Genomic DNA, 47,945 nt, shown 5'->3' on the forward strand with positions numbered 1-47,945 from the left:
GCGAATCTGGGACGTGACGCAAGGTGTGGAGCTGCCGAAGAAGCCAACCGTTCGTCGGCCCACACTCACGGCAGAGCAGGAGCGCGTGACGCTCAAAGCTATCGTGGGGCAACCATTCGAGGCCGCTGTGCTCCTGGGTGCCGCGCTCGGTCTGCGCCGATGTGAGGCGTGCGCCGTGCGCATCGAGGATGTGGACTGGCGTAGCGGCTGGGTTCACGTCCGACGTGGCCTGCACGTGGTAGGCGGCGAGGTCGTGGAGACGGGATGCAAGACCAAGCTGTCTGATCGCAAGCTGAAACTGCCGCGATTCGCGCTCGAGCGCCTGCGCGCTATCCGTGGGACACGTAGGTCTGGGCGGCTTTGCCTGCTCGACCCCAACGCCGTGGCTAGGCGGTTCCGCGCGTTCTGTAAGCGATTCGGCCTGCCGCATGTGCCGATGACATGCCTGCGCCATAGCTGGGCTACGATCTCGCTGGAGCACGGTGCGGCTATCGAGGACATTGCCGTGGCGCTGGGACACAGCACGGTCAACACTGCCATGAGCCACTACCTGCAGTCATTTCGAACGGTCGTAGCAAGGGCGAGCGATTCATACACGGCGGCAATGGAATGGTGATTCCGTATCCCTGCTTTCCCATGACATGTCAAGAGATAGCGGTACGGTCAGCATCGCATTCAGCTCTGCCACCCGAGCGGTCGCGTTAGTCATGATGGACTGCAACGGCAAGGGCAAGGCGTGCCTGTATTTCGTCTCGGGAATATCGAAATCCGCGATATTGCTCGCAGGGAACGGCAACGAGCCGTCATGGAGCGACGATGGGGTAACCCTTACCCTCAATTCGACCGATTGGAACAACGTTACCGTTATTTCTGCTGGAGAGCCGACCATCTCATTTGCTTAGTTTTCCGTATCCCGGCTTTGCATGAGCGATGCCCTGCGCAAGCTGGAAGGCAACGACTTCAACACCATAGGCAACTGCTTTCAGGCGATCTACCAAACAACATCGTGGACAGCAGAGCAGCACGGACCTGTCGGCCTGAATACCTATGGCTTCCTGCTCTCGGCGAGGGGCGGCGATTCCAACTTGCAGATATTCATCGACAACACGGGGAAGGTGGCGTTTCGCGTGCGCTTCAGCGGGAACGTCAACTGGCCCTCATGGAATGTGCTCAAGGCAGGCTAGGAGTCCCAACTGCCGATATTGACCGCAACAGGTTCTTTTCCCGGACTAGACACAACCGCCTGAAAATAATTTGTGTTTCCCGATGTGTAAACCTGAAATTTGATACTCAAAACAGACCATCCGTCGACAGTGATTAGGGATACGGAATGCTCTTACACGTTTGCCTTGATTTTTACGGCCAGTACGTAGTTGACGCGGACGCAAAGGTAGTTCTCCCCATCGAAGTTTTCCCAACTGAGCTGAATTACCTCTGCGCCACCTTTTGTGACCATCGAGGATACGGAATGCTACTTAGTCCACAGTGTTTTGACATTGCCTGTATCCCCGTACTGCAATTTGATGCCTTCTGCTTTCGAGATGGTGACGTAAAGCGATTTGCCGTCCTTTAAACAGAATTGCACTTGGATAGAAGTGTCCTCGCCCGACCCCCACGAGCCGTAGGTAACGGAGACAACGTCTCCCCAGAAGCTCGGCACTCGGGATACGGAATCCCCGAGGGCATTGGTCTGCTTCGCGCAGTCGCTGATCCCCTTCTCGATTCGGTTCAGCTCCGCGGCGGTGACGGGAGTGTTACCGGAGACCTTGTCCTTCCAAGTCTTCATTGCGAATACGATTTTTTCGAATGCCATGATGTTGTCCTTTCGTTAGACAGTGAACGGTGTCCAAGCGCCTTTTTCGTCGGGGAACGTTGTATCTGATGGGAATGTCGTCGAGTCGGGCCACAGCGCCGTGCCGGGCAGGCCAGCGTCCCAACGCTTGAACGACGTAATCTTGTGCGTGCTCTCGTTGGTCTGCATCCAGAGCATCCCGTCCACGCGCTTGTCGCGGGCGGGCTCCGCGGCCTGCATGTAGTAGGGCTTGGTCGCGGATGCCGCGGCGTTCGCCTGCTTGGCTGCGGCGGTTGCCGCGCTCGCGGCCCTGTTGGCAGCGTCGGCATTGCCCTCGGCGGACGATGCCGCCGACTCGGCCCTCTTCGTCGCGGAGGTCACGGCGGCGTTTAGCGAGGCCCACTCGCGCTGGAGCGCGTCGAGCTCGTTGTCGTAGTCCTCGGACTGGCCGCCGCTGCCGTCGACGCTGCCGAGGATGACCAGCGCGAAGTCCTCGGTCGTCTCGGAGCCGGTGCCGCAGAACTCGAAGTACGCGAGGCGGCACCTCCCCGCCCCGTTGACCGCCTGCGGCGGGAGCGTGACGCTCACCGTGCCGTTGCCCACGGTCGCCGAGCAGCGCGCCCACGTGCCGTCGGCGTGGAGCACGCACAGGCGCGCGAGCTGGCACGTCGGGGTGTACGTCGCGCCGTCCACGGTGAGCGACGCCGTTATCTTCTGGGTCTGCGTCTCGCCCCTGCGCACGGTGACGCGCTGCGGGACGGTTCCCGGGCGCTTGCGCATGTCGAGCGCTATCGCGTGGTTGATCATTCCTTGGCCTCCAGCGCCTTGAGCGCGTCGAGCGCGGCCCTGAAGGCCTCGACCGGGTCGACGGACTCGGTTCCCTCCCCCGTCTCGTCGGCCGTGGCCGGCTGCGGGTCGACGATGGCCGACAGCGCGTCGAAGCACGCCACGGTTGCCGCCGTGCGCCTGTCGACGTAGGACGTGGTGACGATCTCGTACGCCTGCCTCTCTTGCTGCGGTTCCTCGACCTCGCTGGCGTCGACGACCTCGCGCTTTCCGTCGTCGTATACGGCGATGAAGATGATGCCGGCGGCGGCCGCCCGGGCGATGAGCTCGCTGTCGAATTCGGTGAGGTAGCTCTCGACGTTCCCGATGGGGTCGTGCGCCATGTAATGCGTGATCTTTGCCATGTTTCCTCCTAGAGACTGCAAGACGTGCAGAAGCCGTTGATGAAGTGGATGTTGCCGGTCGTGTAGTAGAACCTCAGCCTTCCGTCGTCGAGTTCTTTGAAGTCGCTCATGTACCTGATGCTCTTCTCCCCGGTCAGGCCTGTCGTCGTCGTCTCGCTGGTGTCGCTGGACGCCTTGACCGAGAGCGACGGGGAGCTGATGCGGACCGCCCCGTCCGCCTGGAATTGCAGGCCGTAGAGCGTCGTGTTGGTCGGGATGTCGCGCACCGACGTCGAGAAGTCGATATAGCCGACTCTCGACGGGGACGAGGCGCTTCCTTTCTTTCGGTAGCCCTCCATCTGGCCGTAGCCGTTCAGCATCGTGTAGCACGAGCTGTTTCCGCATGTGAAGGTTCCGCTGGCCGTGATGTTCTTCGCCGTCATGTAGTTGGTCGTCAGCACGCCTTCCTTGAGGTTCCACGTGTTCCGGCCCTTGGCGTCGGCGATGGTCCCCGTGGCGACGTAGCTCGCGTTGAGGTAGACCCTGTTGTTGCTCATGTAGAGGCCCTGCTCAGCGCCGCCGTTGGTCAGGCGGTCGAAGATGGCCTTCTGGTCCATCTGCTCGTCGTAGGCGCTCAGGATGCCGTCGGCATAGTCTTTAGCGTTCTCCTGCTCGATGGCGTGACGCGCCCCGGTCGCGGCATCGGCGTAGTCCTTGACCGCGCTCGAGTAGGCTCCGTAGGCCGCGTCGTACTCGTACATGACGGCCTTGAGCTCCTCGGCGGTCTTGCACTTGAGCACCTTATCGACCTTGTCGGCGTAGGCGCCGTACGTGCCGCCCTCGTCGGTCGTGCCGAAGGCCTTGGTGTAGCGGGGGCCGAGGACGGACGAGAGGAACTGGGCGCTGAGCGCCTTGTTCGACTTGAGCGCGTTGAACTGCGAGGTCATCTCCTCGCGCTCCTTGTCGACGTCCTGCTTGGCCTTCTTCACGGCTGCGGCCTCCGCCTCGGTCACCACACCGTCTTTGGCTAGGTCGTTGACCGTGGTGTCGAGGTCCCTAAGGGACTGGTTGAGGTCGTAGGCGCTCTGATTCGCTTTGTTCAGTGCAGCCACGAGGACAGGCGAGGAATGATTGACCGAGCCGTCCCCGTAGGTGATGCGGTCCATCTCCCAGATGAAATAACCGTTCTCCCACTCGGGGATGTCTTCCGACCATCCCAGCTCGGGATTTTGCATGTTCAGCGGCGGCACTGTGTCGGACTGATTCTTCGCGTAGAGTTTCACGGTCGACTTGACCACGGCGTTCGTCGTGGCGATGTCCTTGCCGTCGAGCTTGGCGCCGGGGCCTAGATGGACCTCGCTCTCGTCGAGGTTCCAGTAGTTCTTGCCGCTCCTGTCCTGGATGGTGCCGGCCTTGATCAGGTCGCCGAGCATCGTGCCGAAGCAGATGAACTCGGCGAAGAAGCCCTTTCCCGTGCCGAACGTGCGCCAGTCCCACGAGCCGTCGGCCTTGCAGCCGCCGGCGATGCGGAAGCCCTGGGAGCACAGCTGCATGGCCATGCCGTCGCCGGTCGTCGAGCGGCCGTCCGCGTCGAGGGGCACGGAGCCGAATATCAGGCCGCGCTCGAAGCTCGTGTGGACGTAGCTGTTGCCCGCGAGGTTGAACTGCACATTCATGCTGTCCATGACCTGCTGGAGGTACGACGGCGGCGTGGATGCCGCCACATCCCAGCTGGACGAGCGCTTGGACAGGCTCGACAGCTTCTGCTGCTGCGCCAGCCACATGTCCGCGATTGTCTCGGTCACGTTGCCGAGCGTCACGCGGACGGTGCCGCCGAGCTGGTCGGTGACTAGCTTGGTCACACGACCCTCGCAGCGCAGCGCCGGGCTGAATGCCGTGTCGACGATCTGCACGTCGTCGCCGACCGCCACGCCCTCCCAGTCGCGCCCGAACTGCATGAGGTCGACGGCGTCGGCCTCGTAGGTCATTCCCGGCTCCTTGCGGGAGTCGAGGTATGCGCGGGTCTCGGCGAGCAGCGTCGCCGCGTCCTCGCAATTTGAATTTTCATATTGTCCGAACACGTGCGCGCGCCCGCCCCTGCCGTCGGGTCGCCCGTACAGCCCGAGCGCGGTCGCATCCTCCACGTAGTTCTTGCCGTTGTTGATGTCGCCGAACGTCAGCTTGCGCCCGTAGCCGCCCGTGTCGGTCTCGATTCCCTTGCCGTAGCCGTAGCAGGCGGTGATCGCCCCGTAGTGCTCGGTGCGGGAGACGGATGCCAGGTCCTTGGTGTAGGTGAACCGGCGGTGGCCGCCCTTCGCGCCTCGATGCGAGCGGATGCCCACCCTGCGAGAGGTCACCTTTCCGCCGGATACGGTGATTTCAGTCTCAAGCTCGCCGCCGCATTCCAAGATTGACTGGAGCGCCTCGCGCGCCGAGGTGTGGTAGAAGGTCAGGCCCTTGTCGACGGTGCCGGTCCGGTCGACCGTTCCGGCGGTCCAGCGGGTCGGCCCAAGGCAGACATTCAGCGCCTGCAAGAAGCCGTAGCCGTAGGGGCGCTTGTCCTCGATATAGTCGCCGTACGTCTCGCAGATTGAGTTGATAGCCGTGTCCGTGTAGACCGTATCGCCTCCGGCGTGGAGGCCCTTGGGGTCTTGGCAGACGTGCTCGTGGACCTTGCCGAGGCGGTCGGCCCAGACGAGGCGGTAGCCCTGCTTGAGCGCGAAGGTCGTGACGATGTCCACGCTGTCCTCGCCGTTGAGCTCGTCGGTATGGGTGAGGGAGAGCAGCTCCTCGGGGCCGATTGTCGATACGTAGGCGTCCTGCCACGTGTATACGTCAATTCGCACCTAGAGCCACCTCTCCTCCCATTCGAGCGTCGCGGTGCCGCCGCTCGTCTTGATCTGCTGCACGCCGTCGAGCGAGAAGAAGTCGCTCGCGACGGTCACGGGCCAGTCCGCGCCGTTGACCGTGCAGCGCTCCGCGCGCATGTCCAGCACGACGGTCTGCGCGCCGGTGAACGACGCCTCGACACGGACGAAGCGCCCGGTCGAGACATTAGTGAATGTCCAGCTCGAGCCTGCCGGGGGCCTGCACGTGACCGTAGGGTAGGCCCTGTAGTTGCCCCCGGCGGCGACGGCGCGCTGGGATGCCGACACCTGCTCGGAGCGTCGCTGCCCGTAGGCGGCGGGGTCTGCACAGTAGAACCCGAGCGTGAGATTCGGCATGTGCGCGTTGCGCCCCTGCTCCGCCCCTCCCCTGTAGCGCGCGAGCATGTAGCGCTCGGGAGCGTCGTCGAGCACGAGGGCCTTCTCGCCGCCGGACAGCGCCGAGGCGAGCACGGCCCTTGCCTCGGCGACCTCGTCGAGGGAGCCGCCGACGATGTTGCAGTCGACCGCTATCTCGACGGGCTCGAGGCCCGTGGCGCGGATATGCGAGCCGTCCATGCCGGGGACCTCGGTCTCATCGAGCCGCACCTTGGGGACAATCGGTCTCGTGACCTTGGTCACCAGCAGGTACGGCGTGAGGTCGATTCCGCCGAATATCATGCGAACCCCCTTGCGGCGAGCGTGTGCCTGCCGCGCATCGCGATGGCGGAGGAGACGCGCTCCGAGTCGATGTACAGGTTTCCGTCCTTGTCCCGGATCTGCTCGAGGATGGACAGGATGCCGGCGAGGGCGTCGTCGGAATCCTCCTCGGGACGCGCAGGCGTGTAGACCGCGGACGGCGCGACGGTCAGGCCCGTCGAGAGCATCCCCTGCGCGGTGTCCATGGCGCCGCTGATTGCGGAGACCACGGTGCCGGTGCCGGAGCCGATGCCCTGCGCCCAGCCCTGCATGAGGGCCTTGCCCGAGAAGGTCGTGTAGCCGTGCCCGGAGAAGGGGCCGACCTTTGCCGGCGAGAACGGGAAGAAGGAGCGGATTCTGGAGACTGCGCCGGAGACCGCCGAGGTCACCGAGCCGATAGCGGACATGATGCCGTCCTTCAGGCCGTTGAGTATCGACTTGCCGGAGTTGAAGAGCCAGTTGCGCGCACCCGAGAAGAACCCGGTGATCTTGCCCTTGATGCTCGTGACGGTCCTGTAGACGGAGTTGATTCCGTTGGACGCCGCGCTCTTGATGCCCTCCCAGATGGACGAGCAGGCGCTCTTGATGCTCCCCCACATGCTCGACCACGTGGAGCTGATGCTGTTGAGCACGGAGCTGATCACGCCGCTGACCTGATTTATCGCCGAGTTGACGGCAAACTTGATGCGTCCCCAGACCACCTCGGCGAAATCGCGGACGGTGTCCCACACGCTTGACCAAATCGAGCTGATTCCATCGAGCGTGGACGTTATCACGGACTCGACGACCCCGATGGCCGCTCGCACGGCGAACTCAATCTGCGACCAGACGAGCTCGGCTACCGACTTGATGGTGTTCCAGACCGTATCCCAGTCGCCACTTATCGCGGCGGTGACCGTGGAGATGACTGTCTGCACCACGGCCATCGCGACCTGGACGGCAGTGGAGATTGCATCCATCACGCCAGTCAGGACAGCGGAGATCACCGGCCAGACCGCGTGCCAGACGGCGGAGATGATGCCCATCGCCACCTGAATCGCGCCCTGGATGAGCGGCATCGCCGCCAGCACGGCGGACAGCACGGACTGCACGGCGGGCATGGCGATGGCGACGAGCTGCGAGACGGTCGTCATCACGTCCGCGATGACACCGACCAGGAAGCCGATGACCGGCGACAGCGCCTGCACGATGCCGAGCACCACCTGTATGCCGGTGGAGAGCACCGGCAGCACGGCCTGCGCGATGTTGAGCAGCGCCGTGCCGATTGGCGCGATGAGCGGCGCGATGAACCCGATTGCCGCCTTGATGCCGTTGCCGACGGACGTGGCCACGCCCAGGATGGCCTGAAGCGCCGAGCAGATCTGCGAGGAGTCCACCTTCGGCAGCTTGATACCGATGCCGGCGAGCGCGCCGACGGCGATGTTCCACGCCGTGGCGAGCGCCTCGGACACGATGGGCGTGAGCACCGACGCGATGCCGGAGAGCGCCGCGGGGAGCGCCTTGATGATGCCCTGCCCGATCTGTGCGACGCGCGGCGCGATGTTCTTGGCGACCGCGCCGACGGACGTGAGCAGCTGCTCGGTGAGCTGCGAGAAGTCCACGTCGTCTCGGCCCAGACCGGTGAGGAAGTTCTCCCATGATGCCTTGGCCATGCCGATGGAGCCGGAGATGGTCGTCGCGGCCTCCTTGGAGGTCGTGCCGGTGATGCCCATCTCGGACTGCACGGTGTGGATGGCCTCGACCACGTCGGCGTAGCTGTCGATGGTGAGGTCGGCGGTCTTGCCCTGCGCCGCGCGCAGCTTGTTGGCGTCCGCGATGAGTCGCTCCATCTCGGACTTCGTGCCGCCGTAGCCCAGCTTCAGGTTGTCCAGCATCGTATAGTTCTGCTTGGCAAAACCTTGGTAGGCGTTCTGGACGTCGGCCATGTCCGAGCCCATCTTGTTGACGTTGTCCGCCATGTCGCCCATCGCCGTGTTGGCGGACTCGGCGGCCTTCGCCACGTCGCCGCCGCACGAGCTCACGAGCGATGCGGCGAAGCTGGTCGCCTGGGTCATGTATTGGTTTGCGCTCATGCCGCACGTCTTGTACGCTTCCGCGGCGTATCCCTGCAGTTTGCCGGACGCGGAGCCGAAGAGCGTATCGACGCCGCCGACCAGCTGCTCGTAGTCGGCGTATGCGGATACCGCAGCGCCGCCGATTGCGGTCACCGCCGTGGTGAGCGCGCCCATGCCAGCCGCGGCGACGGTGCCCACGCCCCTGGCGACGGTGCCGAGCCCGCTCAGCAGCCCGCCCGAGCGCTTGACGCCGCCGTCCACGCCGGAGGTCATCGAGTCGCCGAATGTCTTTCCGGCCTTGGAGCCCGTGTCGCCGAACTCGGAGCAGACCGCGCCGGCGAAGCCCTTCATGGACGGCATGAGCGTGATGCATGCCGAGCCTACGCTAGTCGCCATCCCGTCCTCCTAATCCTAGAATCTCGTCGATTTCCGCCCTGTTCGCGAGGGCGTTGCGCTGGTGCCTCTTGAGCTCCGCGAGCTGCCCGGGCGTCTTGAGCGGCTGCGGCTCCTGCGGCGGCCGATGCTTCTTGTCGCTCAGCCCCCACGCGAGGCTCCTGAGCTGGTGCTCGATGCGCCAGAGCATGTACGTCTCCTCGCTCCACTTGAGCTCCGGGTACATGCGGCGCGCGCACCTCGACTCCTTGGGAAGCTGCTCCCACAGGAGGGCGGCGCGCCGGAGGTCGTCCGGTCCGCCCTCGAGCGGGAGGTCGATGCCGTAGTACTGGCGGAAGTCCGCTACGACTTCTGCGCGGTGCCCTTCGAGCTCGAGGACGAACCCTGGGAGTTTTTTGCCTTCGCCGCCTCGAATGCGGCCTGCATGAGCACGCCCGTGGACTCGACGGAGCCGCCGAGGCGCTCCATGTACTCCTCGTCACGGCCCGCGAAGACGCGCTCGAAGGCCTCGAACATCCCGCCCGGCTCGGTCTCGCTCTTGGCGAACTGCTTGTTGGTCTTGTAGCTGAGCAGCTCGTCGAGGTCTGCGGTGAACTCCCCGTCGATGCCGGTGATGGTGAACGTGAGCTCGGTCATTACTTGCCCTCCGCGGTCTCGGTGGACTGGATGTAGTCGTAGCAGGTGTTGCCGTCCTCGTCGGTGAGGTACTTGACCGTGAGGGCGCGCGCGGCGAGCTCGCCCACGGCAAGGGTGAGGTCGTCAAGCTCGGAGGACTGGGCGAGCGGCACCACCTTGCGCCAGCGGCGGCCGTCCTTGAGCACGAGCTCGAGCACGGCGGGCCACGTCTCAGTGGAGTCGCCGTTGTGCTTGACCGTGATCATGCCGGCCTCGTCCTTGACGTTGTCGGAGCCGTACATGACCTTGAGGGTCGCGGCCTTGATCTCGGCGAGCGTGAGCTGCGCGCTCTCGACGCGGGAGGTCTGCGGCGACGCCATGAGGTCGCCGTTCATGTCCTTGATGTCCTCGGAGTCGCTGTCGAGCGTCTCGACGTAGCCGTCCTCGCTGATGTAGCCGAGGCATTTCCACGCCTCGGGCAGCGCGGTCCTGTAGTCGGTCGGCAGCGCCGTTTCGGCGGGCGCGGTGAAGATGTAGCCGCCCTTTACTCCCTTGGCGCTGGAGACGTTGGCGACGTTGTTTTTGTTGCTTTCTGCCATGATTGCTCCTTATTCGCAGATGGTCAGGTTGATGTTCGTCTGGTATCTGGGAGTCCCCGTGTCGGGGTCGTCCCATCGGTAGGTGCCGTCGGGCACGGCGGAGAACACGTTCGGCTCGTCCTCGATGGCGGCGCACGCCCGCTCGACGGCCTCGGCGATCTCGCGTGCGCGCCTGCGGGTCTTCGCCCACGACGTGGCGAGCACTCGCGGGGACTGGATGAATCGTGTCGCGCTCGTGGCGGCGAGGGTGACCTGGACGAACTCATCGGGTCTCTCGCGCGGAACGTCCGGCACGCATTTGATGCCGGTCGCGTCCATGAGCCGCTTGGCGACCACCCTCTCGATGTCCATCAGTCACCTCCGAATGCCGATTGCAGTCGGTTATGCCTGCGCTCGCTCACGTTGGCGTGTTTGCTGTCCGTGTAGACGACGCGGCCCCTCGCAAGCGAGCCGCCTATGGTCGCGGTGCTGTAGCCGCTCTCGCCGTACTTCGGCGTGAACGTGGAGTTGCATGCGGCCGCGGCGGCGTTGGCCTTATCGGTGAGCATGGCCTGCACGCCCCCGCCGTTCATGACCTCGGCGTATCCGCCGCGGTTCCAGCCCTTCCACTTGATCTTGACCTCGCACTTCGCCTTAGCCATCGGTTCGGGTCACCTCGCAGGTGAGGTCCCAGGGGCCGGGCGTGTTGGCCGCGGTGTATCGCTTGGGGTCGCCGACCACCTTGTAGTCGGTGCCTCGCACCGTGACGGTCGCGTCCTTGAGGTCCACGTCCGCGCCCTTCGGGAAGCAGAGCGTGTAGGCGACCGCCACGCCGTTCGGGCGCGTCGAATCGAGGTCGGCGGTCGCGCCGGGGCAGACCACGACGTTGTCGACCGTCGTCTCGGTCACCGTCTCACCGGTAGGCTCGCCCAGCTCGTCGAACGACTGGACCGCATTGCGCACGGTCACGGTCTCGCCGGAGATGAGGCACATCATTCGGTCACCCCTCCCCTCTCCAGCGGCGTGAGCGACCCGAGCGCCTGACCGGTGAGGCCGAGGCGCCTGAGGTCGCTCTTGCCTAGGTACATCTCGCCGAGCGCCGAGCCGTAGGTCACCGATGCGGTGTAGATTCCGGCCCCCTGGCTGTACTGCGTGGCACCGGCCATCGCGGACGGTGCCGAGAGCACGCGGTTGACGAGCAGGCAGCACACGGCGGGGGCGGCGCGGTCGAACGCCGGGCACGCACCCTCGGTGTACTCGCCGATTCGGTCCTCGAATGCCGCGAGCATCAGGTCGGATGCGTCCTGCAGCAGCACCTCGGTGCGCGCCGAGTCCGCGGGCTCGCCGTAGCGGGCCTTGTAGTCGTCCACGCTGGCGAGCGCGGCCATGGCTACTCGGCCTCCATGATCCCGGCGTCGACGAGGGCCTGAACGACCTTCGCGACGGTCGGGCTGGCGCCGGGGTTGGCGACCTTCTTGGGCACGACGAGCGGCTTGCCGTCGGGCGAGACGAGCGCCACGTGCTGCGGGAGGATGCTGGACGCCTTGCCCGCGTCCTCCACGATGAATTTCTGGACTAGCTGAGCCATCTCGGTACCCCCTAGGCGCTCTTGAGGACGGCGAAGGCCTTCGGGTCGAGTACCGCGTATGCCAGGACGGCCTCGGTGCGGTAGGCGATCTGGTTGTAGCCCTTCAGGTCCTGACCGGTGTTGTCGGGGTCGCCGTACTCGATGACCTCGGCGGTGATGTCGCGGACCATGCCCCACTTGATGGCGGAGAAGTCGCCCATGATCGCGGAGACCTTGGTCGGGGTCTTGGCGAGACGGCCGTTCACGGTGCCGGACACGGAGGCGGGGATGCCGTCGAGGTTTCCCACGTTGAGGGACAGCGGCACCTCGGGGTACAGGCGCTGCCCGGTGGCGGGCACGCGCAGCTTGCGCAGCTCGGAGGCGAACTGGCGACTCATGGCGATGCCGTTGATGCCGTAGTCGAGCAGGGCGTCGGAGAGGGAGTCGATGTCGTCGACCGGGGAGTCGGTCTTGGCGACGCTGTGGACGTCCTTGTCAGCGGTCAGGGCGGTGTAGCCCGTGAGGCCGAGGCCGGTCTTGGGGTTGATGGCGTGGTAGATGATGTAGTCGAGCGCGCGGCCCGCGGCGGCGGTCTGGTCGGCGATGATGTTGGAGATGATCTCCAGCTGGTTGTCCTCGTCGGCCCACTTCAGCTCGTCGGAGACGCGCGTGGTCGTGACGATCTTGGCGCGCTTTGCGACCACGGTGTCGGTGGAGATCTCGGAGCCGGACTTCTTGCCGCCCTCGGCGACGACCTCGGCCTCTGCGGTCGGGTTGAACACGAGATAGGTCGTGTCGGCGAACTTCTGCGGCGTGCTGGGGCTCAGCGTGGCGATGGTGGAGGTGTCCTTCACCTTGCCGATGATGGTGGAGACCACGCTGGACGGCAGCTTGATTTTCTGGGTGTCGTTTGCAGCCATTTCTGTGCCTTTCTTCGGGTTTGGCTTACTTCAGGAGGCGCTTGGCGAAGTCTCGCAGCGCCTCGTCCCCGCCCTTGCCGCCCTTGTCGAAGCTGCCGGGCTTCTCCACTCGCGGCGCGGGCTTTGTCTTGAAGGCGGCGAGCATCTTGTCGCACCATGCGGCCATGCTCTCCTCGTCCTCGCCGACGATGAGCTCGGCGGGGACTCCCTTCTCCTGCGCGACCTTGGCGGCGATCTTGGCTCGCGCCTCGGCCTTCTCCTTGGCGTCGAGTCGCTTCTCGAGCTCCGCGACCTTCTCGTCGGCGGTCTTCTTCGCCTGGTTGGCCTCGTCGAGTGCGCTTGCCGCGCCCTTGTTGGCCTTGGCCTGCTTCTCCCACTTGCGGGAGTGCGCCTTCTCGGCCTCGTAGAGCGCCTTGTAGTCGGGCTCCTCGCCCCCGGTCGGCTCCGTACCGCCCGAGGGCTCCGTGTTGGTCTCTTCTGCCATGTCGCGTCCTTTCCCGGACCGTGCGGCCCGTCGGGCCAGCCGTGCGGCCGAACCCCTTAGATGTGCGTTTCGGGGCCGTGCGGCCCCTGTCCCGGGAAGTGTCCGACAGGCGTGAGATTTGGCCTGTTTGGCGTTTTTCGGCATGAAAAAAGCCGCCCGTGGGCGGCCATGCGGTAAGATGGGATTGGGCGGAAGCTGTTTGACTCACCTATTGAGACATGCAGCTCCCGCCTATTTTTTTATCGTTTGGAGCGACCCGTCGTGCCCCAGCATCCTCACTTCGGCGATTCCGTACCTCTTCATGTACTTGCGTATCCATGCTTCGGCTTGGCTGTCGGTGACAGACTTGTTCTCGCTGACGTCGAAGACGGCGAACCGCACTCCGCTCTTGTTGGCCACGGACTTCATGTGCGACTTGAACGTGTTCTCCGATTTCGACGTGTACACGGTCTTGATTTCGATGCCCGTGGACAGGTCGGCGCGGCTTACGGTCGTTTTTCCCTGTGCGTTCTCACTCTTCAGGTGCACCTCGTCTTCCCAGAACTCAGTCTTGTAGCCCAGTGCCGCCAGCTTCTCTGCGGTTCTCCTCTCTCCGGGGTCTACCCTCCACCTCTTTACCTTGTCGCGCCTCACCGCATCGTCCGTGAACGTTATGCCCTTATGCTCGCCGCCCGCGTACCAAGACGGGTCGCGTAACTCTATCTCGGATGCGACGCGGTTGTTGAGGTAGGCGGTGTACGCCTTCCCCTCCTTGTTGCCGTGGCGCCTCACGAGCGCTTCGCGCTCGTCCTCCGGCATTGCGTACCAGTCGGAGGCGATGCCGTCGCGGCCTCCGAGCGCGGCCAGGCAGTCGTTATACCTCTCGTACATCCCGTCAGGGTCGTATCCCTTGACTGTAGTCACCCCGTCGAAGCCGGGAACGATTCGGCAGTCGCAGTGCGCGTGCGAGTGTTCGGCCGCCTCCTCGGTCTTGGCGTAGAAGCCGAACGACGCGAGCATGAGGCAGAACCCGCACGTCTCGCCACGGGGAACGCGGGCGTACCACGGCTTTGCCGGGTCTTTGCGCGCGTTGTGGGCGACGCACCTGTTGGCGGCGCGCCTGATCTCCTCGTCGACCCTCGTGACGCACCGCGAGACGAACACCTCGGGGGCGCCCTCGACGACCTTGCCGATGAAATATCTAACCGCGCCGAGCGTGGCGTCCGGGTCTCGCATGGACTCGGCGACCGCCCGATACTTCCCGGGGAAGCCCTGCGACGCCCTGACCGCGTCGTAGTATTCGGCCGCCCTGGCGGCGGCGCACGTGTCGGCGTAGTACCCGAGCACCGCCTCGATCGTCTCGTAGGCCCTCTCGCGGAGAGCGGCGACATCGCCGCCACCGCCGCGCTCCCAGCTCGACAGCAGGGACTCGAGCGCCGGCCTCACCTTCGCTTGGGCGTCTGCCGACAGCGCGTTCACCTCATCGGTCAGCTCGTCCAGCAGGCTAGTCGGCACCGCCGCCATTCTCGCCCTCCTTCGGCTCGAACAGCGACGCGATAGCCGCGCTCGCCTGCGCCTTCTTGGCATCCGACTCGATGCGCTGGATCTGCTCGTCCGTGTAGTCGAGCATCTCGTAGGCCACCGTGGAGTTGGCGAGCTTCGGGAGCGCCTGCACCTGCTTGAGCAGCGCGTCGGACAGGCTCACCGTGGACGGGTACGCCGGGGACAGGAATCGCGGGTTTATCTCGTGGCCCGCGTCGCGCTCGGTGGCGAAATCGGTGCCGTTCGCCACGGCGAGCGCCATGTAGGCCACGTTGCGCAGCGCCGTGCCGTTGTCGCGGTTGAGGTTCTTGGCGTCGATGACCAAGGGCTCCAGGGACGCGGCGATAGCGTCCGAGGAGGACGGGTTGTCGTTGGACACGCCGAAGAAGCTCACCGGCACGTTGGTCACGGCCGACATCTGGCAGGCGAGCTGGCGCAGGTACTCCGTGAGCGGGGCCATCTGCAGCTGAGCGGACTGCCAGACCGTGGGCTTGTCGCCGTCGGGGTCTTTGGTGATCTCGTTGACAGCGCCCATGCTCGCGTCGTACTTGTTGCCATCGTTGAGCATCTTCTTGTAGGTTCCCAGAAGCCACGTCTGCGGCAGGGTCGCGGCCTCGGCGGCGACCTCCATGCGGGCGCGCTGTCGGATGGCGTCGTCGGTGATGCTCATCACGGAGCGGCTGATGCGCGAGGTGCCGAAGGGGCGCTCGAGAGTCGCGCCGTGTGCCATCGGCTCCATGAGGCAGCGCCCCATCGAGTGCTCGCGGTACTCGGCTACCCACGAGCCGCCGTCGCGCGTGAGCACCACGAGGCTGTCGTCGGTGAGCAGGTGCACCACGGTCGGCACGCGCTCGGTGTCGCCGGGCATCTTCTTGGACTCAGCCACGACGAGGCCCGCCCTGATGGCCTTGCGAGCGTCGTCCCAGAGCGCCGCCGCCGCGGTGGCGGGGTAAGCCGAGATGACCGGGTAGCCGCCGCCGTCCGTCACGGTCCAGAAACCGCAGCAGTGCTTCAGCTCGCCGATGAGGTTCTTGCGGTAGAGGCGCTCCAGCTGGTTCGACTCGCAGATGGCGCGGAGGGCCTTGCTCGTCTGCTCGTCCGCGCACGTGTAACCGTTGAAGATGGAGCGGTCGGCGAGTGCGTGCACGGCCTTGCGGGGCCAGTCCACGCGCGGGTTGATCTTCTTGGCGAGGCTCGCCGGCATGGCGATGCCGAGGTCCTTCACCGACACGTGCCCGAGGTAGTAGTCCTCGCGCTCGAGGTTGCTGGCTCGATGCTCGCGCCAGACGGTCATGAGCTCGCGGACGAGCGCCGCGTCGCCCGGCTCCAAGCCTGCGGCGGATGCTACCTGCCCCGCCAGTTCCATGTTCACTGCTGCCATCAGAAGCTGGCCTCCTGTTCCCTTCGCGGGTCTCGTTTCGTGGTTCTCGCCGCCCAGAGGGCGAGCGATGCGGACTCGATGGGGGCGGCGATGGAGTCGGGGCCGTCCGCGAAGCCCCATCCGTCCCTGCCTATGTCGCGCTTGAGCGACTTGCGCGCCGAGTCGTCGAGCGCCGGCGACTCGATGTGAGACAGCGTGCCCGAGTCGACCTCGTCCTTGAGCATCGACGCCGCAGCCTGCACGATTGCGGGCGTGCCCATCACGAGCGCGCACTTGCTGAAGCCGCCGTCGAGCATCCGCCGCTTGAGCGCGTCCGCTCCGGACTTGCCGTCGATGCAGGCGCACGCGATCTCATCTCGGTTGCGCAGGAGCATGTCCGAGATCGCGACCGTTCCGCCCGAAGCGCCCATCACGTCGTACAGCTCGACGTAGGACGGTCCGTCCCTGTCGGCGAGCGCCCAGGACACCGCGGCGTTGGAGCCGTCCGCGGAGAACTTCACGCCGAACGCGAGCTTTCCGCCAGTGGGCGCTGAGTCGCGTCGGCACCCGTCCCACTTCTTGGAGGACAGGGCGTAGAGGAGCGAGCCTCCCGTCTTCGCCCACCACCCGAGGCGCTCGCGCGCGAACACGTCGGGCTGCATCTGCTCGGACTCGCCCTTGACGGCCTCGTAGTTGAGCACGGTGCCCATGGACGGGTTGTACTCGTACCAGCGGGACTCGTCGTGGACGTCGCCTATCTCGTCCGCGCCCCACTCGATCCACGCCATCTCGGACTCTCCGTCGTGCACGTCGTCGTGGAGGTCGCGGAACACCGTGCCGACGTTGTCGGGGCCTGGCGGCGTTCCGAGGTAGATGGTCTGCGGGTTGTGCATCGCGCTCGCCGAGATGGCAGGCAGGGACGCCGCCTGCTGCGTGTCCGTGAGCTCCTGCGCCTCGTCGTAGATGAGCACGTCGTAGGTCTTGCCTCGCGCCAGCGAGTTGGTGCGGGTGGTGAAGCGGATGAGTCCGCCGTTCTTGAGGCTGATGGCCTGCTGCCCGTTCGTCTTGCGCACGGCGAGCAGGAGGTCGTGCAGCTCGGTCTCGTCCTCGTCCTCGAATGGCTGGGACAGCTCCTTGAACATCTGGTCGGATGTGTCGCCGTGCTGGCAGGTGTACAGGATCTTCTCGCCGTTGAGCGCGCCGTAGAAGCACCTTGCTCGCACGACCCAGCTCTTTCCGTTCTGGCGCGGGATGGAGATGCCAAGCGTGCGCAGCAGGTACTTGTCGCGCGCGTCGCGGGCCAGCATCGCGTCGAGCAGGTGCGGCTGCCACGGGAGCGGGTCGCCGAAGTAGGCGGTCGCGAGCTCGCAGGCCATCCCGCCGTCGCCGCTGAGGTCCTCCGGGACGTTCGCCTCGTATGTCGGCGTCTGCCTGGGCTCCATCAGGCGCCCGCCGCCTTGGCCTTGCGCTCGCGGTCGGCGAACATCAGGCTCAGCACCCTAGCGCCGTCGCTCTGCGGACGCGCCTGCTGCACCTGGATGGGCACCGCCTTGCGCGACAGCCCGAGCAGCTCGTTGAGCGCGCGTATCTCGGCGGTCGCCTGCTTGAGCACGGACACGGCGGGGTGCGGGCGCTCCATGATGGCGTGCCTGCCGTTCTTCGCCTTGACGGGCTTGTAGCCGACGGGGTCGAGCACCTTCACGGACTTGCCCTTGCTCATGGCATCCTCCGCGGCCTTCGCCACGGCGTGCCAGTAGCACAGCAGCGCGAGGTTCGGCGCGTCCTCGTCGGAGAAGCGCCCCGATGCGGTGACGCTCGCCCAGATCTGCGATTGATAGTCGTCGGATGCGACCGATTCCGGCATCTCCGGCATCCCGGCCTCCTTTCTCGTGCCCGCATTGTGCGATGCGGGTGAGATTCGCGGCCTACCCCCGCCCTGGGGTCATGGGGCGGGGGGAAATCGGCACTGGCAGCGATGGGTGTCCGTGCACCCCCGGGGAGGGGGCAATGCCCCCGCCATCGGCGGCTCAGCGCCCCAAAAAGCAGTGAGGCGCAGCCGAGCAAACGACCGCGCCTCCAGTTAGGCTTTTCAGCCCCGCCTATTCAGTTGTCTCAAGCACTCAGAACAGCCTCGTGCGCCTTATCTCGACGGGCCTCGCGTCGCCCGGCATGTGCTTGCCCTTCCTCTGGTTGCAGATGCGGTGCGCCGCGTCGAGGTTCGCGTAGTCCAGCACCGCGCCGCCCCTCGCCCTCGGCACCACGTGGTCGGCCTCGAAGCTCCACGGCGTGCCGGGCGGCAGGCTGTAGTCTATGGGCTGTCCGCATATGTGGCACGGCCTGCCCTCGGCGCGGAGCCTCGCCTTGAGCTTGCGCTCGGCGTTGCCGTTGGAGCTCCACGTCATGCCAGGCGCTTCCTCGCGAGGTAGTCCTTCTTCACCGACAGGGTCGGGGTCTCGTCGGTGCTTCCTATCTTGATGGTGAGCGTTATGGGCGGCAGCACGAACCTCTCGTCGATGTCCCCCGCCACGTCTTCCGCCATGGACTCCAGCAGGGCCGCGGCGTCGCGGAGCTGCCGCGCCACCCTCTCGCCGGCGCTCATGCGACCAGCCCCGCGAGCACCCGCCAGCACCACACGACGGCGGCGGCGCACAGCAGCACGAGCGCGGCCATGATGAGGCACCCGATGAGCTTGCCGATTAGCCTTCCGATCTCGTCCATTCAAACCTCCAATCTCACCCGCACGCCATGCGCACGAGAACGGTCAGAACCACGGCGAGCGCCCATGCGGACCTCGCCGCCCACGCCAGCAGCGCGGTGAGCGCCGCCAGCGGCATCAGCCACAGAACATGGCGCACGCTTCCTTCTGCATGTCCCTCATGTGGTCCGCTATCCACGGGAGCGCCCAGTAGGCGACGTCGCCCGGCTCCGCGTCCGCCCCGTCGAACTTCCCCCGGAAGGCGTCGTCGAACTCTATCTCGCAGATGCCGTAGTCGCAGCAGCACTCGTACATCTTGGTGCACTCGGCGCAAGTGGGCTTGCCCTCGCCGAAGTGCCTGTCGATTGCCGCGTCGGTGCATCCGTCCGGGAGGTTGTAGCCCGGATCACAGCTTGCCCCCAAGGCGGATCACCTCCTCGCGGTACAACTCGTACCGTTCGATGAACCTGTGCGGGTTCTCCGCGATGACGTCGAGAACCTCGGCGAGCGTCATCTTGCCGAGGGGGCGCTCATCGTCCGTGAGCTCGCTGTCCGGCACGTCGATGATGTGGCGCTCAATGATCTCGAATTTCATTTTGTCTCCTGACTTGCAAGTGCTTTGGGCCTCACGATGTCGCGCGGGTCTTCGCCCATCGCATTCGCCAGATTGAGCAGCAGGTTCATCTTCACTTCCCTGCCGCCGCGGATGACGTGGCTCAGGCTGCTGAGGTTCACCCCGGCGGCGCGCGCCAGCTGCTTCAGCGGGACGTGGTTGTCGATGCGCCAATGGGCGATCTTGTCGGCGTCCAGAACGTACTCGGTCGCCATCACCTGCACCTCCCCTCGCGCTTGAGCGTCTCCACGTTGCGGCGGGACCTCTTGAGCGCGCGAATCCGGGCGCGCCTCCATTTCGGGTCGAACTTCTTGCAGAGCGCCCTCGCCTCGCGCCTCATGCCGCGCAGCACGGGCACGAGGGCCTCGTTGAAGCTCGCCACCGCGTTGGCCATGATGGCGGCCGCGGCCCTCGCGGCGGGGCCATCCGGTCTCCACAGGTCGACGGACGGCGACGGCGCCGGCCTCATCTCGTCAGCCATGCCGCACCTTCCTCCCGCACCCCGGGCAATAGTTCCAGACGCCGCTCACGCGGTAGTGCTCCTCGTCCTCGACCTTGCAGCCGCAGACCGAGCACAGGAAGCCGTTGTCGCACGAGTCCTGGACGCTCCCGTCGTAGACGTTCTCGCACTCGCCGCGGTCGATGAGGTCGGCGAGATAGTCGAATACGTTGCCCTCCGTATAGCCGACGCACTCGAGCACGCGCTCGAAGGTGTCGAATATGAACGGCTCGAGGACGGTCCTCGGCAGGCTGCCGAAGAAGCCCCTCGACCCGCGCAGGCTCGCCGCCGCCTCGCGGCGCTGCTCGTCGCTAATCATCAGTCAAATCCTCCCCACACCACGGGCAATACCGTGGGACAGTCTCGAACTCGGTCCAGCTCGTGATGTACGTGTCGTCGTGTTCGTAATGCACGACGCCGAAGACGAGGTCGCACCTAGGGCAATGGACGGCGTCGACGGGGTCGACGTCACCTAACGCGACCACCTCGTTGGTGTACACCAACTTGCGCGGCTTCCACTTCTGGTGCGACGGGGTCGCGCCGCACGTTGGACAATCGACCGGCCTTGCGAACTTAATACGCTTCATCTTCCACCACCACCGCCCCGCAGACCGGGCATGAGTACCAGTCGACTGGGAACGCCTCGGAGGTCACGACGAGCACACCGTCCGGCCTGTCGCCGGGCACCAGCACGCGGCACCCGCACTCTGAGCACTTGAATGATTCCTTGGTGTAGTCGGCGACGTTGTGACATGTCGGACGGTCGATTAGGTCTGCAAGGGCCGCGTACGTCTCGTTCTCAACCTCGTGAATGAACTTGCCGCCAACCTCGACGCCGATTGAGTTTGCAATCACGTCGAGTGAATCAACGTGGCGGTATGCCCCGGTCGATGCTTCGCGCAACTCAGCCACCGCTCGCTTGCGCTCCTCGTCGTTAATCATCGTCTCCCCCTTCCGGGTCAATGAGATCAGCGAGCTTATCGAGGACAACGTCGAAGTCATGGTAGTCCTCGAAGCCGACCACCACCTCGGCAAGCTCGTCGAAGAACTGCTCCTTGTACTGGATGGAGTGGCCGATGGTCAGGTGTCGCAGGTTCTCAGCCATCTCGCGTCGCTCTTCGCTAGTGAATGTCATCGAAACCAGCTCCAAACATACAGTCGTAGCCGCACTCCCAGGTCTCTCCGTCGCGGCTCATGGTCGCCCCGTACCTCGGAGTGTCGCCGTTATCGTCGCCCCAGAAGTTGAAGTGCCATCCCAAGAAGTCGAACTCCTTGTCGTACTTGTCGGCGGCGTACCTCGTGTCACCGTACTCCTCGCAATCGTCCCACCCGAACTTGCGGGAAAGGTCATCGAACGTGTATATGGCCGGCTTGTCCTCGCCGTCCTCCCACTCGTAGACCTCCGGCCATCCCTGCTTGTAGCACCCGACGCGGACGCTGCCGTCGCCCATGACTCCATGGTGCGAGAACTCGAACCACTCGAATCCGTCATGGTGCTTCATGATGTTCGCGTACACGCGGAGTCCAGTAGGCAGGGAGGCCTCGTCGGTGTCGTATACGCCTACGTCCTCCTTGTCGGTTCTGCGCTCGCCGTTGAGGTACACGAACGCGCCGTAGTCGCTGTATGCCATAGCTAGACCTCCTTCGCCCCCATCTCGCGACGCTCTTTATCGGTAATCATTCGCCCTCCTTGGATATGGCCAGCGCCACGTATTTCTGGGCGAGGCCCTCGAAACCGTCGAGGATGTAGTCGATTCGGTAGACTTCACCGTTGAGCGGATGCCTGGCTGCTTCCCCGACGGCGTAGCCTTCGTTCGTGACAACGTCGAATACGATCTCATCGCCGACCTTGTAACCCCGGTCGTTCTTGCGAATCTCGAACGTCTTGGTGCCGTTCAGGACGGCGTCTGCGTATTGCTCTTGAATCTTGAGCCTGTGCGTCGCCATCAGTCTTCACCCCTCAGCTTGCGGATGCGGGATACGATGTCCTCAATCACTTTCGGAGAGCAACCAGTTGTTATATTGCCGAGAGAACAACTTTGACAGGTTCCATCCTTGCTGAAGTACGTGCAAGCGGTGCCTTCTGCGACGCATTTGTCCAAGTCCTCTTCCAGCTTCTCCCAGCTGTCGGGTTCGGTGAGGTACATGAGCTCGGCGTCGAGTTTCCTGCCCGCGTCCGTGACCGCGCGCCAGCAGTTCCCCCACTCTTTCTCGAGGTCGGAATCGACCGTGTACACCCAGTACACGATGTTTCGGGCCGTGCCGCCGCTGCCGTACAGCACCTTGGTATCCAGCGGAATCTCTCGACCGTCGGCATCCTTTGGCAGTTGAATCATCATTCCTCCTTATCTGGCGTTATACGCCCTCCATCCCGATCTGCTCGCACCACTGGTTGGCCATCGCCTTTGCGATGCCCGGGAACGTGCGGCTGCGAACCTTGGCGCGTTCGTGTGGCGGCAGATGCCAGGCGTCCGCGTACCATGCCGGCATGGAGTTGCCTGACTTGAAGACCTTGCGCGGCTCAGGCTCGACCTCATCAGTCGGCTTGAGCGGCTCGAGCCCCTTCAGCCACAGGCACGTCTTCTTTTCGAACGGGTCGCCGAACATGTACGGCTGCACGATTTGGTCCGGTTTGCGCCATCTTGTGCTCATACAGCCGACGGGGTTCTCGATTGCGACGTGCGGCGCATCGCACTTGGCGAACGCCATGAAGAACTCGACGGCGGCCTCACGGTTAGTCTTGCGCTCGCGCGCTCTGTCGCCGTACTTCCCCTCGTCGAACCAGCGGTTGCCGGTGACGGTGAGATACGTGCATGGCGGGTGCGCGATCACTAGGTCCCACCTGAGCTTGAGCATCTGGAGAGCGTCGACGTTGAGGTGCATGAGGTCGTGACCCCCCCCCGCTTCCTCAAGGTCGCAGCTGTAAGCCTCGTGCCCCATCTTCCGGAACTCAAGCGCCACGCGCTGCGACTCCTCGCAGGCGATAAGAACTCGCATCTACGCCACCATCTTCCTGACGACGGCCACGTCGTACATGCCCTCGAGGTAGCCGACGGCCCTCGCCGCGGCCATGTCTTGCTCGCGGCCGAGCTCATCCCATCCGCTCATCGCGCCTCCCAGTAGTTGCACCTGGCGAGCCCCTGCGTGCGGTGCACGAACTCCGGGCGCCGCACGCACTCGTACTCCGTGCGCTCCATGCCGTGGACGGTGCGCAGCACCGTCGCGCAGCAGTGCAGGCAGTTCTCGCAGCGCTCCTCCCGGAGCCCGTCCGCGTAGATGTCCGGCCTCTCGTCTCCCGTCATCTGCATCCCCTCTTCCCGTACCTTCCGTCGTTCACCATGTTCCTTACGTGGCGCCGCATGTCCTGCGCCGCCTGGTCTCCCTCGGGCGGCAGCTTCCGCCCGCTCGCGCACTCGACGCAGTGGACGCGCCAGCCGCCGCGGTAGCGCTCGAAGTGCCCGAACCCGGGAGGCGTCCATTTGCCGCACTCGCGGCAGTAGCCGCCGTACACGTTCCTAGCCATACCCCTGCTCCTTCCTGTACTTGCCGCCCATCACCGGCACCTCCCGATGCTCTTCAGGTACAGGTTGTTGCGGCGCGAGCGGGCGAGTGCGCGACGGCGGCGGCGCTGCCACTTCGGGTCGAGCGCCTTCGCGAACTTCCTCATGAGACGGCGGGCGTCTCGGAACACGCGGGAGATGCTCTCCCACAGCATCTCGGCGACGGCCTTCGCGGCATCGCCGATTGCCTCCAGCAACCGCGTCGCCGCCCAGCTAAGCGTCCCGGGGTATGGCGTCTCGGACGTCTCGCCGGTCTTCTTCTCGTCGGTCATCGGTATTCCTTCCATTCGGTTCCTTTTCGCATTCATAGACATCGCGGGCCATTGATTCCGCGAGCGCGCGCATGTCGGTCACCTCGGCGCACTCCGCGCCGAAGAACATGCCCAGCTCGCCCCTCTTGTGCCTGTCGCACCGGTAGGCGCGGCAGATCTCGGGCCTCGCGGCGTAGACCGCGCACTCGCGCCCGCCCGTGAGGTACGGGCACAGCAGGTCGTACTCAGCCCTGGGCTCGGCGGGCACGATTCCGTTCCGGCGCACGTACGCCTCGAGGCGCACCCGGTCGAACGGGCTCACGGGCAGGAAGCGCGAGCAGCACTCGCCGCAGCCCCTGCAGTCGCCCGTGTAGAGGTCGGTCACGTCGTCGCTCTGGAGCCCGGCATGGATGGCCGCGGCGACGGCCTTCTCGTCATTCATCGGCCTGCCCTGCCGCTCATGTCGGGCACGGCGGCCTCTACTCGGCACATCTGGCCACCTTCTTGTCGTAGATCTTCTTGAGGTCCCGGCGCATGAACCGGATGAACTCCTCCTCGCCGACGTCGTCCGCCAGCGCCACATATCGCATCGCATCGTGGCACCATTCGTCGAAGTCGAGCAGCCTTCCGCTGAACGCGCTCTTGACGTCCGTGACCTCGGCATAGGTGAAGCGGGTCAGCATCTCCTCGCGCATGACCTTGTCGGCCAGCGCCTCGATGGGTGCCTTGTCGCGGTTGATGATGCGTCTGTAGCCGTTGGCCCTCTTTGTCATGGCGTCGAGCTGCTTGGCCAGCTTGTTGTTCTCGGCCGCGAGGCGCTCGTTGCGGCGCTGCTCGTAGTCCAGCTCGGCGAGCACGTACTGCTCGCAGTTGGTGATCTCCATCGTCATTTCACCTCTCGGATGATCTCGTTTCCGTAACGGTCGGTGATGGCCCAGTAGCCGAACATGTAGAGGTCGGGGCTGTGCGGCGGGTACTCCCTGAGCAGCGTGCCGGACCACCATGCCTCCTCGGCCGCCCCGGTGCGCCAGACCCACTCGGCCCTGAGGCCGCCGTCGTGGAACTTCCCGTGGCACCCGGTCGTGCCGGAGCCGCACAGGGCGAACAGCGGGCTGCGCAGCTCCCACACCCCGTTTGGCGTGACGAGCCTGAACGTCTTTCCCCACGACCTGCGGGCGACGTGGTGGCAGTTGGAGGCGCGCCTGCCGCACACCGCGCACCGGGCCTGCGTCGGCTCGTATGCCGTGCCGTGCGTGTACCTCGTCCCGAGGTGGGGCTTGCCGTACAGCTCGGCGCGCTCCTTCGGCCATCCCCTCAGCAGGCCCGCGTCGAGGATCATGAGAGCCTCCTCTCGCACGCGGCGCGGGCGGCCAGCAGCCTCTGCGCGTCCTGGTACAGCCCGAACCGGTCCCTGCTCGCGGTCGTGCCCCGCGGGGCCTCGACCTTGGCCGGGTCGATGCCCGGGTGCTCGGACGCCCACCTTCGCTCCTGCTCGGCCAGCGCCTCCTCGGGCGTCCTGGTCGGCCTGAACGTCGCGGCCTCGACCTCCGAGGCGGTGGGCTTGCCGCGGCTGCGGGCCTCGGCGTCGAGCTCGCGCTGGCGGCGGTGCCACTGCCGGGCCTGCGGCTGCCAGTCCGAGATCGGCATGCCGTTCGACTTGCGCCAGCCCTGCGACGCGTAGAAGTCGAAGAACGCCTGCGGGTCGCCGTTCAGGCAGTTGGCACCGAAGTACGCGGCGACCTCCTCGGCGGTAGGCGGCTCGAAGCCCTCGGGCGCGGCGCACGCGTCCGCACTGCCCTGCACTGGGATGGCCTGGCTTGGTATGGACTGGTATGGATTGGTATATAAGGAGGGGTTTTCAGGTTCCGAAACCCCCGTTTCGGTAGTTTCCGAAACCCCGAAACCCCCGTTTCCGTTTTCCGAAACCCCCGTTTCCGAGGTTTCCGTATCCTCCGAAACCCCCGTTTCGCCCTTGGAGTCCTTGCGCGGCCTGCCGCCCTTGTTCTTGTTGCGGGCGGCGAGGCTGTTGTCGATGTCCTCGCGGAGGCTCTCGAACACTGCGCTGAGCGCCCAGTCGGCGAACTCCGGCTCTACGCCGTTGGTGCCGTACTGGATGATGGCCCAGCACAGCTCCCCGCGCGGCCCCTCCGGCACGCGCTCGAGGGCGGCGGTGAGCTTCGGGAACCACGTGAACTTGCTTGCCATCAGAACCACCCCCAGAGAAGCGAAGAGAAGAACAGGAAACCCGCGGAGAAGGAGGCGGCGAACAGGGCCGCCTCCCAGTGGTCGCGGATGATGTCGGGTACGCGCCCCATCAGAACGGGATGTCCTCGTCGTACACGTCCAGCTGCTGCTGGGCGGGTGCCGGCTGCGGCGCTGCCTGCTGCGGTGCCGGTTGCGGCGCTGCCTGCGGGGCCTGCTGGTAGGCCTGCTGGGCGCTCCACTGCGGCGCGGGCTGCTGGGGCGCCGGCTGCGGGACATACGCCTGCGGGGCGGTCTGCGGCGCCTGCTGCGGCGCGTACTGCTGCTGGTATCCCTGCGGCGCGTACTGTTGCGGGGCCTGCTGGCCGTTGGGGTTCAGACTCATGAGGACGACCTCGTCGGGGATGATCTCGACCTTCGAGCGCCTGCCGCCCCCGTTCTTGTCCTCCCAGGAGCTGTAGCGCAGCTTCCCCTCGATGGCGACCTTCATGCCCTTGTGCAGGATGCGCGAGAGCGCCTCGGCGCGGTTGCCGAACATGGTGCAGTCGATGAAGTTGGGGTAGTCCTCCCACTCCCCCGTCTGCTGGTTGCGGCGGCGGTCGTTGACGGCCACGCCGAAGCCCAGCACCTGCGTGCCGCCCGGCGTGACGCGTAGCTCGGGGTCTCGGGTCAGATTGCCCGACACCACCACTCTGTTGATGCTCATCTGTATGTCTCCTCTCCGCCGCTCGTCCATGTCCTCTGGATGTCGGCGTCTACGGTCTTGATTCGCAGCTTCAGCGCCATGATTGCCTCGCTCGATGCCTTGTAGAGGGCTTCGGCGCAGTCGCGCAGCTGCTTCTTCTCGGCTATCTCCTCGCGCCCCCGGCACAGGTCGCCGATGATGGTCACCGGCGTGCCCTTGGAGCGCTCCTCGAGGATGGCGATGCGCAGGGCCTTGCGGTAGTCGGCCTCGTTCTCGGCGTACTGCTGGCCCGTCCGCCTGAGCGTGTCCAGCTCCGCCATGAGGCGCTCGAACAGCTCCTCGCGCTGCGCGTACATGTCCTGCATGGCCTACAGGACGCGCCACGTCGGCGTGGCGCAGCAGCCGGGGTGCTTCTTGAACTCCTCGTACTGCTCTTTCGACTCGAAGGTGTAGGCCGTGCCGCAGGCCTTGCACTTCGCCGTGAACCCGCCGCTCTCGGGCGGCTCCTTCTCGGGCTTGTCCGAGAGCGCGTCCGGATCGCTCTGCCCGTCGATGGCGAACAGCCCGCAGAGCGCGTACTTGCGCGCGTAGCTCGACGCCATCCCGGTCACCTGCGCGTCGTCGGAGCCGCTCTTGTGCTCCGCCTCGCGGGCGTAGGCCTTGAACTCCCTCGTATCGCCGTGCCCGTCCTCGAAGAACAGCGTGCACGTCGCCTCGACGTAGTAGCGGTCGCCCACCTTGCAGATGCCGTCCTGGAGCGTGAACGCCACGCCAGCCTCCTTGCAGGGCTCCTTGAGCGCGGCGACGATGTCCTCGAACGAGCGGTAGCTGAACTTCCCGAATGCGTTGTAGCGCGCCTTGGGGACTGTCACGGAGCGCTGCACCTTGGCTATCGCCTGGGAGAGCGTCATCTCCTCGTCGGCCATCTAGCACACCCCCTTGCACTTGATGGTGCCGGTGATGCCACGCTCGCGCAGCGCCGCGGCGAGCAGCTCCATCTGCGAGCGGGTCGCGGACGGGATCTCGACCGTCCACGCGCAGTGCAGCTCGGGGCGCGCCGCGGCGGCGGGTTCCGCCTGGCGCCTCGTCGCGGGACGCGGCGCGGGCTCGGGCTCAACCGCCTCGCGCATGGCGGCGATGCGGGCGTCCTCCTCGTCGGCGGCGCGGGCGGCGTTGAGCGCCGAGCCAAGGTCGAGCGTGCGGAACAGCTCGCGCTCGGCGACCTCGTAGTGGGCCATGGAGTCGCGCTGGGCCTTGAGCGTGTCCCAGTCGCGCGCGACGGCTGAGACCTTGTCCTCGAGGGCCTTCTTGGCCCTCGCCTCGCCGAACGACTTGTTGAGCCATCTGTCGTCGTGCAGGCGCTCGTAGGGCACGACCGGCGAGAGGAGCTCCGCGAACTCCCTGTAGTGGGCCTCGAGTGCGGCCCTCGCGCGCGCCCTGCGCCTCTCCTCCGCCTCGTCGAGCTGCGCCTTGATGCCGTCCGACGCGCCGTCGATGATGGACGTGATCTCCTTGCAGCGCTTCTCGAAGGCGGCGAGCGGCTTGTTGTACTCGCGCTTCACGGCCTTTCGGCGCTCCTCTATCTCGGACTTGAGCCCGTTGAGGTAGGAGCGGTCGTGCTTCGCCTCCTTGATGGAGTCGTCCTTGGTCAAGTCGTACTTGGCGCCCTCGTAGTCCGCGACCTTCGCGCGGACGTGGGCCTCCAGCGCGTCGAAGTTGGCGCTGATGACGGACGGCGAGTACGTGACGACGAGGTCGGACGCCCCCTGCTCCTCGATGACCTCGGCGACGACCTCCTCGGCCCCGTTCTTCTCGGACATTACCTGACCTCCTCGTTGAGCATCCGGTTGTACTTCCTCTCGGTTATCGCCTCGTCGATGACGGCAGCGTGCCCGACGATCCACTTGGACAGCCTCTCGCGCGCGTCCAAGAACCTGTCGAACGCCTCGTCGGACTTGGTTATGCCATAGATGGTGAACATCGCCTGCTCCTCCGTGGCGAGCTCGGCCAGCTCGGCAAGCATCCCCTTGTAGTCCTCCATCACTCGGTCACCCCCCCGTCGTGGCTAACGAACAGGATCTGCGGCTGCTTGCTCTGGATGGACAGCCAGACCTCCTCGCCGCTCTTGCGGATGGCGTCGAACGCCGCGCTGTCCTCCGTGTCGACCTCGAACTGAAGGACGGCGACGCCGCCCTTCACGGTGGCCTGCTTGAACTTGGCCTCGATCTCCACCGGTATGTTTGTGCTCTCCATTGCTATTCCTCCCTGCCTACGCCCGCGAGCATCGCCGCGAACGTCTCCAATGTCATGGTCACGAACTGCTCGCCGGGGATGGCGGTCCCGCGGCGCTTCCAGACGACCACGCCGTAGTCGGCCCCGCGGTTCCTGCGCTCGACCTCGGCCTCGCGCAGCCACTTGGGCAGCTCGTGCCTTCCCTGGTAGTCCTTGCACTCGATTGCGATGCCCCGCCCGGCCATCGACACGCCGCGGATGTCGCCCGTGTCCTTGGAACCGGTCTTGACCTGCCTGTCGATGTCGGCCCCCAGCCTCCCGGCCAGGTAGTCGGCGACCAGGCGCTCGAACCTCGTGCCCGCGTCCATGGCGGTCCTCCTGCTCCTACTCATCGACGAACCCGTCGCTCTTGGAGCGGTGCTTGTTGAATGCGTGCCTCAGGTGCGGGTAGCGCGCCTCCATGATGCGGGCGAGGCTCGGCGCGAGGCCGTTCTTCACGCCGACGTGCAGCTTGTTGCGCACCATGTGGATGAGGTAGTTGATCGAGACGTAGCCCTTGCAGTTGAGGCGGGTGGCCTGCTCGACCATGAAGTCCCACGCCCGCGGGTGCTCGCTTATCCATGTGCGCGCCTCGGCCATGTCCTGCTCGCCGTCCGCGCCGAGGCCGAATATCTCGAGCTGGTTGCTCATCGGCTTCTGGCGGTATCTCTCGTCGTTACGCATTGACGGCCCCCACAGCGCATGCGGCCTTGGCAGCCTGGACCGCGCCGTCCATCGTCGGGAGGACGAAGACGGTCAGGATCGCCGCGAACAGGATCGCGGCGGCGATGAAGCCGACCATGGCCCCCGCCCTGAACGCATCGGAGTCGAGCTGCTCGCGGACGGTCGGTCGGTATGACTTGGGTGCTATGATGGTCTGAGCCTCATGTCTGGGGCTGTTTCGGCGAGTGCTCACAAGTTGGTAGCTGGGGGCGCTCGCTTCTTTGTATGTGTACATCTTGTGTTCCCTTCTGATGTTTCCGCAGGTCAGGGCTAGGGTGCTTTTTAGGGTCTTTATTTTTGGGTCTTTTTCGCGCGGCTCTTGGCGCTGTAGCACCTCTGCCGCTCGCGGTCGTTCCGCTTGGACCTCGCAGCCTCCTCGCGCATCGCGCTGGCCTGCTCCCTGAGGTCTGCCACGTGGCCCTCCTTCGTGCACTCCGCGCACCAGCCGTTCGCCTTGTTCAGCGGCTTGAACGTCATGCGCCCGCACTTCGGGCACATCCAGCGCTGCCGGAGCGATATGCCGCACTTCCTCGCCTGGAGCTTCACGGCCTCGGTAGTCCGTCCGAGCGCCTTGGCTATCTCCTTGGCTCCGTCGCCGGCGTGCTCCCTCAGGTACCGGATCTCACGTGTCGACCATTGCCTCACTGTCTCTTGCCCCCCTCCTTCCTCTCCCATTCCCGGTACGCCGCCCGAAGCGTCGAGCACATGGTGTCGAGCGCTATCTCGCGCGGGGTCTTGGGCTTACTTTCGCTATGGCGCGAGTCGGCAGACTTCATCGCTGCTCACCTCGATAGCCTTTGCGAGCTTTCGTGCCTCTGTGATGGTGATGTCAGACTCGCCGCATACCTTCTTGTTGAAGGTGACGAGCGATACCCCGACAGCGTCGGCAAGACTCTGCTTAGTAATGTTCAGCTCCGCAACTCGGGCCGCCACCAGTCCTTGAAGGCTGTTCATCCGTACCTCCTTCCTAATCTACATTAGGTACATTGGATACAGTAACCTAATGCACATTAGGAATCAATAGAATGTTGAAGTTTTCCTAATTTCTGTTAGGATTTATTCGTACAGTCTTTAGATGGAGAGGAGCTACAAATGCAGCTCTCACGCGCATTGATTGACTATCTTGGCGAGCGCGGCATGAAGCAGGCCGACGTTTGCAGGGCTTCTGGGTTATCCGACGCCCACGTCTCCCAGATTTTCAGTGGGAAGATAAAAGATCCCAAGGCAAGCATTGTTTACAAGATCGCGCACGCGATGGGTATCACGGTCGACGAGCTACTCGAGCGCGCGGAATCATACGAGGACGGTGAATAGCTTTATGGGACTTTTTAAAAAGTCAATGAGCAAAACGGCGGCAAAGGCTCAGCAGGGAGCTGGACAGCCGCCAATGGACGTGCCGTTCGCCCTCTGGGCGCTAGCGAGTGACTGCCTATACACCCACAGCTATACGGCATTTGAAGACGCTTTGTCCACTCACCAGCCATTCGCACCGTTTTCGGTCAAACTTAAGCGGCAAACGAAGAGGAACATGCCACCGCATTGGGAAGTTGAGGATGGAGCCGCTGTAATACTAGACGAGGACGGTACCTTGCTTGGCACTATAAGCGCGAAGAAAATGGAGGAGCACGACTTCATGTTCAATCGGACATACCGGGCTTTCTCTATGCCACCGTGCCGCGATTACGCGCGCGGCTTCACCATTAGCGACAGTTACAGCATTTGCGTCGCACCTTATGGCGCATATATATAAAAAGAGCCCCGTCGGCAGCGCTGGTACCGCTTTAGCCGACGGGGCATCCAACCGCCCAAGCATCTTTGCAAACTCACAACTTGAGGGGGCTTCTACATTATGCCAAAGAAGGCAGTGATATACGCGAGGTTCTCGTGCAACAGGCAGCGCGAGGCCTCAATCGAGGATCAGCTGCGCGTCTGCCGCGAGTGGTGCGCGCGCGAGGGCTACGAGGTCGCGGCGGAGTACTGCGACCGCGCCGTGTCGGGTCGCACCGACGACCGCCCCGAGTTCCAACGGATGATAGCCAACGCCGGCGAGAGCGAGATCGTCCTCGTCTACATGATGGATAGATTCAGCCGCGGCGAGTACGACGCGCCGATATACAAGCGCGAGCTCGCCACGCACGGCGTCAAGCTGGTCTCGGCGCTCGAGCAGATACCCGACAGCCCGGAGGGCATCATCTACGAGAAGCTGCTCGAGGGGCTCGCCGCCTGCGAGTCGAGGAAGACCGCCATCAGGACCAAGCGCGGAATGGAGGGCAACGCCCTCAAGTGCAAGACCAACGGCGTGCGCATCTTCGGATACCGCAGGAACGAGGACGACGAGTACGAGGTCGACGAGGCGCAGGCGGCGTGGGTGCGCGAGGCCTTCGCGCTGAGGCTGGAGCGCATGTCCATGAACGCGATAGCGCGCGAGTTCGCTCGGCGCGGCCTCAGGACGCGCAAGGGCAACCCGTGCGGCCAAGCAATGGTGCAGCAGATGCTGCGCGACCGCAGGTACACGGGAAGGTACGAGTGGGGAGGCATCGTCCGCGAGGGCGGGATGCCGGCGATAGTGGACGAGGTGACGTTCATGGAGGTCCAGGGAATCAAGTGCCGCAAGCAGCGCTCGAGCGAGAACTGGGGCGACTTCGCCCTCGCGGGGACGGCGCTGTGCGCGGAATGCGGCAGGAACCTGCAGGGCGTGAGCGGCAGGGGCCGCAACAACGTGAAGTACGAGTACTACAGCTGCCCGGGGTCGTGCGTCCGCAACATCAGGCGCGAGGAGCTCGAGGGCTCCATAGCCTCGGCGCTGCGCGGGCTGCTCGGCGACCGCGGCGAGGCGCTGCAGATAGCCAACATGGTAGCGGAGCGCGCGGACACGGCCGAGGTGCGGGCGCGTCGCAGGCAGGCCGAGGACTCGCTCAGGGCCGCCGAGAGGGGCCTGAGGAACATCCTCAACGCCATCGAGCAGGGCGTGATAGCACCGGGCGTGAACGAGCGCATAGCCGAGCTCGAGGAGCAGCAGGCGCGAGCGAGGTACGACCTCGAGGCCATCACGGACGAGCGGATAGACCCGGAGCGCTTCGCCGACTTCCTGCAGTGCGGGACGGCACTCGACGACGCGACGCTGCTGAAGGCATTCGTGTGGCAGGCGGTCGTCTCGGAGGACGAGATACTGGTCACGCTGAACTACGATAAAAAGGGCGAACCCGCCAGATTGGACATCCAGCGGGTTCGAGCAAAATTGGAATGGTGCCCCATGTTGGATTCGAACCAACGGCCTTCTGCTCCGGAGGCAGACGCTCTAATCCCCTGAGCTAATAGGGCCAACGTTTGGCATTATACCCAAGTGCGCCACGGGCTAACAAAATAATAGAAAAAGCTTTGCAATTACGTGGAAGACGCGCCGCGACGGCACGCTTTAGGCGGCAAAAGCGAGTCAGATAGTATAAACTCTCATGCACCATATAAAACGGCTCGCAATGCGGGCCGTTTTTGCAAGGACTATCCATCGAGGTGAGAGGCACACCATGATTGCAATTTTAAAGCAGAGCGCCAGCGACGAGGCCGTCAGCCACATCGTCAGCTGGATCGAGAAAAAGGGACTCAAGACCGACGTCTCGCGCGGCGAGAACGAGACCATCATCGGCCTGGTGGGCGACACGACCAAGATCGACCCGTTCCTGCTCGAGTCCATGGACGTCGTCGAGCGCGTGCAGCGCGTCTCCGAGCCGTTCAAGCGCGCCAACCGCAAGTTCCACCCCGAGGACTCCGTCATCGACTGCGGCCACGGCGTCAAGATCGGCGGCGACCAGTTCCAGGTCATCGCCGGCCCGTGCTCCGTCGAGGGCGAGAACCTCATCCGCATCGCCCGCCGCGTGAAGGCCGCCGGTGCCACGATGCTGCGCGGCGGTGCCTACAAGCCCCGCACTTCCCCGTACGCCTACCAGGGCATGGGCCCCGCCGGTCTGGACCTGCTGTGCGAGGCGTCTGCCGAGCTCGACATGCCGATCGTCACCGAGATCATGGACCCGCGCGACGTGCAGGTCTTCCTGGACAAGAAAATCGACGTTATGCAGATCGGCGCCCGCAACGCCCAGAACTTCCCTCTGCTCAAAGAGGTCGGCAAGACCAAGACTCCGATCTTGCTTAAGCGCGGCATGTCCGGCACGATCGATGAGCTGCTCATGGCCGCCGAGTACATCATGAGCGAGGGCAACGACAACGTCATCCTGTGCGAGCGCGGCATCCGCACCTTCGAGACCCGTACCCGCAACACATTCGACCTCAACGCCGTGCCGGTGCTGCACCACCTGTCGCACCTGCCCGTCGTCGCCGACCCCAGCCACGCCACCGGCTACACCCGCTACGTTGAGCCCATGGCGCTTGCCGCGACCGCCTGCGGCGCCAACGGCCTGGAGATCGAGGTCCACGACGAGCCGAGCCGCGCCTGGTCCGACGGCGCCCAGGCCCTCACCCCCGATCAGTTCGACGACACCATGCGCCGCATCCGAGCCATCCGCGAGGTCGTCTGCCAAGAGACCATGGAGTAGCCCATGGGTACAGTGAGAAACGCGCGCGTTAACCAGGGCAGCCCCAAGTGCGCCGGCATCGTCGGCCTTGGCCTCATCGGCGGCAGCTTTGCCCGCGGCTATGCGCAGGCGGGCGTCCGCGTGCTGGCCTGGGATCCCGATGACGATGTCATGACGGCTGCCAGCATGGGCACCGTTGCCGGCGAGCTCAACGACGAGACGCTCGGCGAATGCGACATCATCGTCCTGGCTTGCTACCCCGAAGCCTGCATCGAGTGGCTCGAGGCACACGCCCAGGCACTCGCCGACGCCACCGATACCGAGGCCATCATGGGCCCCGTGGTAATTGACACGGTGGGCGTCAAGGGTATCGTGTGCGAGCGCGCCTTTGAGCTTGCCCGCGAGCACGGCTTTTACTTTGTGGGCGCGCACCCCATGGCGGGCACGCAGTACTCGGGCTATGCACACTCCCGCGCCGACCTGTTCCAGGGCGCCCCGCTGGTGCTCGTACCGCCCGCGGTGGACGATGCGCTCAAGCTGGAGCTTTTGGGCCAGGTGCGCGAGATGGTGCGCCCCTTGGGCTTTGGCAAGTTCAGCGTGACCAGCGCCGCCGAGCACGACCGTGTCATCGCCTTCACGAGCCAGCTTGCGCACGTGGTATCCAACGCCTACGTCAAAAGCCCCACTGCCCAGGTCCACCACGGCTTTTCGGCCGGTAGCTACCGCGATCTCACCCGCGTGGCGCACCTCAATCCGCAGATGTGGTCCGAGCTCATGATCGACGACGCCGATGCGCTCGCCTTCGAGATCGACCATCTGATCGAATCGCTCGGCGCATACAGCCGCGCCCTTAAGGACCGCGACCAGCGCTATCTGGAGAATCTCCTTGCCGAGGGCGACCGAATTAAGCGCGCGCTCGACGACGAGGCCTCCCACTAGACCACCCATCACGCCAGGTCGAAAGGACCGAAGCTTATGGCGATTACCATCGATATCGACACCGCACGCCCCTACCAGGTGCATGTGGGCACGTTTTTGCTGGAGCAGGCAGGTCCGCTCGTACGCGCCACCGCCGGCGGCTCGCGCGCCGTCATCGTGACGGACACCAACGTAGGCCCCCTCTACCAGATGCCCGTTAAGCAGAGCCTCGAATCCGCAGGCTACGAGGTGAGCATCTGCACCTTCGAGGCCGGCGAGGCCCATAAGCGCGCCGAGACCTACGTCGCCATTTTGGAGTTTGTGGCCGAGCACGAGCTTTCGCGCTCCGACGTGATCGTGGCACTCGGCGGCGGCGTCGTGGGCGACGTGGCGGGCTTTGTGGCCGCCACCTACATGCGCGGCTGCAAGTTTGTGCAGATTCCCACAAGCCTGCTCGCCATGGTGGATTCGTCGGTCGGCGGCAAGACGGCCATCGACCTGGCAGCCGGCAAGAACCTAGCCGGCGCCTTTTGGCAGCCGAGCGTGGTCATCGCCGACGTGGGATGCCTTGCCACCCTCACGCCCGAGCAGTTCGCCGACGGCTGCGGCGAGGTCGTCAAGCACGCCGTGATCGCCGACCCCGAGCTCTTCGCCGAGCTGGAGAAGACCCCGCTCACGCTTGAGCTGCTCAACCGCGACGTGGCCCGTGTAGCGATCATCATCGCCCGCAATATCGACATTAAGCGCGCCGTGGTCGTTGCCGACGAGCGCGAAACCAATCAGCGCAAGCTCCTCAACTTTGGCCACAGCGCCGGGCACGCCGTCGAAGCCTGCGAACACTTTGAGCTCGGCCACGGCAACTGCGTTTCGATCGGCATGGGCATCATCACGCGTGCCGCAGCACTGCATGGCGTCTGCAATGCCGAGCTGCCCAATCGTATAGAGGAGCTCTGCGCCCGCCACGGCCTCAAGACCCGCTGCGACCTAGATGCCGACGCTGTCTTTGCTGAGGCGCTCCACGACAAAAAGCGCGCGGGAGACACCATCGACCTGGTAATTCCGCACGGCATTGGCCGTTGCAGCATCGACCGCACGCCGCTTTCCACCTTCCACGATTTGATTGCCGAGGGACTCGGCCAGAAGGGAGACGCATCCGCATGCTAGCCCGCATCACCCCGTCCCCGCTCAAGGGCACCGTTCCCGCCATCGCGTCCAAGTCGATGGCGCATCGCCTCATCATCTGCGCCGCGCTTGCCAACGGCGAGACGCACGTTACCTGCAACACGACCTGCGCCGATATCGAGGCCACGGTGCGCTGCCTCACGGCGCTCGGCGCCCGCATCGAGACCGTCGAGGACGGCTTCCAGGTCCACCCCACCATGAAGAGTATTGAATTTGGCCTGCTCAAGGCCCTTGCCGGCGGCACGCTCGACTGCGGCGAGAGTGGCTCCACGCTGCGCTTCATGCTGCCTGTCGCCTGTGCGCTGGGCGCGGAGGCCACCTTCGTGGGCCAGGGCCGCCTGGGCGCCCGCCCGCTCTCCCCGCTCTCGGACGAGATCATTGCCGCCGGTTGCGACCTGCAGGGCCTGGGCGGTTTTCCGCTCAAGACGAGCGGCCGCATGCGCCCGGGCACCTTTGTGCTTCCTGGCAACGTGAGCTCGCAGTATATCTCCGGCCTGCTGCTGGCAGCCCCGTTGCTGTCCCAGCCCTCCTGTGTGCAGGTAACCAGCCTCATCGAGAGCCGCCCCTACATCAACCTGACGATCCAGGCCATGAAGGCCTTCGGCGTCGAGGTCAACGTCGAGCGTATTCCGGCCAAGGACGGCCAGCCCGAGATCACGAACTTCCGTGTGAACAGCGGCTCGTACCGCACGCCCGGCAGCGTAGCCGTCGAGGGCGACTGGTCCAACGCTGCCTTTTGGCTGTGCGCCGGCGCCATCGGCACCGAACCAATCACCGTCGAGGGCGTGTCGCTGAGCTCCGCACAGGGCGACCGCAACGTGCTCGCCGCGCTTTCGCGCTTTGGCGCCCGCATCGTGCGCTCCACGAACGCCGCCACCGTCCAGTCCGACAAGCTCGCCGGCTTTGAGATGAGCGCCCACGACATTCCGGACCTGGTGCCCGTCATCTCGGCCGTGGCATCACTGGCTCAGGGCCGCACGTTCATCCGTGATTGCGCGCGCCTGCGCATCAAGGAATCTGACCGTCTGGTCACCACCACCCGCGAGCTCACCGCGCTGGGCGCGCAGGTGCGCATCGCCGGTGACGACCTCATCATCAAGGGCGTCGATGTCTTTACCGGCGGCGAGGTCGATTCGCACAACGACCACCGCATCGCCATGATGGCCGCCATCGCCGCTAGTCGCGCAACCGGCGAGGTCGTGATCCACGGCGCCGAGGCCGTCAACAAGTCCTATCCCGATTTCTTCGACCACTACCGCCTGCTGGGCGGCAAGGTCACGCTCGAGGAGGAATAGCATGTCCTCGACCTTTGGCAACGTCTTGCACGTAAGCATCTTCGGCCAGTCGCACTCCCCCGCCATCGGCTGCTCGCTCGATGGCATTCCGGCAGGTATCGCCGTTGACCTGGAGCAGCTGCAGTCCTTTTTGGACCGTCGCGCCCCCGGCCGTGACGAGACCGCGACCAAGCGCCGCGAGGCCGACGCCGCCCACATTATCGCCGGCATAGTTGATGGACACACCACGGGCGCGCCTATCGCCGCGATCATCGAGAACACCAACACGCGCTCCAAGGACTACTCCGAGCTGCGCCGCAAGCCCCGCCCGGGCCATGCCGATTTTCCGGCGCGCGTAAAGTATCACAACATGCACGACGTCGCCGGCGGCGGGCACTTCTCCGGCCGCCTGACGGCACCCTTGTGCATCGCCGGCGGTATCGCGCTGCAGGCACTTGAGGCCCGCGGCATTAAGGTCATGGCGCATGTAGCGCAGATTGGCGGCATCTCCGATCTGCCCATGGACGATATGGTCTATCGCGAGACCGATCGCAAGGCGATCCTTTCGAACGACTTGCCGTGCATTGACGCCGCAGCTGGCGGTCGCATGCGCGAGGAGATTCTGGCCGCGCGCGACGAGCTCGACAGCATCGGCGGCATCGTGGAGTGCGGTATCTACGGCCTGCCCGCGGGCATCGGCGACCCCATGTTCGATGGCATCGAGAACCGCATCGCGCAGATCGCGTTTGGAATTCCCGCCGTGAAGGGCGTGGAGTTTGGCATGGGCTTTGCCGTCGCGGCCATGCGCGGCAGCGAGAACAACGATCCGTATCGCATCGACGCCGAGACCGGCAAGATCGAGGTCGAATCCAATAATGCCGGCGGCATCCTGGGCGGCATTTCGACCGGCGCACCCGTCATGTGGCGCATGGCCGTAAAGCCCACGCCCTCCATTGGCCGCGAGCAGCAGACGGTGGACATGGACGCTATGGAAAATGCCGAGCTCTCGGTCCACGGCCGCCACGATCCCTGCATCGTCCCGCGCGCCGTCCCCGTAGCCGAAGCAGCCGCAGCGCTGGCTATCTGGGACGCCCTCCTCGAGGACGCCGCCCAACTTTAGTCCACCCACCCCGGGCAACCATTCAGGAAAGGGGTCCCAATGGACCTTGCTGACATCCGCCAGACCATCGATGGCATCGACACCACGCTCCTCAACAGTTTTGTCGAACGCATGGACATTGCCACCGAGGTCGCCAAATCAAAAATCGAGATGGGCAAGGCCGTCTTCGACCCCGCCCGCGAGCGCTCCAAGCTCAACAACCTTGCCGGCCGCGCGCCCGAGCGCTACGAGGCGCAGACCATCACGCTGTTCCGCCTCCTCATGAGCATGAGCAAGGCCGAGCAGCAGCGCTATATCAACGAGCTCAAGGGCACCACGGTCTCGCAAAAGGCCCACGACACTGCCGAGGCCTTCGATACGCCCTTCCCCCAGACTGCCAGCGTCGCCTGCCAGGGCGTTGAAGGCGCCTACAGCCAGATCGCCGCGTGCAAGCTCTTCGACGTGCCCGATATCGCGTTCTTCGAGACCTTCGAAGGTGTCATGCGCGCCGTGCGAGACGGCTTCTGCGAGTTTGGCGTACTGCCCATCGAAAACTCCACCGCGGGCTCGGTCAACGCGGTCTACGACCTGCTCGCACAGTTCGACTTCCACATTGTGCGCTCGCTGCGCCTCAAGATCGATCACAACCTGCTCGTCAAACCCGGCACCAAGCTGCAGGATGTTCGTGAGGTCTATAGCCACGGTCAGGCCATCGCGCAATGCGCCGGCTTTATCGACGCGCACGAGCTGCACGCCACCAAGTATCTCAACACGGCCATGTCGGCCGAGATGGTCGCCAACTCCGAGCGCACCGACGTCGCCGCCATCGCCTCGCGCAGTTGCGCGGCGCTCTACGGCCTGGAGGTGCTGGAGCCCAACATTCAGGACTCGGACAACAACTACACACGCTTCGTCGTCATCAGCCGCGAGCCGCGCGTCTATCCCGGCGCCAACCGTACCTCGCTCATGATCACCACGGCCAACGAACCGGGCGCCCTCTATCGCGTGCTCGAGCGCTTCTATGCGCTCAACATCAACCTTATCAAGCTCGAGAGCCGCCCCATCCCCGGGCGCGACTTTGAGTTTATGTTCTACTTCGATCTGGACTGTCCCTTTGGCAGCAAAGCCCTCGACGACCTGCTCGACTCGATTGACGACGTGTGCGAGAGCTTCACCTACTTTGGCAGCTACACGGAGGTGCTCTAGATGACTGACGTCGCCACAAGCCGCCCCTACGGCGTGCTGGGCCGCGTGCTGGGCCACAGCTACACCCCGACCATCTACAAGGAACTCGCGGGGCTTGAGTACGTGCGTTTTGAGCGCGAGCCCGAGGACCTCGCAGCCTTTATGACGGGCGACGAGTGGGAGGGCACCAACGTGACCATTCCCTACAAGCGCGCCGTCATGGAATACCTGGACGAGCTGAGCCCGCTCGCCGAACGCATGGGCAACGTCAACACGATCACGCGTCTGCCCGATGGCCGTCTGCGCGGCGACAACACCGACTACTTCGGTTTCCAGTGCCTGGTCGAGGAGCTGGGTGTGGAGATTACCGGCAAGAAGGCCCTCGTGCTCGGAGCCACCGGCGGCGCCGGCACCACGGCCAGCATGGTGCTGGGCGACCTCGGCGCGATCGTGGTGCCCGTGGGACGCGCGAGCGAGGTCAACTACGACAACATCGCACAGCAGACCGACGCCGCGTTACTCATCAACTGCACGCCTGCCGGTATGTTCCCCCACTGCCCCGACGCGCCTTGCACGCTCGAGGGCCTCGATGCGCTCGAGGGCGTCATCGATATCGTCTACAACCCCGCCTGCACAGGGCTCATGCTCGAGGCCGAGCGTCGCGGCATCCCCTGCGTCGGCGGTTTGCTCATGCTTGTGGCCCAGGCGGCGCAAGCCGTCGAGCGCTATACCGGCCAGGTCACCCCGCGCGAGCGCATCCTGGACGTGACGGAGCGTCTTTCCCGCCATGAGCAGAACATCGCCCTGATCGGCATGCCGGGCTCGGGCAAAACCCGCGTGGGTGAGCAGATCGCCCTGCTCACCGGCCGCGAGCACATCGATCTGGACCGCGCCCTCGAGGAGCGTCTGGGCATGCCTTGCGCCGACTTTATCGTCGAGCGCGGCGAGCCGGCCTTCCGCGAGCGGGAGACGGCGGCCCTGGCCGACATCTCCAAGCGCAGCGGCCTGGTGCTTTCCACCGGCGGCGGCGTCGTCACGCGAGACGAGAACTACCCGCTGCTGCACCAGAACAGCCAGATTGTGATGCTCAACCGCAAGCTCGATGAGCTCGCCCACAAGGGTCGCCCCATCACCGCCCGCGACGGTATCGACAAGCTGGCCGAGCAGCGCATGCCGCGCTACCGCGCCTGGGCCGACTACATCATCGACTCGCGCGACTGCGCAGCCAACACCGCGGCTGCCGTCGTCGACACCCTTCCCCCAGCCCTCTAACCAAAACCACCACAAAGGGACAGGCACCTTTGTGGTGGTTTTCCATTCCGTCGCACCGCCCGACCAACCACAAAGGAAGCAGCCATGAAAGCACTCGTCATCAACGGCCCCAACCTCAACATGCTCGGCATTCGCGAGCCGGGCATCTACGGTAGCGACAACTACGACCGCTTGGTCCAGATCTGCAAGGAGGCCGGCGCCGCACAGGGCTTCGACGAGGTTGAGGTCTTCCAGTCCAACCACGAGGGCAGCATCGTCGACAAGATCCAGGAGGCATACGGTAAGGTCAACGGCATCGTCATCAACCCGGCGGCTTACACGCACACGAGCGTGGCGATCCTGGACGCCCTCAAGGCCGTCGCCATCCCGGCTGTGGAGGTCCACATTAGCGCCGTCGAGACGCGCGAGGACTTCCGCCAGGTGAGCTACGCCCGCCTGGCCTGTTTTGCAACCATCACCGGCGAAGGCCTCCAGGGCTACGCCCATGCGCTGGAGCTGCTGAAAGAGCATCTCGATAAATAGGTTCACGGACCAAGTAATTCACTCGCCACGCGATCGCAGAGACCTACGCCGGCGGCAGCAACCTCGCTGCTGCCGGCATTTATTTACTGGCATATAATCTTTGCAGTTACGCAACGTCTGGAGATCCGCATGCTTAGCATTCACCTGGGAGATTACCCCGGCTCAATTTATGATACCGAAACCTATTTTAGGAACTCATACTTGGACTCATGGTTCGAAGATCCTATGGCCGCACAGATTATTAAAAGCGTGGACGGATCAGAGCTCATCGGCCCCCACAACATCGTAAGCAAGCAGCTGGGCTCAATCACCCCACTCGAACTGTCCGGCGGCGTCAAGACGCTGCTGTTAGTACGCAATCTCCCAAATATGGTGTTCAACGCATCTACCTGCGGAGACAACTGTGCCCGCTGGCTACTCAAGATCGGCAAAGAGCAGGATGTGCTGGTGACCCTTTACCACATCATGAAGTTCCCCTGGAAGAATTTTGAAATCCGCATTGAAAACGATAACCGCATCGTCAGAAACATGCAGGAGTTTGTCGGCGCCACGAATGACTTTTTGGATGTTGATGAGTAATGAAGGGAACGCATACCGTTGTCGTAGAGCGTGCAAAGGTCAAATACACACTCACCTTTAAACGCAACATTTCCTTCATTCGCGGTAACAGCGGCACGGGCAAAACGACGCTCATCTCGATGATTCGCGACTACAACGACCGAGGACCGGAAAGCGGCGTTACACTCAGCTGCGACGCGCCATGCGAAACGCTTTCCGGCAGACGCTGGGAGCGCGAGCTGTCGATCATCGAAGATTCGATCGTCTTTCTAGATGAGGGCAACGAGTTTATCTACTCAAAGGACTTCGCCAAAGCCATCAACGGATCGTCCAACTATTTTGTTCTGATATCTCGTCGCGACGCCAACGAACTCCCCTACAGCGTCGACGAGATCCTAAAGCTAGTCAACACCACAAGCAAGACAATTAATGGCCGCAAGAGCGACAGACGCTTCTACTCGGTGACTAAACCGCTATATGACCACACGGCAAGCATGCTGTATCAGGACCTTAACGTAGGGTTCGACAATCCTGACGCCGTAATTGTCGAGGATAGCAAGTCTGGCTATCAATTCTATAGCACCCTTTGCAACCGACTGGGAATCCCCTGCTATACCGCCACCGGCGTAGCGAACCTAAAACGAACGATTCACGAATGTCCCGAGCAAAACATCCTTGCCATAGGAGACGGCGCAGCGTTTGGTCCCTACATCGAAAAGGTGCTCGGACAGCGCGTTTACAAGAACGTTCGCTTGTTCCTCCCTGAATCATTTGAGTGGACGCTTTTGCGATCTGGCCTCATCCCCAACAACGACATTCCAAAAATCCTCAAGGACCCTTCGAGCTATATCGAAAGCCGCGACTACCTGAGCTGGGAGCGGTTCTTCACCGACGTATTGATCAAGTACTCTGCAGACACTCGCTACGTCTACAGAAAGGCACGGCTCAACGAGCAGTACCTAAAGCCGCAGGCGATGGATGCAGTTGCGAGCGTCTTGCCCGAGTGTCTGAAGGCATAATGGCAGTGGGGAGGACCAACTTGGTCCTCCCCACTGCCATGGAAACCCAGCACACGCAATAGCTGCCGGCAAGAGCGGCAACTGTCGCAACCACAAACCCATCCACGCGGCGGCTCGAAAGCTCAAGCCCACTCAGCGCGGCAAGGACAAGCCAAGTGACACCGGCTCCAATAAACAGCAGGGGCTTGCTCACGCTCGGCTCGAGCCCCCCTTGGCGCGCCGTATAGCCAATCCACATCAGCAGCACAACAGCAGCTCGCGCCACGGCTTCGGCCTAAACGTATACCCGGCAAGAATAAAGAACACCTGCATGTGAAAAAAGCCCAGACCTCCAAGCGGTCCGGGCTTAATAAACGATGGTGCTCCATGGCGGATTCGAACCGTCGACCTTGGGATTAGAAGTCCCCTGCTCTATCCAACTGAGCTAATGGAGCAAATAACCGCACGCCCAAGCAAGCACAAGCCTGTCAGGCGCAAGTAATTATAACCTAGTTGAACTGCTCGCGGTACGCCTTGCAGACCTCATCGACCGGACCGTCCATGCGAAGGTCACCCTTCTCAATCCAAACGGCACGCTGGCAGATGCGCTCAACCTGCTCCATAGAGTGCGAAACGAACAGAACCGTCACGTCACCGCTCTGGATAAAGTGCTGGATGCGGGCCTCGCACTTCTGCTGGAAGAACACATCACCGACGGACAGCGTCTCGTCAACGATTAGAATATCGGGCTCGGTAATCGTCGCGATTGCAAAGGCGATACGCGCCACCATGCCCGAGGAGAAGTTCTTAAGCGGCATATCGACAAAGTTCTGCAGCTCAGCGAACTCGATAATGCCGTCAAAGTTGGCGTCGATGAACTCCTTGGTATAGCCGAGCAGGGCACCGTTCAGATAGATGTTCTCGCGGGCAGTCAGCTCGGGGTCAAAGCCGGCACCAAGCTCAATCAGCGGCGCGATGTTACCGTGCACCTTAACACTGCCCTCGCTAGGCTCAAGCACGCCAGCGATAATCTTGAGCATCGTAGACTTGCCGGAGCCATTGGTGCCGACCAGACCCACGACCTCGCCACGATGAATATCGAACGAGATGTGCTTAAGCGCCCTAAACTCCTCAAAGAACAGCTCGTGCTTGGCAAGCTTGATGAAGTACTCCTTGAGGTTGGTCAGCGACTCGGACGCCATGTTAAAGATCATGGTGACGTCGTCGACCTCGACAGCCAGAGGCTGCTCGCTGTAATCAACAACAGATTCAGTCATCACAGCACTCCTTAGATGTAGAGGATGAACTTGCGCTCGGACTTATGGAACACGGTGTAGCCAATAACAAGCGCAAGGACCGCCCAAGCGACGCACATACCAAACGTCAAAAGCGAGGGCGTAGTCTGGAACAGGAAGATATCACGCATAAACTGCAGGTAGTTGAACATGGGGTTCGCATACATCAAGATACGCACGAGATGCGGCATTTGCGCAATATAGTCAGTCGTCCAGAAGATGGGCGTAATGTAAGTCCACGCCGTAATGACGACGCTCCACAGATGCATAACGTCGCGGAAGAAGACCGTAAGGGCAGAGAGCATCATGCCCAGGCCCATGCAGAAGCACATAAGCAGCAGCAGGCAAACCGGCAACAGAATCAGGTGCCAAGAAGGCATAACGCGGAACCACAGCATGACGATGGCGACGGCGACCAGCGAGAAGGCAAAGTTGACCAGCGAGAAGAGCACCTTCTGCACCGGGAAAACCCAGCGGTGCACCTTAACCTTCTTGAGCAGAGGGGCAGCGCCCACGATCGACGTCAGGGCCTGGTTAGTAGACTCAGACATGACGGCAAAGGTGATGTTACCCACGATCAAGTACAGCGGGTACATCTCGGGCGTCATTGAGCCATTGCGGCCCTGGCCAAAAATCGTCGAGAACACGATGGCCATGACGATCATCATCAGCAGCGGGTTGAGCACCGACCATGCGACGCCCAGAACGCTACGGCGATACTTGATCTTAAAATCCTTGGTAACCAGCTGACGAAGGATAAACGCGTCCTTCTCAAATTCGTTCTTAGCAAACGTCGCAGGCAGACTGCGAGTTTCTTGTTGCTTTGTCTGATCCGACACGGATGCAACTCCTTTACTCGTAATCGTTGACAAACGAACAGTATAGACCCGACGGCCATGCAAACGATTCGCGCAACAAAACTGGAGAACTAACCCACATCTTAGGATGCCAGGCCCAAACGGCTATACTTTCTAGGATTGAATGTATAAGGAGCATTAAGTGAATTCTGAATCCATCGCCGTCATCATCCCTTGCTACAACGAAGCGCTCACGATCGGCAAAGTCATCGACGACTTTCACCGCGAGCTTCCGCAGGCGACGGTCTATGTCTATGACAACAACTCGTCGGACGATACCTCACGCATTGCCACCGAGCACGGCGCCACAGTCCGCTTTGAGCCCCGTCAGGGAAAGGGCAACGTGTGCCGCCAGATGTTTCGCGATATCGACGCCGATTGCTACCTGATGGTCGACGGAGACGACACCTACCCCGCCGAGGCGGCCAAGGCCCTCTGCGAGCCCATCCTTAACGGCACGGCCGACATGACCGTAGGCGATCGCCTTTCCAACGGCACCTACGCCGAGGAGAACAAGCGTGCCTTCCACGGCTTTGGCAATAATCTGGTCCGCGCCATGATCAAGTGGATCTATGGCTACAGCTTCGATGACGTCATGACAGGCTACCGCGCCATGAGCCGCCCGTTCGTTAAAACCTTCCCAGTGCTTTCCGAGGGCTTTCAGATCGAAACCGAGCTCTCGATCCACGCCGTCGACCACCGCTGGCGCATCAAAGATGTGCCCATCGAGTACCGCGACCGTCCCGAGGGTTCCGAGTCCAAACTCAACACCGTGAGCGACGGCATTAAAGTCGTTGCGATGATCGGCACGCTGTTCAAGGACTACCGCCCGCTGAAGTTCTTCAGCCTCGTTGCGCTTCTGTTCGCGGTATTCGGCCTCGCCCTGGGCATGCCCATCGTTGTCGAATATTTCCAGACCGGCCTCGTCCCGCGCTTCCCCACCGCTGTGCTCGCCGCCTCGTTTATGTTCCTGTGCGGCCTGAGCCTTGCGACCGGCTTCATCCTTGATTCTGTAGCAAAGGTCGAAAAAAAGCAGTGGGAGGTCAACGTGTACAGCAAATACGCCTACGACGACCAGCCCGGCCACCCTACTTCCATGCCAAGCGAGAGGTAGATCTTCCGCAAAATACTATTGGCACCACTGCGCAGATAGCCACCAACAAGAAAAGCCGCCGTTAAAGAACGGCGGCTTTTACTCTCGAAAAGTTAATAGCGGCTAGAGCGTCTTGAGGTACTCCCCCAGCTCTTCCTCCCAGTCGGGCATGTGGAACCCGACCGACTCGAGCCCGGACAGGTCGAGCGCGGAGTGGACCGGGCGCGGTGCGACGGGGCCCTCGGCGCTCGCGTAGTAGTCGGCGGTCGATACCGGCACGACCTTCTCGCCGTTGCCGTTGGCGGCCTCGAAGACGGCGCGTGCGATGTCCGCCCAGGACTTCACCGCGCCGGATCCGGTGCAGTCGTAGGTGCCGTAGGGGGCGTGCGTCCCCAGCACGTGGAAGATGGCCTCGGCCATGTCGCGCGTGAAGGTCAGGCGGCCCAGCTGGTCGTCGACCACGGTGACCTGCTCGAGCTTGTCGTCCGGGTCGGCGACGCGGTCTGAGAGTGCCTTCATGGTCTTCACGAAGTTGTGCCCCTCGCCGATGACCCAGCTGGAGCGCATGATGTAGTGGTGCGGGCACCCGGCCACGGCGATGTCGCCGGCGGCCTTGGTCTGGCCGTAGACGGACAGCGGGGAGAACGGCTCGTCCTCCGTGTGGACCTCGGCGGTGCCGTCGAAGACGTAGTCGGAGGATACGTGGACCAGGGTGATGCCGTACCCGGCGCAGGTGCGTGCGAGAAGGGCGGGCCCCGTCGCGTTGGCCTTCCAGGCGGTCACGCGGCCCTCGGGGGTCTCGGCCCTGTCGACTGCCGTGTAGGCGCCGCAGTTGATGACCGTGCCGTAGAGCGACCAGTCGTACTGCGAATAGGCGTCCGGGTCGGACATGTCGAAGGTGTCGATGTCGCAGAAGTCGAAGTCCTTGGCGACGCCGCGCTCCTCGGCGAGCGCACGTACCGCATGGCCCAGCTGGCCGTTACAGCCGGTGACGAGGGTGCGCTTCGGCGCCATGGGGACGACGTCCTTGAGCATCGGGTGGTTGAGGTCCGCCTCGGATACGGTGGCCTCATCGAGCGGGATCGGCCACTCGATGGCGAGCTCGGGGTCGGCGAGGTTCACGAAGGTGTAGGTCCTCTTGAGCTCGAGCGACCAGTGGGCGTCCACCAGGTAGGTGTAGGCGGTGCCGTCCTCCAGGGCCTGGAAGGAGTTGCCCACGCCGCGCGGGACGTAGATGGCCTTCGACGGGTCGAGCGTGCAGGTGAACACCTTCCCGTAGGTGGCGCTGCCCTCGCGCAGGTCCACCCAAGCGCCGAAGACCGAGCCGCGGGCCACGGAGATGAACTTGTCCCAGGGCTCGGCGTGGATGCCGCGCGTGACGCCGCGGCTGTCGTTGTAGGAGACGTTGTTCTGGACGACGCGGAGGTCCGGGATGCCCAGGGCGCACATCTTGGCGCGCTGCCAGTTCTCCTTGAACCAGCCGCGCGAGTCGCCGTGGACGGCGAGGTCGACGACCTTGAGGCCCTCGATGCCGGTCTCGGTGACGGAGAGGTCCTTCTCGAATGCGATGTCAGCCATGTGGGAAAAGCTCCTATCGAAGAGGTTGTATAACCGGGGGCGCCCGCGCGGGGACGCAGGATCATCCCCATGC

At 63.9% G+C, this 47,945-nt stretch carries 71 protein-coding genes, 2 tRNA genes and 1 pseudogene (1 of these 74 cut by a window edge); 15 read left to right on the forward strand and 59 right to left on the reverse strand.

Going from position 1 to position 47,945, the window contains the following annotated elements; genetic code table 11:
• Both DW195_RS02765 and DW195_RS02775 read left to right on the forward strand, forming a co-directional pair.
• Positions 1-616, forward strand: partial view of a site-specific integrase gene (locus tag DW195_RS02765; protein ID WP_147356476.1) — the 3' portion only. It extends 251 nt beyond the left edge of the window; the window shows 616 of its 867 coding nt (coding positions 252-867); its start codon lies beyond the left edge, outside the window; the stop codon is at positions 614-616.
• 307 nt (positions 617-923) lie between these two features.
• On the forward strand, positions 924-1,184 hold the full coding sequence (locus DW195_RS02775; RefSeq protein WP_118205762.1) for a hypothetical protein: 261 nt from the start codon (positions 924-926) through the stop codon (positions 1,182-1,184).
• Between the two features lie 287 nt (positions 1,185-1,471).
• On the opposite strand, the gene DW195_RS02780 is transcribed toward DW195_RS02775, so the two are convergent.
• From DW195_RS02780 to DW195_RS03020, 53 genes are all read right to left on the reverse strand, one after another.
• The gene (locus DW195_RS02780) at positions 1,472-1,813 is read right to left on the reverse strand and encodes a hypothetical protein (RefSeq protein WP_118205763.1); all 342 of its coding nucleotides are present in this window, start codon (positions 1,811-1,813) and stop codon (positions 1,472-1,474) included.
• 15 nt (positions 1,814-1,828) lie between these two features.
• Positions 1,829-2,599, reverse strand: coding sequence for a BppU family phage baseplate upper protein (locus DW195_RS02785; protein WP_118205764.1), 771 nt, complete (start codon positions 2,597-2,599; stop codon positions 1,829-1,831).
• Positions 2,596-2,982 carry a hypothetical protein gene (locus DW195_RS02790; RefSeq protein ID WP_118205765.1) on the reverse strand — a complete coding sequence of 129 codons (387 nt, stop codon included), beginning with the start codon at positions 2,980-2,982 and terminating at the stop codon, positions 2,596-2,598. Before DW195_RS02790 ends, DW195_RS02785 begins: the two co-directional genes overlap by 4 nt.
• Before the next feature lie 8 nt (positions 2,983-2,990).
• Positions 2,991-5,807, reverse strand: coding sequence for a phage tail protein (locus DW195_RS02795; RefSeq protein ID WP_118205766.1), 2,817 nt, complete (start codon positions 5,805-5,807; stop codon positions 2,991-2,993).
• Positions 5,808-6,506: a distal tail protein Dit gene (locus tag DW195_RS02800; protein WP_118205767.1), complete on the reverse strand. Its 699-nt coding sequence runs from the start codon at positions 6,504-6,506 to the stop codon at positions 5,808-5,810.
• Positions 6,503-8,974, reverse strand: coding sequence for a hypothetical protein (locus DW195_RS02805; RefSeq protein ID WP_118205768.1), 2,472 nt, complete (start codon positions 8,972-8,974; stop codon positions 6,503-6,505). Before DW195_RS02805 ends, DW195_RS02800 begins: the two co-directional genes overlap by 4 nt.
• The gene (locus DW195_RS02810; protein WP_147356477.1) at positions 8,964-9,161 is read right to left on the reverse strand and encodes a hypothetical protein; all 198 of its coding nucleotides are present in this window, start codon (positions 9,159-9,161) and stop codon (positions 8,964-8,966) included. The genes DW195_RS02805 and DW195_RS02810 overlap by 11 nt, the downstream gene beginning before the upstream one ends.
• Before the next feature lie 152 nt (positions 9,162-9,313).
• Positions 9,314-9,607, reverse strand: a complete 294-nt coding sequence (locus tag DW195_RS02815) for a hypothetical protein (RefSeq protein ID WP_118205770.1) — start codon at positions 9,605-9,607, stop codon at positions 9,314-9,316.
• Entirely contained in the window at positions 9,607-10,185 is a 579-nt protein-coding gene (locus DW195_RS02820; protein WP_118205771.1) for a phage tail protein, read from the reverse strand. Before DW195_RS02820 ends, DW195_RS02815 begins: the two co-directional genes overlap by 1 nt.
• A gap of 9 nt (positions 10,186-10,194) precedes the next feature.
• Positions 10,195-10,536 (reverse strand): hypothetical protein, encoded by a 342-nt coding sequence (locus DW195_RS02825; RefSeq protein ID WP_118205772.1) that lies wholly within the window; start codon positions 10,534-10,536, stop codon positions 10,195-10,197.
• Positions 10,536-10,826 (reverse strand): hypothetical protein, encoded by a 291-nt coding sequence (locus tag DW195_RS02830; protein ID WP_118205773.1) that lies wholly within the window; start codon positions 10,824-10,826, stop codon positions 10,536-10,538. The genes DW195_RS02825 and DW195_RS02830 overlap by 1 nt, the downstream gene beginning before the upstream one ends.
• Positions 10,819-11,160: a hypothetical protein gene (locus DW195_RS02835; protein ID WP_118205774.1), complete on the reverse strand. Its 342-nt coding sequence runs from the start codon at positions 11,158-11,160 to the stop codon at positions 10,819-10,821. The genes DW195_RS02830 and DW195_RS02835 overlap by 8 nt, the downstream gene beginning before the upstream one ends.
• Positions 11,157-11,552, reverse strand: a complete 396-nt coding sequence (locus tag DW195_RS02840) for a Gp19/Gp15/Gp42 family protein (RefSeq protein WP_118205775.1) — start codon at positions 11,550-11,552, stop codon at positions 11,157-11,159. The genes DW195_RS02835 and DW195_RS02840 overlap by 4 nt, the downstream gene beginning before the upstream one ends.
• 2 nt (positions 11,553-11,554) lie before the next feature.
• Positions 11,555-11,752, reverse strand: a complete 198-nt coding sequence (locus DW195_RS02845; protein WP_118205776.1) for a hypothetical protein — start codon at positions 11,750-11,752, stop codon at positions 11,555-11,557.
• An 11-nt stretch (positions 11,753-11,763) separates the two neighbouring features.
• The gene (locus DW195_RS02850; protein ID WP_118205777.1) at positions 11,764-12,651 is read right to left on the reverse strand and encodes a phage major capsid protein; all 888 of its coding nucleotides are present in this window, start codon (positions 12,649-12,651) and stop codon (positions 11,764-11,766) included.
• Positions 12,652-12,676: 25 nt separating this feature from the next.
• On the reverse strand, positions 12,677-13,135 hold the full coding sequence (locus DW195_RS02855; RefSeq protein ID WP_118205778.1) for a hypothetical protein: 459 nt from the start codon (positions 13,133-13,135) through the stop codon (positions 12,677-12,679).
• A 231-nt stretch (positions 13,136-13,366) separates the two neighbouring features.
• Positions 13,367-14,638, reverse strand: coding sequence for a hypothetical protein (locus tag DW195_RS02860; RefSeq protein WP_118205779.1), 1,272 nt, complete (start codon positions 14,636-14,638; stop codon positions 13,367-13,369).
• Positions 14,619-16,037: a phage portal protein gene (locus DW195_RS02865; protein ID WP_158567884.1), complete on the reverse strand. Its 1,419-nt coding sequence runs from the start codon at positions 16,035-16,037 to the stop codon at positions 14,619-14,621. The genes DW195_RS02860 and DW195_RS02865 overlap by 20 nt, the downstream gene beginning before the upstream one ends.
• On the reverse strand, positions 16,037-17,239 hold the full coding sequence (locus DW195_RS02870) for a hypothetical protein (protein ID WP_370215082.1): 1,203 nt from the start codon (positions 17,237-17,239) through the stop codon (positions 16,037-16,039). Before DW195_RS02870 ends, DW195_RS02865 begins: the two co-directional genes overlap by 1 nt.
• A gap of 218 nt (positions 17,240-17,457) precedes the next feature.
• On the reverse strand, positions 17,458-17,889 hold the full coding sequence (locus DW195_RS02875; protein WP_118205782.1) for a P27 family phage terminase small subunit: 432 nt from the start codon (positions 17,887-17,889) through the stop codon (positions 17,458-17,460).
• Between the two features lie 247 nt (positions 17,890-18,136).
• Complete coding sequence (locus DW195_RS02880) at positions 18,137-18,418, reverse strand: HNH endonuclease (protein WP_118205783.1); 282 nt, start codon at positions 18,416-18,418, stop codon at positions 18,137-18,139.
• A complete protein-coding gene (locus tag DW195_RS02885) occupies positions 18,415-18,615 on the reverse strand; it encodes a hypothetical protein (protein ID WP_118205784.1) in 201 nt (66 codons plus the stop codon). The genes DW195_RS02880 and DW195_RS02885 overlap by 4 nt, the downstream gene beginning before the upstream one ends.
• Positions 18,612-18,734 (reverse strand): hypothetical protein, encoded by a 123-nt coding sequence (locus DW195_RS10650; RefSeq protein WP_255413536.1) that lies wholly within the window; start codon positions 18,732-18,734, stop codon positions 18,612-18,614. The genes DW195_RS02885 and DW195_RS10650 overlap by 4 nt, the downstream gene beginning before the upstream one ends.
• A gap of 115 nt (positions 18,735-18,849) precedes the next feature.
• Positions 18,850-19,134, reverse strand: coding sequence for a hypothetical protein (locus DW195_RS02890; protein ID WP_118205785.1), 285 nt, complete (start codon positions 19,132-19,134; stop codon positions 18,850-18,852).
• A complete protein-coding gene (locus tag DW195_RS02895; RefSeq protein ID WP_118205786.1) occupies positions 19,118-19,306 on the reverse strand; it encodes a hypothetical protein in 189 nt (62 codons plus the stop codon). The genes DW195_RS02890 and DW195_RS02895 overlap by 17 nt, the downstream gene beginning before the upstream one ends.
• On the reverse strand, positions 19,303-19,539 hold the full coding sequence (locus tag DW195_RS02900; RefSeq protein WP_158567885.1) for a helix-turn-helix domain-containing protein: 237 nt from the start codon (positions 19,537-19,539) through the stop codon (positions 19,303-19,305). The genes DW195_RS02895 and DW195_RS02900 overlap by 4 nt, the downstream gene beginning before the upstream one ends.
• The gene (locus DW195_RS10385; protein ID WP_158567886.1) at positions 19,539-19,805 is read right to left on the reverse strand and encodes a hypothetical protein; all 267 of its coding nucleotides are present in this window, start codon (positions 19,803-19,805) and stop codon (positions 19,539-19,541) included. The genes DW195_RS02900 and DW195_RS10385 overlap by 1 nt, the downstream gene beginning before the upstream one ends.
• Positions 19,798-20,142, reverse strand: a complete 345-nt coding sequence (locus DW195_RS02905) for a hypothetical protein (RefSeq protein ID WP_118205788.1) — start codon at positions 20,140-20,142, stop codon at positions 19,798-19,800. Before DW195_RS02905 ends, DW195_RS10385 begins: the two co-directional genes overlap by 8 nt.
• Positions 20,135-20,410: a hypothetical protein gene (locus DW195_RS02910; protein ID WP_118205789.1), complete on the reverse strand. Its 276-nt coding sequence runs from the start codon at positions 20,408-20,410 to the stop codon at positions 20,135-20,137. The genes DW195_RS02905 and DW195_RS02910 overlap by 8 nt, the downstream gene beginning before the upstream one ends.
• On the reverse strand, positions 20,397-20,765 hold the full coding sequence (locus DW195_RS02915; protein WP_118205790.1) for a hypothetical protein: 369 nt from the start codon (positions 20,763-20,765) through the stop codon (positions 20,397-20,399). The genes DW195_RS02910 and DW195_RS02915 overlap by 14 nt, the downstream gene beginning before the upstream one ends.
• Positions 20,758-20,958, reverse strand: a complete 201-nt coding sequence (locus tag DW195_RS10320) for a hypothetical protein (protein ID WP_147356478.1) — start codon at positions 20,956-20,958, stop codon at positions 20,758-20,760. Before DW195_RS10320 ends, DW195_RS02915 begins: the two co-directional genes overlap by 8 nt.
• On the reverse strand, positions 20,945-21,454 hold the full coding sequence (locus DW195_RS02920) for a hypothetical protein (protein ID WP_118205791.1): 510 nt from the start codon (positions 21,452-21,454) through the stop codon (positions 20,945-20,947). Before DW195_RS02920 ends, DW195_RS10320 begins: the two co-directional genes overlap by 14 nt.
• Positions 21,455-21,500: 46 nt before the next feature.
• Positions 21,501-21,770 carry a DUF3850 domain-containing protein gene (locus tag DW195_RS02925; protein WP_118205792.1) on the reverse strand — a complete coding sequence of 90 codons (270 nt, stop codon included), beginning with the start codon at positions 21,768-21,770 and terminating at the stop codon, positions 21,501-21,503.
• Positions 21,770-22,159, reverse strand: coding sequence for a hypothetical protein (locus DW195_RS02930; protein WP_118205793.1), 390 nt, complete (start codon positions 22,157-22,159; stop codon positions 21,770-21,772). The genes DW195_RS02925 and DW195_RS02930 overlap by 1 nt, the downstream gene beginning before the upstream one ends.
• A gap of 19 nt (positions 22,160-22,178) precedes the next feature.
• Positions 22,179-22,820 (reverse strand): hypothetical protein, encoded by a 642-nt coding sequence (locus DW195_RS02935; RefSeq protein WP_118205794.1) that lies wholly within the window; start codon positions 22,818-22,820, stop codon positions 22,179-22,181.
• 107 nt (positions 22,821-22,927) lie between these two features.
• Complete coding sequence (locus DW195_RS02940; protein ID WP_147356479.1) at positions 22,928-23,125, reverse strand: hypothetical protein; 198 nt, start codon at positions 23,123-23,125, stop codon at positions 22,928-22,930.
• Positions 23,122-23,346, reverse strand: coding sequence for a hypothetical protein (locus tag DW195_RS02945; protein ID WP_118205796.1), 225 nt, complete (start codon positions 23,344-23,346; stop codon positions 23,122-23,124). Before DW195_RS02945 ends, DW195_RS02940 begins: the two co-directional genes overlap by 4 nt.
• Positions 23,347-23,376: 30 nt before the next feature.
• Entirely contained in the window at positions 23,377-23,655 is a 279-nt protein-coding gene (locus DW195_RS02950) for a hypothetical protein (protein ID WP_118205797.1), read from the reverse strand.
• Positions 23,597-24,076 carry a YkgJ family cysteine cluster protein gene (locus DW195_RS02955; protein ID WP_158567887.1) on the reverse strand — a complete coding sequence of 160 codons (480 nt, stop codon included), beginning with the start codon at positions 24,074-24,076 and terminating at the stop codon, positions 23,597-23,599. The genes DW195_RS02950 and DW195_RS02955 overlap by 59 nt, the downstream gene beginning before the upstream one ends.
• 37 nt (positions 24,077-24,113) lie before the next feature.
• Positions 24,114-24,518: a hypothetical protein gene (locus tag DW195_RS10390; RefSeq protein ID WP_158567888.1), complete on the reverse strand. Its 405-nt coding sequence runs from the start codon at positions 24,516-24,518 to the stop codon at positions 24,114-24,116.
• Positions 24,519-24,520: 2 nt separating this feature from the next.
• Positions 24,521-24,973, reverse strand: coding sequence for a hypothetical protein (locus DW195_RS02960; RefSeq protein WP_118205799.1), 453 nt, complete (start codon positions 24,971-24,973; stop codon positions 24,521-24,523).
• Positions 24,970-25,839, reverse strand: coding sequence for a DUF6291 domain-containing protein (locus tag DW195_RS02965; RefSeq protein WP_118205800.1), 870 nt, complete (start codon positions 25,837-25,839; stop codon positions 24,970-24,972). Before DW195_RS02965 ends, DW195_RS02960 begins: the two co-directional genes overlap by 4 nt.
• Positions 25,840-25,948: 109 nt before the next feature.
• Complete coding sequence (locus DW195_RS02970) at positions 25,949-26,542, reverse strand: single-stranded DNA-binding protein (RefSeq protein WP_118205801.1); 594 nt, start codon at positions 26,540-26,542, stop codon at positions 25,949-25,951.
• Positions 26,539-26,886: a hypothetical protein gene (locus DW195_RS02975; RefSeq protein ID WP_118205802.1), complete on the reverse strand. Its 348-nt coding sequence runs from the start codon at positions 26,884-26,886 to the stop codon at positions 26,539-26,541. Before DW195_RS02975 ends, DW195_RS02970 begins: the two co-directional genes overlap by 4 nt.
• Before the next feature lie 3 nt (positions 26,887-26,889).
• Entirely contained in the window at positions 26,890-27,447 is a 558-nt protein-coding gene (locus DW195_RS02980) for an ERF family protein (protein ID WP_118205803.1), read from the reverse strand.
• Positions 27,448-28,341 (reverse strand): DUF1351 domain-containing protein, encoded by an 894-nt coding sequence (locus tag DW195_RS02985; RefSeq protein WP_118205804.1) that lies wholly within the window; start codon positions 28,339-28,341, stop codon positions 27,448-27,450.
• Positions 28,341-28,562, reverse strand: a complete 222-nt coding sequence (locus tag DW195_RS02990) for a hypothetical protein (protein ID WP_118205805.1) — start codon at positions 28,560-28,562, stop codon at positions 28,341-28,343. Before DW195_RS02990 ends, DW195_RS02985 begins: the two co-directional genes overlap by 1 nt.
• Entirely contained in the window at positions 28,562-28,774 is a 213-nt protein-coding gene (locus DW195_RS02995) for a hypothetical protein (protein ID WP_118205806.1), read from the reverse strand. The genes DW195_RS02990 and DW195_RS02995 overlap by 1 nt, the downstream gene beginning before the upstream one ends.
• Before the next feature lie 2 nt (positions 28,775-28,776).
• Entirely contained in the window at positions 28,777-29,145 is a 369-nt protein-coding gene (locus tag DW195_RS03000; RefSeq protein ID WP_118205807.1) for a hypothetical protein, read from the reverse strand.
• On the reverse strand, positions 29,138-29,476 hold the full coding sequence (locus tag DW195_RS03005) for a hypothetical protein (protein WP_118205808.1): 339 nt from the start codon (positions 29,474-29,476) through the stop codon (positions 29,138-29,140). Before DW195_RS03005 ends, DW195_RS03000 begins: the two co-directional genes overlap by 8 nt.
• A complete protein-coding gene (locus DW195_RS03010) occupies positions 29,469-29,750 on the reverse strand; it encodes a hypothetical protein (RefSeq protein WP_118205809.1) in 282 nt (93 codons plus the stop codon). Before DW195_RS03010 ends, DW195_RS03005 begins: the two co-directional genes overlap by 8 nt.
• 56 nt (positions 29,751-29,806) lie before the next feature.
• Positions 29,807-30,190 (reverse strand): hypothetical protein, encoded by a 384-nt coding sequence (locus tag DW195_RS03015; protein WP_147356480.1) that lies wholly within the window; start codon positions 30,188-30,190, stop codon positions 29,807-29,809.
• Between the two features lie 75 nt (positions 30,191-30,265).
• Positions 30,266-30,469 carry a helix-turn-helix transcriptional regulator gene (locus DW195_RS03020; RefSeq protein WP_118205811.1) on the reverse strand — a complete coding sequence of 68 codons (204 nt, stop codon included), beginning with the start codon at positions 30,467-30,469 and terminating at the stop codon, positions 30,266-30,268.
• 138 nt (positions 30,470-30,607) lie between these two features.
• Here DW195_RS03020 and DW195_RS03025 point away from each other — a divergent pair, with 138 nt between their 5' ends.
• Together DW195_RS03025 and DW195_RS10730 are read left to right on the forward strand one after the other, a co-directional pair.
• Positions 30,608-30,829: a helix-turn-helix domain-containing protein gene (locus DW195_RS03025; protein WP_118205812.1), complete on the forward strand. Its 222-nt coding sequence runs from the start codon at positions 30,608-30,610 to the stop codon at positions 30,827-30,829.
• A 535-nt stretch (positions 30,830-31,364) separates the two neighbouring features.
• Positions 31,365-32,105 (forward strand): annotated as a pseudogene (locus tag DW195_RS10730) (recombinase family protein); the annotation flags it as partial.
• A 143-nt stretch (positions 32,106-32,248) separates the two neighbouring features.
• Here the strand turns inward: DW195_RS10730 and DW195_RS10325 are convergent.
• On the reverse strand, positions 32,249-32,692 hold the full coding sequence (locus tag DW195_RS10325) for a hypothetical protein (protein ID WP_147356481.1): 444 nt from the start codon (positions 32,690-32,692) through the stop codon (positions 32,249-32,251).
• A 67-nt stretch (positions 32,693-32,759) separates the two neighbouring features.
• Positions 32,760-32,836, reverse strand: a tRNA-Arg gene (locus DW195_RS03040).
• 203 nt (positions 32,837-33,039) lie between these two features.
• On the opposite strand from DW195_RS03040, the gene aroF reads away from it, so the two are divergent.
• The 10 genes from aroF to DW195_RS03090 all read left to right on the forward strand — a co-directional run bounded on the left by aroF (position 33,040) and on the right by DW195_RS03090 (position 43,070).
• Positions 33,040-34,062 carry a 3-deoxy-7-phosphoheptulonate synthase gene (gene aroF / locus DW195_RS03045; RefSeq protein ID WP_117629151.1) on the forward strand — a complete coding sequence of 341 codons (1,023 nt, stop codon included), beginning with the start codon at positions 33,040-33,042 and terminating at the stop codon, positions 34,060-34,062.
• A gap of 3 nt (positions 34,063-34,065) precedes the next feature.
• Complete coding sequence (locus tag DW195_RS03050) at positions 34,066-34,980, forward strand: prephenate dehydrogenase/arogenate dehydrogenase family protein (protein ID WP_118205814.1); 915 nt, start codon at positions 34,066-34,068, stop codon at positions 34,978-34,980.
• Between the two features lie 36 nt (positions 34,981-35,016).
• Entirely contained in the window at positions 35,017-36,123 is a 1,107-nt protein-coding gene (gene aroB / locus DW195_RS03055; RefSeq protein ID WP_118205815.1) for a 3-dehydroquinate synthase, read from the forward strand.
• Entirely contained in the window at positions 36,117-37,436 is a 1,320-nt protein-coding gene (gene aroA, locus DW195_RS03060; protein ID WP_118205816.1) for a 3-phosphoshikimate 1-carboxyvinyltransferase, read from the forward strand. The genes aroB and aroA overlap by 7 nt, the downstream gene beginning before the upstream one ends.
• Position 37,437: 1 nt before the next feature.
• Complete coding sequence (gene aroC, locus DW195_RS03065; protein WP_118205817.1) at positions 37,438-38,535, forward strand: chorismate synthase; 1,098 nt, start codon at positions 37,438-37,440, stop codon at positions 38,533-38,535.
• A gap of 39 nt (positions 38,536-38,574) precedes the next feature.
• The gene (gene pheA / locus DW195_RS03070) at positions 38,575-39,720 is read left to right on the forward strand and encodes a prephenate dehydratase (protein ID WP_118205818.1); all 1,146 of its coding nucleotides are present in this window, start codon (positions 38,575-38,577) and stop codon (positions 39,718-39,720) included.
• Positions 39,721-40,971 (forward strand): shikimate kinase, encoded by a 1,251-nt coding sequence (locus DW195_RS03075; protein ID WP_118205819.1) that lies wholly within the window; start codon positions 39,721-39,723, stop codon positions 40,969-40,971.
• 84 nt (positions 40,972-41,055) lie between these two features.
• Positions 41,056-41,493, forward strand: a complete 438-nt coding sequence (aroQ, locus tag DW195_RS03080; RefSeq protein WP_118205820.1) for a type II 3-dehydroquinate dehydratase — start codon at positions 41,056-41,058, stop codon at positions 41,491-41,493.
• Positions 41,494-41,622: 129 nt separating this feature from the next.
• Positions 41,623-42,072, forward strand: a complete 450-nt coding sequence (locus DW195_RS03085; RefSeq protein ID WP_117646372.1) for a DUF4869 domain-containing protein — start codon at positions 41,623-41,625, stop codon at positions 42,070-42,072.
• Positions 42,072-43,070 (forward strand): translation initiation factor 2, encoded by a 999-nt coding sequence (locus DW195_RS03090; protein ID WP_117766689.1) that lies wholly within the window; start codon positions 42,072-42,074, stop codon positions 43,068-43,070. Before DW195_RS03085 ends, DW195_RS03090 begins: the two co-directional genes overlap by 1 nt.
• A gap of 357 nt (positions 43,071-43,427) precedes the next feature.
• Here DW195_RS03090 and DW195_RS03095 read toward each other — a convergent pair.
• The 3 genes from DW195_RS03095 to DW195_RS03105 all read right to left on the reverse strand — a co-directional run bounded on the left by DW195_RS03095 (position 43,428) and on the right by DW195_RS03105 (position 45,183).
• Positions 43,428-43,504, reverse strand: a tRNA-Arg gene (locus DW195_RS03095).
• A 54-nt stretch (positions 43,505-43,558) separates the two neighbouring features.
• A complete protein-coding gene (locus tag DW195_RS03100) occupies positions 43,559-44,326 on the reverse strand; it encodes an ABC transporter ATP-binding protein (RefSeq protein ID WP_006236046.1) in 768 nt (255 codons plus the stop codon).
• An 11-nt stretch (positions 44,327-44,337) separates the two neighbouring features.
• Positions 44,338-45,183: an ABC transporter permease gene (locus tag DW195_RS03105; RefSeq protein ID WP_233540797.1), complete on the reverse strand. Its 846-nt coding sequence runs from the start codon at positions 45,181-45,183 to the stop codon at positions 44,338-44,340.
• A 160-nt stretch (positions 45,184-45,343) separates the two neighbouring features.
• Between DW195_RS03105 and DW195_RS03110 the strand changes: the two genes are divergently transcribed.
• Positions 45,344-46,315, forward strand: a complete 972-nt coding sequence (locus DW195_RS03110) for a glycosyltransferase family 2 protein (protein ID WP_117654851.1) — start codon at positions 45,344-45,346, stop codon at positions 46,313-46,315.
• A gap of 102 nt (positions 46,316-46,417) precedes the next feature.
• On the opposite strand, the gene DW195_RS03115 is transcribed toward DW195_RS03110, so the two are convergent.
• The gene (locus DW195_RS03115; protein ID WP_118205821.1) at positions 46,418-47,872 is read right to left on the reverse strand and encodes a sugar nucleotide-binding protein; all 1,455 of its coding nucleotides are present in this window, start codon (positions 47,870-47,872) and stop codon (positions 46,418-46,420) included.
• Positions 47,873-47,945: the final 73 nt, after the last annotated feature.

Source organism: Collinsella sp. AM17-1 (assembly GCF_003470665.1).
Lineage (GTDB): Bacteria > Actinomycetota > Coriobacteriia > Coriobacteriales > Coriobacteriaceae > Collinsella.

Bases quoted from the DNA above. Each gene is read 5' to 3' on its own strand.
- DW195_RS02775 (WP_118205762.1), top strand. From the start codon at position 924: ATGAGCGATGCCCTGCGCAAGCTGGAAGGCAACGACTTCAACACCATA.
- DW195_RS02780 (WP_118205763.1), bottom strand. From the start codon at position 1,813: ATGGCATTCGAAAAAATCGTATTCGCAATGAAGACTTGGAAGGACAAG.
- DW195_RS02785 (WP_118205764.1), bottom strand. From the start codon at position 2,599: ATGATCAACCACGCGATAGCGCTCGACATGCGCAAGCGCCCGGGAACC.
- DW195_RS02790 (WP_118205765.1), bottom strand. From the start codon at position 2,982: ATGGCAAAGATCACGCATTACATGGCGCACGACCCCATCGGGAACGTC.
- DW195_RS02800 (WP_118205767.1), bottom strand. From the start codon at position 6,506: ATGATATTCGGCGGAATCGACCTCACGCCGTACCTGCTGGTGACCAAG.
- DW195_RS02805 (WP_118205768.1), bottom strand. From the start codon at position 8,974: ATGGCGACTAGCGTAGGCTCGGCATGCATCACGCTCATGCCGTCCATG.
- DW195_RS02810 (WP_147356477.1), bottom strand. From the start codon at position 9,161: ATGCTCTGGCGCATCGAGCACCAGCTCAGGAGCCTCGCGTGGGGGCTG.
- DW195_RS02815 (WP_118205770.1), bottom strand. From the start codon at position 9,607: ATGACCGAGCTCACGTTCACCATCACCGGCATCGACGGGGAGTTCACC.
- DW195_RS02820 (WP_118205771.1), bottom strand. From the start codon at position 10,185: ATGGCAGAAAGCAACAAAAACAACGTCGCCAACGTCTCCAGCGCCAAG.
- DW195_RS02825 (WP_118205772.1), bottom strand. From the start codon at position 10,536: ATGGACATCGAGAGGGTGGTCGCCAAGCGGCTCATGGACGCGACCGGC.
- DW195_RS02830 (WP_118205773.1), bottom strand. From the start codon at position 10,826: ATGGCTAAGGCGAAGTGCGAGGTCAAGATCAAGTGGAAGGGCTGGAAC.
- DW195_RS02835 (WP_118205774.1), bottom strand. From the start codon at position 11,160: ATGATGTGCCTCATCTCCGGCGAGACCGTGACCGTGCGCAATGCGGTC.
- DW195_RS02840 (WP_118205775.1), bottom strand. From the start codon at position 11,552: ATGGCCGCGCTCGCCAGCGTGGACGACTACAAGGCCCGCTACGGCGAG.
- DW195_RS02845 (WP_118205776.1), bottom strand. From the start codon at position 11,752: ATGGCTCAGCTAGTCCAGAAATTCATCGTGGAGGACGCGGGCAAGGCG.
- DW195_RS02850 (WP_118205777.1), bottom strand. From the start codon at position 12,651: ATGGCTGCAAACGACACCCAGAAAATCAAGCTGCCGTCCAGCGTGGTC.
- DW195_RS02855 (WP_118205778.1), bottom strand. From the start codon at position 13,135: ATGGCAGAAGAGACCAACACGGAGCCCTCGGGCGGTACGGAGCCGACC.
- DW195_RS02860 (WP_118205779.1), bottom strand. From the start codon at position 14,638: ATGGCGGCGGTGCCGACTAGCCTGCTGGACGAGCTGACCGATGAGGTG.
- DW195_RS02865 (WP_158567884.1), bottom strand. From the start codon at position 16,037: ATGGCAGCAGTGAACATGGAACTGGCGGGGCAGGTAGCATCCGCCGCA.
- DW195_RS02875 (WP_118205782.1), bottom strand. From the start codon at position 17,889: ATGCCGGAGATGCCGGAATCGGTCGCATCCGACGACTATCAATCGCAG.
- DW195_RS02880 (WP_118205783.1), bottom strand. From the start codon at position 18,418: ATGACGTGGAGCTCCAACGGCAACGCCGAGCGCAAGCTCAAGGCGAGG.
- DW195_RS02885 (WP_118205784.1), bottom strand. From the start codon at position 18,615: ATGAGCGCCGGCGAGAGGGTGGCGCGGCAGCTCCGCGACGCCGCGGCC.
- DW195_RS10650 (WP_255413536.1), bottom strand. From the start codon at position 18,734: ATGGACGAGATCGGAAGGCTAATCGGCAAGCTCATCGGGTGCCTCATC.
- DW195_RS02895 (WP_118205786.1), bottom strand. From the start codon at position 19,306: ATGAAATTCGAGATCATTGAGCGCCACATCATCGACGTGCCGGACAGC.
- DW195_RS02900 (WP_158567885.1), bottom strand. From the start codon at position 19,539: ATGGCGACCGAGTACGTTCTGGACGCCGACAAGATCGCCCATTGGCGC.
- DW195_RS10385 (WP_158567886.1), bottom strand. From the start codon at position 19,805: ATGGCTGACGAGATGAGGCCGGCGCCGTCGCCGTCCGTCGACCTGTGG.
- DW195_RS02905 (WP_118205788.1), bottom strand. From the start codon at position 20,142: ATGATTAGCGACGAGCAGCGCCGCGAGGCGGCGGCGAGCCTGCGCGGG.
- DW195_RS02910 (WP_118205789.1), bottom strand. From the start codon at position 20,410: ATGAAGCGTATTAAGTTCGCAAGGCCGGTCGATTGTCCAACGTGCGGC.
- DW195_RS02915 (WP_118205790.1), bottom strand. From the start codon at position 20,765: ATGATTAACGACGAGGAGCGCAAGCGAGCGGTGGCTGAGTTGCGCGAA.
- DW195_RS10320 (WP_147356478.1), bottom strand. From the start codon at position 20,958: ATGACATTCACTAGCGAAGAGCGACGCGAGATGGCTGAGAACCTGCGA.
- DW195_RS02920 (WP_118205791.1), bottom strand. From the start codon at position 21,454: ATGGCATACAGCGACTACGGCGCGTTCGTGTACCTCAACGGCGAGCGC.
- DW195_RS02925 (WP_118205792.1), bottom strand. From the start codon at position 21,770: ATGGCGACGCACAGGCTCAAGATTCAAGAGCAATACGCAGACGCCGTC.
- DW195_RS02930 (WP_118205793.1), bottom strand. From the start codon at position 22,159: ATGATTCAACTGCCAAAGGATGCCGACGGTCGAGAGATTCCGCTGGAT.
- DW195_RS02935 (WP_118205794.1), bottom strand. From the start codon at position 22,820: ATGCGAGTTCTTATCGCCTGCGAGGAGTCGCAGCGCGTGGCGCTTGAG.
- DW195_RS02940 (WP_147356479.1), bottom strand. From the start codon at position 23,125: ATGACGGGAGACGAGAGGCCGGACATCTACGCGGACGGGCTCCGGGAG.
- DW195_RS02945 (WP_118205796.1), bottom strand. From the start codon at position 23,346: ATGGCTAGGAACGTGTACGGCGGCTACTGCCGCGAGTGCGGCAAATGG.
- DW195_RS02950 (WP_118205797.1), bottom strand. From the start codon at position 23,655: ATGACCGACGAGAAGAAGACCGGCGAGACGTCCGAGACGCCATACCCC.
- DW195_RS02955 (WP_158567887.1), bottom strand. From the start codon at position 24,076: ATGAATGACGAGAAGGCCGTCGCCGCGGCCATCCATGCCGGGCTCCAG.
- DW195_RS10390 (WP_158567888.1), bottom strand. From the start codon at position 24,518: ATGGAGATCACCAACTGCGAGCAGTACGTGCTCGCCGAGCTGGACTAC.
- DW195_RS02960 (WP_118205799.1), bottom strand. From the start codon at position 24,973: ATGATCCTCGACGCGGGCCTGCTGAGGGGATGGCCGAAGGAGCGCGCC.
- DW195_RS02965 (WP_118205800.1), bottom strand. From the start codon at position 25,839: ATGGCAAGCAAGTTCACGTGGTTCCCGAAGCTCACCGCCGCCCTCGAG.
- DW195_RS02970 (WP_118205801.1), bottom strand. From the start codon at position 26,542: ATGAGCATCAACAGAGTGGTGGTGTCGGGCAATCTGACCCGAGACCCC.
- DW195_RS02975 (WP_118205802.1), bottom strand. From the start codon at position 26,886: ATGCAGGACATGTACGCGCAGCGCGAGGAGCTGTTCGAGCGCCTCATG.
- DW195_RS02980 (WP_118205803.1), bottom strand. From the start codon at position 27,447: ATGGCCGACGAGGAGATGACGCTCTCCCAGGCGATAGCCAAGGTGCAG.
- DW195_RS02985 (WP_118205804.1), bottom strand. From the start codon at position 28,341: ATGTCCGAGAAGAACGGGGCCGAGGAGGTCGTCGCCGAGGTCATCGAG.
- DW195_RS02990 (WP_118205805.1), bottom strand. From the start codon at position 28,562: ATGGAGGACTACAAGGGGATGCTTGCCGAGCTGGCCGAGCTCGCCACG.
- DW195_RS02995 (WP_118205806.1), bottom strand. From the start codon at position 28,774: ATGGAGAGCACAAACATACCGGTGGAGATCGAGGCCAAGTTCAAGCAG.
- DW195_RS03000 (WP_118205807.1), bottom strand. From the start codon at position 29,145: ATGAGTAGGAGCAGGAGGACCGCCATGGACGCGGGCACGAGGTTCGAG.
- DW195_RS03005 (WP_118205808.1), bottom strand. From the start codon at position 29,476: ATGCGTAACGACGAGAGATACCGCCAGAAGCCGATGAGCAACCAGCTC.
- DW195_RS03010 (WP_118205809.1), bottom strand. From the start codon at position 29,750: ATGTACACATACAAAGAAGCGAGCGCCCCCAGCTACCAACTTGTGAGC.
- DW195_RS03015 (WP_147356480.1), bottom strand. From the start codon at position 30,190: ATGGGAGAGGAAGGAGGGGGGCAAGAGACAGTGAGGCAATGGTCGACA.
- DW195_RS03020 (WP_118205811.1), bottom strand. From the start codon at position 30,469: ATGAACAGCCTTCAAGGACTGGTGGCGGCCCGAGTTGCGGAGCTGAAC.
- DW195_RS03025 (WP_118205812.1), top strand. From the start codon at position 30,608: ATGCAGCTCTCACGCGCATTGATTGACTATCTTGGCGAGCGCGGCATG.
- aroF (WP_117629151.1), top strand. From the start codon at position 33,040: ATGATTGCAATTTTAAAGCAGAGCGCCAGCGACGAGGCCGTCAGCCAC.
- DW195_RS03050 (WP_118205814.1), top strand. From the start codon at position 34,066: ATGGGTACAGTGAGAAACGCGCGCGTTAACCAGGGCAGCCCCAAGTGC.
- aroB (WP_118205815.1), top strand. From the start codon at position 35,017: ATGGCGATTACCATCGATATCGACACCGCACGCCCCTACCAGGTGCAT.
- aroA (WP_118205816.1), top strand. From the start codon at position 36,117: ATGCTAGCCCGCATCACCCCGTCCCCGCTCAAGGGCACCGTTCCCGCC.
- aroC (WP_118205817.1), top strand. From the start codon at position 37,438: ATGTCCTCGACCTTTGGCAACGTCTTGCACGTAAGCATCTTCGGCCAG.
- pheA (WP_118205818.1), top strand. From the start codon at position 38,575: ATGGACCTTGCTGACATCCGCCAGACCATCGATGGCATCGACACCACG.
- DW195_RS03075 (WP_118205819.1), top strand. From the start codon at position 39,721: ATGACTGACGTCGCCACAAGCCGCCCCTACGGCGTGCTGGGCCGCGTG.
- aroQ (WP_118205820.1), top strand. From the start codon at position 41,056: ATGAAAGCACTCGTCATCAACGGCCCCAACCTCAACATGCTCGGCATT.
- DW195_RS03085 (WP_117646372.1), top strand. From the start codon at position 41,623: ATGCTTAGCATTCACCTGGGAGATTACCCCGGCTCAATTTATGATACC.
- DW195_RS03090 (WP_117766689.1), top strand. From the start codon at position 42,072: ATGAAGGGAACGCATACCGTTGTCGTAGAGCGTGCAAAGGTCAAATAC.
- DW195_RS03100 (WP_006236046.1), bottom strand. From the start codon at position 44,326: ATGACTGAATCTGTTGTTGATTACAGCGAGCAGCCTCTGGCTGTCGAG.
- DW195_RS03115 (WP_118205821.1), bottom strand. From the start codon at position 47,872: ATGGCTGACATCGCATTCGAGAAGGACCTCTCCGTCACCGAGACCGGC.